Origin of the sequence: Stenotrophomonas maltophilia, from assembly GCF_047497515.2 — a bacterium.
In the GTDB taxonomy this organism is placed as follows: Bacteria; Pseudomonadota; Gammaproteobacteria; order Xanthomonadales; family Xanthomonadaceae; genus Stenotrophomonas.
In genome coordinates, this window is record NZ_JAXAXL020000025.1 from 1 (window position 1) to 46,853 (window position 46,853).

At 66.9% G+C, this 46,853-nt stretch carries 36 protein-coding genes; 29 read left to right on the plus strand and 7 right to left on the minus strand.

Going from position 1 to position 46,853, the window contains the following annotated elements:
• Positions 1–244 precede the first annotated feature (244 nt).
• The 7 genes from ACMZPQ_RS21470 (at position 245) to ACMZPQ_RS21500 (ending at position 12,431) form a co-directional block, all read left to right on the plus strand.
• Positions 245–1,339, plus strand: coding sequence for a hypothetical protein (locus ACMZPQ_RS21470; RefSeq protein ID WP_197583603.1), 1,095 nt, complete (start codon positions 245–247; stop codon positions 1,337–1,339).
• Between the two features lie 414 nt (positions 1,340–1,753).
• Positions 1,754–2,287 (plus strand): CS1 type fimbrial major subunit, encoded by a 534-nt coding sequence (locus ACMZPQ_RS21475; RefSeq protein WP_049457156.1) that lies wholly within the window; start codon positions 1,754–1,756, stop codon positions 2,285–2,287.
• A gap of 54 nt (positions 2,288–2,341) precedes the next feature.
• Complete coding sequence (locus ACMZPQ_RS21480) at positions 2,342–5,074, plus strand: TcfC E-set like domain-containing protein (protein ID WP_197583602.1); 2,733 nt, start codon at positions 2,342–2,344, stop codon at positions 5,072–5,074.
• Positions 5,071–6,207 (plus strand): CblD like pilus biogenesis initiator family protein, encoded by a 1,137-nt coding sequence (locus ACMZPQ_RS21485; protein WP_312646518.1) that lies wholly within the window; start codon positions 5,071–5,073, stop codon positions 6,205–6,207. The genes ACMZPQ_RS21480 and ACMZPQ_RS21485 overlap by 4 nt, the downstream gene beginning before the upstream one ends.
• Positions 6,208–6,227: 20 nt before the next feature.
• The gene (locus ACMZPQ_RS21490) at positions 6,228–6,935 is read left to right on the plus strand and encodes a pilus assembly protein (protein ID WP_197583600.1); all 708 of its coding nucleotides are present in this window, start codon (positions 6,228–6,230) and stop codon (positions 6,933–6,935) included.
• Positions 6,936–7,004: 69 nt separating this feature from the next.
• The gene (locus ACMZPQ_RS21495) at positions 7,005–11,612 is read left to right on the plus strand and encodes an ESPR-type extended signal peptide-containing protein (RefSeq protein WP_197583599.1); all 4,608 of its coding nucleotides are present in this window, start codon (positions 7,005–7,007) and stop codon (positions 11,610–11,612) included.
• A gap of 69 nt (positions 11,613–11,681) precedes the next feature.
• Positions 11,682–12,431 carry a hypothetical protein gene (locus ACMZPQ_RS21500; RefSeq protein WP_197583595.1) on the plus strand — a complete coding sequence of 250 codons (750 nt, stop codon included), beginning with the start codon at positions 11,682–11,684 and terminating at the stop codon, positions 12,429–12,431.
• Between the two features lie 162 nt (positions 12,432–12,593).
• Here ACMZPQ_RS21500 and ACMZPQ_RS21505 read toward each other — a convergent pair whose 3' ends face one another.
• Entirely contained in the window at positions 12,594–13,238 is a 645-nt protein-coding gene (locus tag ACMZPQ_RS21505) for a hypothetical protein (protein WP_197582187.1), read from the minus strand.
• A gap of 146 nt (positions 13,239–13,384) precedes the next feature.
• Entirely contained in the window at positions 13,385–15,808 is a 2,424-nt protein-coding gene (locus ACMZPQ_RS21510) for a penicillin-binding protein 1A (RefSeq protein ID WP_197582186.1), read from the minus strand.
• A gap of 219 nt (positions 15,809–16,027) precedes the next feature.
• Between ACMZPQ_RS21510 and ACMZPQ_RS21515 the strand changes: the two genes are divergently transcribed.
• The 15 genes from ACMZPQ_RS21515 to ACMZPQ_RS21585 all read left to right on the plus strand — a co-directional run bounded on the left by ACMZPQ_RS21515 (position 16,028) and on the right by ACMZPQ_RS21585 (position 32,762).
• A complete protein-coding gene (locus tag ACMZPQ_RS21515; RefSeq protein ID WP_343239325.1) occupies positions 16,028–17,086 on the plus strand; it encodes a pilus assembly protein PilM in 1,059 nt (352 codons plus the stop codon).
• Positions 17,086–17,961: a PilN domain-containing protein gene (locus tag ACMZPQ_RS21520; RefSeq protein WP_197582184.1), complete on the plus strand. Its 876-nt coding sequence runs from the start codon at positions 17,086–17,088 to the stop codon at positions 17,959–17,961. Before ACMZPQ_RS21515 ends, ACMZPQ_RS21520 begins: the two co-directional genes overlap by 1 nt.
• Positions 17,958–18,614, plus strand: a complete 657-nt coding sequence (locus ACMZPQ_RS21525) for a type IV pilus inner membrane component PilO (protein WP_197582183.1) — start codon at positions 17,958–17,960, stop codon at positions 18,612–18,614. The genes ACMZPQ_RS21520 and ACMZPQ_RS21525 overlap by 4 nt, the downstream gene beginning before the upstream one ends.
• Positions 18,611–19,144 carry a pilus assembly protein PilP gene (locus ACMZPQ_RS21530; RefSeq protein ID WP_197582182.1) on the plus strand — a complete coding sequence of 178 codons (534 nt, stop codon included), beginning with the start codon at positions 18,611–18,613 and terminating at the stop codon, positions 19,142–19,144. The genes ACMZPQ_RS21525 and ACMZPQ_RS21530 overlap by 4 nt, the downstream gene beginning before the upstream one ends.
• Before the next feature lie 21 nt (positions 19,145–19,165).
• The gene (locus ACMZPQ_RS21535) at positions 19,166–21,133 is read left to right on the plus strand and encodes a type IV pilus secretin PilQ (protein WP_197582181.1); all 1,968 of its coding nucleotides are present in this window, start codon (positions 19,166–19,168) and stop codon (positions 21,131–21,133) included.
• A 231-nt stretch (positions 21,134–21,364) separates the two neighbouring features.
• Positions 21,365–22,390 carry an AAA family ATPase gene (locus ACMZPQ_RS21540; RefSeq protein ID WP_197582180.1) on the plus strand — a complete coding sequence of 342 codons (1,026 nt, stop codon included), beginning with the start codon at positions 21,365–21,367 and terminating at the stop codon, positions 22,388–22,390.
• 8 nt (positions 22,391–22,398) lie between these two features.
• Positions 22,399–23,328: a DUF58 domain-containing protein gene (locus tag ACMZPQ_RS21545; RefSeq protein ID WP_197582179.1), complete on the plus strand. Its 930-nt coding sequence runs from the start codon at positions 22,399–22,401 to the stop codon at positions 23,326–23,328.
• Positions 23,325–23,774 (plus strand): DUF4381 family protein, encoded by a 450-nt coding sequence (locus tag ACMZPQ_RS21550; protein WP_197582178.1) that lies wholly within the window; start codon positions 23,325–23,327, stop codon positions 23,772–23,774. The genes ACMZPQ_RS21545 and ACMZPQ_RS21550 overlap by 4 nt, the downstream gene beginning before the upstream one ends.
• Positions 23,771–24,775 (plus strand): vWA domain-containing protein, encoded by a 1,005-nt coding sequence (locus ACMZPQ_RS21555; protein ID WP_197582177.1) that lies wholly within the window; start codon positions 23,771–23,773, stop codon positions 24,773–24,775. Before ACMZPQ_RS21550 ends, ACMZPQ_RS21555 begins: the two co-directional genes overlap by 4 nt.
• Positions 24,772–26,610: a VWA domain-containing protein gene (locus ACMZPQ_RS21560; protein ID WP_197582176.1), complete on the plus strand. Its 1,839-nt coding sequence runs from the start codon at positions 24,772–24,774 to the stop codon at positions 26,608–26,610. The genes ACMZPQ_RS21555 and ACMZPQ_RS21560 overlap by 4 nt, the downstream gene beginning before the upstream one ends.
• Entirely contained in the window at positions 26,607–28,322 is a 1,716-nt protein-coding gene (locus tag ACMZPQ_RS21565; protein WP_197582175.1) for a BatD family protein, read from the plus strand. The genes ACMZPQ_RS21560 and ACMZPQ_RS21565 overlap by 4 nt, the downstream gene beginning before the upstream one ends.
• Positions 28,323–28,379: 57 nt before the next feature.
• A complete protein-coding gene (locus ACMZPQ_RS21570) occupies positions 28,380–29,699 on the plus strand; it encodes a cation:dicarboxylate symporter family transporter (RefSeq protein WP_197582174.1) in 1,320 nt (439 codons plus the stop codon).
• A gap of 214 nt (positions 29,700–29,913) precedes the next feature.
• On the plus strand, positions 29,914–31,911 hold the full coding sequence (gene tkt / locus ACMZPQ_RS21575) for a transketolase (RefSeq protein ID WP_197582173.1): 1,998 nt from the start codon (positions 29,914–29,916) through the stop codon (positions 31,909–31,911).
• A gap of 255 nt (positions 31,912–32,166) precedes the next feature.
• The gene (locus ACMZPQ_RS21580) at positions 32,167–32,445 is read left to right on the plus strand and encodes a type II toxin-antitoxin system RelE/ParE family toxin (RefSeq protein WP_197582172.1); all 279 of its coding nucleotides are present in this window, start codon (positions 32,167–32,169) and stop codon (positions 32,443–32,445) included.
• A gap of 11 nt (positions 32,446–32,456) precedes the next feature.
• Positions 32,457–32,762, plus strand: coding sequence for a HigA family addiction module antitoxin (locus ACMZPQ_RS21585; RefSeq protein ID WP_197582171.1), 306 nt, complete (start codon positions 32,457–32,459; stop codon positions 32,760–32,762).
• 86 nt (positions 32,763–32,848) lie between these two features.
• Here ACMZPQ_RS21585 and ACMZPQ_RS21590 read toward each other — a convergent pair whose 3' ends face one another.
• Entirely contained in the window at positions 32,849–34,801 is a 1,953-nt protein-coding gene (locus tag ACMZPQ_RS21590) for an acetyl-CoA hydrolase/transferase C-terminal domain-containing protein (protein WP_197582170.1), read from the minus strand.
• A gap of 34 nt (positions 34,802–34,835) precedes the next feature.
• The gene (locus ACMZPQ_RS21595) at positions 34,836–35,393 is read right to left on the minus strand and encodes a flavin reductase (protein WP_197582169.1); all 558 of its coding nucleotides are present in this window, start codon (positions 35,391–35,393) and stop codon (positions 34,836–34,838) included.
• A 118-nt stretch (positions 35,394–35,511) separates the two neighbouring features.
• On the opposite strand from ACMZPQ_RS21595, the gene ACMZPQ_RS21600 reads away from it, so the two are divergent.
• Genes ACMZPQ_RS21600 through ACMZPQ_RS21610 form a run of 3 tightly spaced genes read left to right on the plus strand, consistent with a single transcriptional unit; the run spans position 35,512 to position 37,629 of the window.
• On the plus strand, positions 35,512–35,877 hold the full coding sequence (locus ACMZPQ_RS21600) for a BlaI/MecI/CopY family transcriptional regulator (RefSeq protein WP_197582168.1): 366 nt from the start codon (positions 35,512–35,514) through the stop codon (positions 35,875–35,877).
• A complete protein-coding gene (locus ACMZPQ_RS21605) occupies positions 35,870–37,069 on the plus strand; it encodes a M56 family metallopeptidase (protein WP_197582167.1) in 1,200 nt (399 codons plus the stop codon). Before ACMZPQ_RS21600 ends, ACMZPQ_RS21605 begins: the two co-directional genes overlap by 8 nt.
• Positions 37,066–37,629, plus strand: a complete 564-nt coding sequence (locus tag ACMZPQ_RS21610; RefSeq protein WP_414485944.1) for a hypothetical protein — start codon at positions 37,066–37,068, stop codon at positions 37,627–37,629. Before ACMZPQ_RS21605 ends, ACMZPQ_RS21610 begins: the two co-directional genes overlap by 4 nt.
• A gap of 35 nt (positions 37,630–37,664) precedes the next feature.
• Here ACMZPQ_RS21610 and ACMZPQ_RS21615 read toward each other — a convergent pair whose 3' ends face one another.
• Entirely contained in the window at positions 37,665–38,465 is an 801-nt protein-coding gene (locus ACMZPQ_RS21615; RefSeq protein WP_197582165.1) for an MBL fold metallo-hydrolase, read from the minus strand.
• Between the two features lie 11 nt (positions 38,466–38,476).
• Complete coding sequence (locus ACMZPQ_RS21620; RefSeq protein ID WP_197582164.1) at positions 38,477–39,295, minus strand: S1/P1 nuclease; 819 nt, start codon at positions 39,293–39,295, stop codon at positions 38,477–38,479.
• A 137-nt stretch (positions 39,296–39,432) separates the two neighbouring features.
• On the opposite strand from ACMZPQ_RS21620, the gene ACMZPQ_RS21625 reads away from it, so the two are divergent.
• Complete coding sequence (locus tag ACMZPQ_RS21625; protein ID WP_197582163.1) at positions 39,433–40,536, plus strand: GGDEF domain-containing protein; 1,104 nt, start codon at positions 39,433–39,435, stop codon at positions 40,534–40,536.
• A 140-nt stretch (positions 40,537–40,676) separates the two neighbouring features.
• Here ACMZPQ_RS21625 and ACMZPQ_RS21630 read toward each other — a convergent pair whose 3' ends face one another.
• Positions 40,677–41,306, minus strand: a complete 630-nt coding sequence (locus ACMZPQ_RS21630) for an OmpW family outer membrane protein (RefSeq protein ID WP_197582162.1) — start codon at positions 41,304–41,306, stop codon at positions 40,677–40,679.
• A 193-nt stretch (positions 41,307–41,499) separates the two neighbouring features.
• Between ACMZPQ_RS21630 and gap the strand changes: the two genes are divergently transcribed.
• The 3 genes from gap to ACMZPQ_RS21645 all read left to right on the plus strand — a co-directional run bounded on the left by gap (position 41,500) and on the right by ACMZPQ_RS21645 (position 46,669).
• Entirely contained in the window at positions 41,500–42,504 is a 1,005-nt protein-coding gene (gene gap, locus ACMZPQ_RS21635; protein WP_197582161.1) for a type I glyceraldehyde-3-phosphate dehydrogenase, read from the plus strand.
• A 125-nt stretch (positions 42,505–42,629) separates the two neighbouring features.
• Entirely contained in the window at positions 42,630–45,296 is a 2,667-nt protein-coding gene (locus tag ACMZPQ_RS21640) for a DUF2339 domain-containing protein (RefSeq protein ID WP_197582160.1), read from the plus strand.
• The gene (locus ACMZPQ_RS21645) at positions 45,293–46,669 is read left to right on the plus strand and encodes a DUF3999 domain-containing protein (RefSeq protein ID WP_197582159.1); all 1,377 of its coding nucleotides are present in this window, start codon (positions 45,293–45,295) and stop codon (positions 46,667–46,669) included. The genes ACMZPQ_RS21640 and ACMZPQ_RS21645 overlap by 4 nt, the downstream gene beginning before the upstream one ends.
• Positions 46,670–46,853 lie beyond the last annotated feature (184 nt).

The following is a 46,853-nucleotide window of genomic DNA, read 5'->3' on the forward strand; positions in this document are numbered from 1 at the left end:
CTACGGCATCTGCCTGGAACCATCCACGCATGGCGTGGATCTACCGCGGCAGCCTGCCCCTGGTGGGTGCCAACCTTGGTTGGCACGCTCTACGGTATCCGCGAAGAACCATCCACGCGTGGCGTGGATCTACCGAGGTCGCGCCAAGACCGCGTGATTCAAGGGTCTCACCAGCTTCACAAGCGCTCGCGCAGCCTCAGGACGCCAGCTGCACCCGCAGCACTTGATACGGAGCGTCCACCCCATGAGTACCCGATTCGATCCACCCGAGCGCGGCCCGCTCGGTCCCGACGTCGCCACCGTCGTCACCGCCCCCATCGTTCCGCCCGCCAGCGAAAGCGCGGTGTCCTGGGGCGCGATCTTTGCCGGTGCCGTCGCCGCCGCTGCACTGTCCCTCATCCTGCTGATTCTTGGCGTCGGCCTCGGCCTGTCATCGGTGTCGCCGTGGTCGTTCGAAGGGGTCAGCAAGGAAACCTTCGGCTGGTCCAGCATCGCCTGGCTCACCTTCACCGCGCTGGCTGCGTCGGGCCTGGGTGGCTACCTGGCCGGTCGCCTGCGCACCAAGTGGACGCTGATCCACGGCGATGAAACCTACTTCCGCGACACCGCGCATGGCTTCGTGTCGTGGGCCGTGGCCACGCTGCTCACCGCCGGCCTGCTGACCTCGGCCATCGGTGGCGTGCTGGGTGCGGGCGCCAAGGTCGCCGGTGCCACGGCGGGTGCAGCGGCCTCGACCGCAGGCGTGGTCACCGCAGCAGCCGGCACCGCCGCTGCAGGCAATGCGCAGGAAGGCGACCTCAACTATTGGGTCGATTCGCTGTTCCGCAGCGCGGCTCGCCCGGCGCCGGGCGCACCGGAGGCAGGCGCACCGCCGGCACCGGGCACGCCGCCGGCACCGGGTGCGATGAACGATCCGGCCGCACCGCCGCCGCCGGCCGCACCGAACGCAGGTCCGCGTCCGGCCGGCATAATGCCGCCGCCGCGTCCGATGGCGGGTGGCCCCGCCGGCGATCGCCGCGAGGTGCGTGCGGAAGTGAACCGCATCATCGTCAACAGCCTGCAGGGCGATGGCCTTGACCCGGCCGATACCCAGTACCTGTCGCAGCTGATTGCCCGCGAAACCGGCATGAGCGAAGCCGAAGCGCAGGCCCGCGTGACCGACGTGCAGACACGCATGCGTGCGGCGCTGGAGAAGGCCAAGACCACGGCCAAGCAGGCCGCCGACGATGCACGCAAGGCGACGGCGTACGCCGCACTGTGGCTGTTCATCACCCTGCTGATCGGCGCGTTCTTCGCCAGCCTCAGCGCCACTTGGGGCGGCCGTCGCCGCGACCTGTAATTCCCATTGCTTCAGGAGAACGGATATGAAGATGTTGCTGCTATGGCTGCTGGGCGTTCCGATCCCGCTGCTGATCCTGTACGCGATCTTCTTCTGATGATTGCGTAGCACGTGAACTCTCAGGCCGCCGCAAGGCGGCCTGAGCCATTCTGGACCAGGCGTTTCATGATGTTTGCGCAGAGCAATGAGAAATGTTGCAAAAACAGCTTGAGAGATATTGAGTAATTCCCAAACCTTGAGCGGCTTCAAAAATCCTGATCAGCGTTCAGCGTTTTAGGAATGCTTGAATGGTTTGTGGGGCAATGGATTCCTAACATTCTCTCCGTCGCCCGCATCCACCTCCGCGGGCGGCGCTTCCCTCGCCTTTGCGGAGAGGGGAGCTTTCACGTTTCCTGTCCGAGAGAGACACGCCCCATGAACGTCATCATCAAGAAAGTCGCGCTCGCTGCAGCGCTGGCCACCGCTTCACTGTCTGCACAGGCAGTGGAAACCCGCATCTCAGTCTATGCCAATGTCGATTCCACACTCGCCTTCCAGCAGGAAGACGGCACTGCGCTGCCGGATACGATTACCTTGAACTACCACCCCGAATTGACCGGCACTGGCGGACGTGTCGGTGGCCTGCAGGAGTGGAAGCTGGCGACGCGCATCTTCACCAACGACGAAGACAAGGATATTGAAGTCAGCCTGCGTACTGCGCTGGAGCTGGTGCCGACGCTGGGCTTTCCCGGTGCCAAGCCGGAGCCGATGACTGTCAGCCTGGACGACGTCGAGCTGACCACGGCTAGCCAGGACTTCAAGGCTGCCGATCTTTTTGACGGCGCAATCCCAGGTGTATCCAAGCCGCTGGACCTGAAGATCACGCAGACCACCCCGGGCCCCCTCGCCGCTGGCACATACAACGGCATGGTCGCCATCGTGATGGCCCAGAAGACCGGCACCCCGTAAGTAGTCCCCGCCGGCCCGTCAGCACGGGCCGGCCTTCCAACGCGATTGCCCCGAATGAATTCTCCCGCACCCGCCGTGACCCGGCTGGCGATGGCGCTCGCCTTGGCGTTGGCGCCAATGCTCGCCCACGCCCGCAGCGTCCCCGCTGGCTTTGAAGATCTGGTGGAAGGCCAGACCGAGCAGCTGGATGTCAGCCTGTTTGGCCAATCGGCCGGGCTGTCGCCGGTGCGGGTGACGCTGGACGAGGTGCAGCTGCTGGAGCCACAGCGTGTGGCCCAGGCGCTGGGCCTTTCCGCGGAAGCGCAGGCCGCCTTGCTGCCGGCGCTGTCGCAGCCGATGCCCCGCAACAGCCACCTGGCATGCCGCTTTGGCGGCGCTGCGGCCGGCTGCGGCTACATGGCACCGCCGGAAGATCCCGCGTCTGTGCGCGCGCTGTATGACGAAGGCGAAGGCGTGCTGCGCCTGTTCATTGCCCAGCAGTGGATTCCTGGCCAGACACCGGATGCGCATCGTTTCCACAACGTCACCGCCAACGCGGAGAACGCCTGGCTGCATCGGCAGACCTTCAACATCAGCGGCGGGCGCGACTATCAATCATTGAGTGCGCAGGGTGCGGGCACGCTGGGCCTGTTCAAGCGCGGCCATGTGGCGGGTGAGTGGAACTACAACCGCCAGCACTACCGCCGCAGCGGCAGCCGCGATGATTTCCAGCTGGACAGCGCGTACTACCGCCACGACCTCGGCCAGGAGCACTACCTGCAGATCGGCCTGATGGACCGGCGCAACCTGTCCAGCACGCAGGGCGGCACCTTTGCGTTCGGCATGCTGCCGCTGGACCGCTTCCGTGGTGTGCGTGCCGGCACCACCTACGCCTATGTGGACGCCGACGGTGCGATGCAAGCCTCGCCGCTCACCGTGCTGCTGGCACGCGATGCGCGCGTGGATGCCTTCGAGGGCGAGCGGCTGCTGCAGACCTTCTATCTGCAGGCCGGCGTCAACCAGCTGGATACCCGCAGTTTCCCGATGGGCAGCTACAACGTCACCCTGCGCATCTACGAAGACGGCGTGCTGGTGCGTAGCGAGGATGCCCCGTTCGACAAGGGCGGCGACTGGACCGATACGCGCCTGCAGTGGTTCGTGCAGGGCGGGCAGCGCGACGAGCGCCGCAGCCGCAGCGGTGACGGCGAGCACGCGCTGCAGGCAGGTGTCCGCTTGCCTCTGGCGCGCGACCTGGCGCTGACGGCAGGCGTGGCCGACATCGCCGGTTTCAGCTATGGCGAACTGCGCCTGGACGTGCGCCGCCAGTTCGCGACCCAGGATCTGCGCGGCGCCTTCAGCGTGCTGCGCGGCAGCGATGGCAGCAGCGGCCAGCAGCATCAACTGTCGTATCGCCGGCGTGCGTCGTGGAATCTGTACCAGCAGCGCATGCGCGGCAATGCCTGCCGCTTCCAGGATGACAGCCGGGACCGCCTGGGTTGCAGCGACTCGCTCAGCGGCTCGATGTCGCTGCCGTTGGCCGGCGGCAGTGCCTACGTGGGCTATACGCGCCGCCAGACCTGGCGCCCCGCGCAGGCGTTGCCCGGCTTTGACGAAGATCCCCTGGAGGGCCTGCTGCCATGGCTGCCGCCCGACCCGCTGCGCCCGCGCCGCGAAGCCCAGCGCAGCCGCACGTGGCAGGCCAGCTATAGCCGTACCGACCGCTGGGGTGAGTTCAGCGTGTCCAGCCGTGCCGGCGTATGGCAGCAGCACAACGACGGCAACACCAACACGTCCTCCAGCCGCGACAGGGGCGTGTTTATCAGCTTCGCCCTGAGCCGCCTGCAGAACGGCGAGCGCGGCAGCTCGCAGCGCCGCTACGCCGTGGATGCGCGCCAACCCGAACACCAGCGCCCGGACGTGACCTACAGCGTGGCGCAGAGCCTGCGGCAGGAGGTGGATGCCACCTACCGCGAAGCCAATGCCGAACTGCGCGCCACCAACACTGAACGCTACAGCGCGACCGTGGGCGGCCAGCTGCAGAACCCCTGGGGCCAGACCGGCATCACCGTCGGTGGTTATCGCCAGCCGGGACGCAGCGAGTTTTCCTACAGCGCCAACCATGCCTCCAGCTTCGCGCTGAGCCGTCGCGGTCTCTACTGGGGCGGCGGAGCCACCGCCGACGCCGGCCTGGCCGTGCAGGTGGACGACACCGACGATTTCGACCTGCGTGGCGTGGCTGCCGAACTGCAGGTGGGGGGCTCGCGCCGCCAGCGCCTGAACCTGGGCGAGCGCCGGCTGATGCCGCTGCAGGCCTACCAGTCGCACCGTGCCGACCTGCAGGACGCGAGCACCGTGGACGGCATCGCCTCGGTGCGGGTGAGCGGCGTGTCCGGCATGCGCCCGCTGTTCCTGTCGCCGGGTCGGCTGGTTCGCATGCCGGTGCCGATTGAAGTGACCTACACCTTCGTCGGCAGTGCGCGCGATGTCGCCGGCCTGCCACTGGGCGGCGCGCGCATCCTCAACGCACCGGTCGCCGGCACCAGTGCCAACGGCGGCTTCGTGGCCGACTTCCCGCGCAGGGAAAAGACCCTCTACCTGCTGCAGGACGACCGCCTGCTGCAATGCCCGCTGCAGGTGCGCGAACGCCGCAGCGTGGTGCTGCTGGTGGGCGCAGTGCAGTGCGAGCCGCTTGCGGTGGCGCAGCTGCCGGCGGAGATCCGCCAGCAGGCACGGGTGACCCGGCTGCTGCAGGAACAGTCCTTGATCGCGGTTGTACCGCAGACCGCTGCTACAGGAGAAACGCCATGAAACGGCGTGTGGTGTTTGCTTGGATGGTGGTGAGTGCGTTGGTTGTGGTGGTTCCGAGGGTGTGGGCGCAACAGCCGCCGCAGACGGACCCGCCGCGTGGGATGTTCACACAGGATGTGGTGATGAGCTGGGATCGATCCTCGGTTCCTGCTGATATCGAGTTGTGGGCGCCACGCACGCTGCTGGCTTACGACACGGATCTGAGCAAGCGCTATGGCGAGTTGTACATGGTGTGTGCATCGGCGACGGATACGTCGACGGGCCGGTGCCCGGTGGAGGACATGCTTGCTGCACTCGCATACCAGACGACGCCGATATCGATAAGGTTCGAGGATGCGCGCACCGGTTTGTTGATCAATGCGGACGCAACCGCCGCCCTCTACCGCGCAGACTCCAGCAACGCTTGCTCTCTCGGCTACTGGGCGCCAGGCACATTTGGAATATCTTCCTCTGTCAGCCCGACTTGTGATCCTGTGCCCGCAGGAACTGGCAAATCACTCGCACTGCGCGCGGCTGATCTGTCGAAGCTGACAGCGGGCCATTGGAAGGGAACGCTCGAACTCCGCCTGCGTCGCCCGCCCGCAGAGCACCTCGCCACCTATGTCTTCAACTTCGATTTCACGGTCACCGATCACGACGCGGCCTTGATCTACCTGCCGGCGTTCGAGTACGGCAACGCCCACGTCAACCTGGATCTGCGCTACGACCCGATCGCCAAGATGATCGGTGGACGCAAGGACGTCGATATGTGCCTGTACGACGGTGTCGGCTCCAGCAGCGAGTACCTGGGCGTCACCGTGCGCGACGCCGGCCCACACCCATCCGGTGGTGATGGCTTCTCGGTCTGGCATCCGGATACCACTGGCGACGAGAGCGAGCGCGTGGACTTCGACGTGCTGCTCGACTACGCCGGCAACAAGCGGCGTATGCGCAACGGTGTGGAGGAGCAACTGCACGGTGTCGACAGCGCCGCGCTGCGGCTGGTCAAGCTGCCCAAGCTCGACCAGCCGGTGTACTGCGTGCCCACGCCGTTGACCCTGCTCACGCCGCAATTTCCTTCCACCAGCAAGCGCCAGGGCGTCTATAGCGGCGAACTGAAGGTCGAACTGCGCGTGCCCGCGGCCCGCCCCTGATCTCCTCCACGGAACCTCCCATGAAAAAGATCGCTCTCTCCCTGCTGCCATTGGTCCTGCTGGTTGCACTACCGGCCCAGGCCAACCTGACCATCCATCCCATGCGCACCTCGATTGAAGGCAAGCGCAGCGCGCAGATCCGCGTGTATTCGCAGTCCACCCAGCCGCAATACGTGCAGGCCGCGCTGCGGCGCATCGACAACCCGGCCAGTGAGAACGAGCGCGAGGTCGAGGTGGAGCCGCATCAGGCCGCCATCACCATCACCCCAGGCAAGTTCGCGCTGTCGGGCGGCGGCAATCGCCTGATCCGCCTGATCCCGCTGCAGAGCGTGGAGAAGGAAACCGCCTACCGCATCTATTTCGAGGGTGTACGCGGGCCGGAGGAGATCGAAAGCGAAGGCGAGGGCGGATCGCAGGCCAACGTGGGCGTCAGCCTGGTCTGGGGTGCCCTGGTGAACGTGTTGCCCGCCGATGGCGAGGTGGCGCTGAGCCTGCAGGGCAACACCCTGCACAACACCGGCACGCTGCGCGTGGGCATCACCACCGTGGCCGAGTGCAGCAGTGCCGGCGCCTGCACCGCCCACGACGTCTCGCACAGCCTGTACCCCGATGCCGCGCTGGAACTTCCGTTCCAACCCAAGCCCGGCAGCACCCTGCAGCTGCGCTATCGCCTTACCCGCGACGGCTACCGCGAGCACGTGCAGACCGTCGCCGCGTCGGCAGGCTGAGTCCATTCCCTCTCTTTGACCTGCGCACCCGCGCGGGACGATTTTTCCCTGTGTTGTTAAGGAGCTTCAATGAACCGCATCTATCGACGTATCTGGAATGCCACCCGGCAGTGCTGGGTGGTGGCCAGTGAGCTGAGCTCGCCGCGCGGCAAGCCCGCACAGACGCGGGTGCTGATGTCTGCACTTCTGCTGACGACGGCGGGTGGCGCCTTTGCGGCCAATGAAACGGATGACCTGGAGCGGGCTTCGGAATCCAGTGCCGGAACATTGCGGGTTCAGAAGGAGTTGATCCCCCTGCTTTCCTTCGCCGCGCCGAATTCAGTCGCATCGGCCATCGCACCGCGTGGCAGGTACGATCAGCTGGCGATCGTGATGAGCGGAAACTACGCCGATGCGATCGTCAGTGGCGCCGACGTTCTGGCGCTCGGCTCGCGCGCAAACATCAGTGGTACCGAATCTACGGGGTTGGGCAACTATGCAAAGACCACTGGCGGATATGCTACGGCAATCGGCCACAACGCCAGAGCGTACGGCGGCCATGGCACGGCGTTGGGAACAGCTTCGTACGCCAACGGCAAGGGTGCAACCGCGCTTGGTCATGATGCGCAGGCAACCTCAGGCAATGCGATTGCGATCGGTAGCGGTGCGCGTGCAGCGTATACGGATTCTGTTGCTATCGGCGCGAACTCCGTAGCCTACGAATCCAGAACGGTTTCGGTGGGCAATAGCGGGCAAAGGCGTCGCATCACCAATGTTGATGCGGGGCAGTCCGGTAACGATGCGGTCAACGTCAACCAGTTGAACAATACAAACCGGAATGTTTCGACAGTCGAAGGCATTGCCAACACTGCAAGAAGCACCGCAAATACTGCGCAGTCCACCGCTAACACCGCGCGAGATACGGCAAACACCGCGCGCGATACAGCGAATGGAGTGCGGGATACTGCCAACAGCGCCAAGAGCATTGCCGACGCTGTGAACAAGCGTCTCAGCGACACGACGGTAAAGATAGGTGCCTACTCGTCCGCAGACAAGGCGGATGGTGTGGCTGTTGGTGCTTACGCCGCTGCCGGGCTGGGCGGCGTTGCGTTGGGGCGCAGTGCCAACTCGTTGGGGGATCGTTCGGTGGCCGTGGGTAACGGCGCGGCGGCCAAGGAGATCTACACGTCAGCTCTGGGGAACATGGCAAGCGCATCTGGCATCGGGGCATCTGCGGTTGGGTATGTCTCTTCCGCGGAAGGATCTTTCTCAACCTCGATTGGATACGGCGCCAAGACCCGCGAGCGAGGGGCCGTAGCGCTGGGGCATCGAGCTGAGTCAGTACACGAGGGATCCGTGGCGTTGGGCAATGAGGCCCAGACAAATGGCAGCTATCAGGTTTCCGTTGGCAACGCGACACAGAAGCGAAAGCTGGTGAACATGTCCGACGGACTGGTCGCGCAGGGAAGCTCGGACGCTATAACCGGCAACCAGCTTTACGCTACCAACGCAACTGCGACAGGCGCCAAGGCAGCTGCAGATTCAGCAGTTGCCCAGGTCAAGGCCTCGTCCTATCTGCTGGTCAACGGCACCGCTGGTAGTGATACCACCAAGGCCAAGGCCACCGGCACCGGTGCATTGGCCAACGGCATTTACACCGAGGCCAGCGGAACGGCTGCAACCGCGATGGGCCGCACGGCCAAGGCATTGGCGGAGGGGGCCATCGCCATTGGCGATCGTGCCGGCGTCGAATCTGCTACCTCCAAGCACAGCATCGCCATCGGAACCATGGCAAAGACCGGACCGCAGGAAGATCTGCTGGCCATTGGTCGCAATGCCAATGCCTCCGGCGGGGTCGGGGCAATGGCCCTGGGTTATGGCAGCACCGCCAGCCATCTGCGCTCGGTTGCGCTTGGCTCGGGTTCCACGACCAGCGCCCAGGACCAGGTGTCGGTAGGCAACGCCAGCATCAAGCGAAAGATCGTCAATGTAGCCAATGGCAGCCTAACCGCGACCAGCAATGAAGCTGTGACAGGTGCGCAGCTCTTCGCAACAGATCAGGCTGCGCGTGGCGCGGAATCTACAGCGAAAGAGGCTAGTGACAAGGCGGTTCAGGCACTTGCGAAAGCCTCGACGTTGGAGGGCCTGGTCAGCGAATCTGCTCCGACGGGCAATGTTCGATTGGGTGGGGCGAATTCCGGCTCTATTGTGGACGTGCGCAACAGCACAGGTAGCAAGCGTCGGATCAGTGGCCTGGCAGATGGCGAATTGATCGCTGGCGGAGCGGACGCTGTTAACGGCGGCCAGCTATTTGCTACCGATGAGCGCGCGAAGGCCGCGCATGACGTTGCCAGTGATGTTGCTTCCAGGGTTGCAGATGTGGAGGCACAGTCCATGTACTCATCTGTGGGTGCCGGTGGCCCAGGCGTGGCTGCGCGCGCTGGCTTGGTGGGAGTTGCAATTGGCGATTCCGCTCAAGCATCGCTGAACTCGGAGGGCGCGGTGGCCCTGGGTAGTTTCACCAACGCGGCGGGCATGAATTCAGTCGCATTGGGACGCGCTGCGCGCGTGACTGAGTATGCACTGTCTGGCTTCGCACTCGGCGCAAGTTCTGCTGTCGACGAGATTGCTGGTCTGGCACTTGGTGCCGCCAGCTCAGTGAAGCGCGGTGCGGTGAATTCAGTCGCTATTGGTGCTGGTGCTGTGGCGGACGAAGCTCGCACTGCGTCCTTTGGCACAATCGGACTTGAGCGCCGGCTTGTTCACATTGCCCGCGGCACCGCCGACCACAACGCCACCACCGTCGGCCAGTTGAACGACAGTCTCGCTACTCTCGGCGGCGGTGCCAAGCTCGACGCCAACGGCAACGTGATTGCCCCTACCTACACAGTACAGAATACCCGTCAGCGTACGGTGGGCGACGCCCTGACTGTTCTGGATAACGCGGTAGTCCGCAGCACTTCCCGCATGGATGGCGTCGAAGGTGAGCTTCGCTCAATCTTCCAGGAGCGGGTTGGCGTTCAGTCCAACGGTATCAACACCGTTGCGCTGGCCGGTCTCAATGGTGCCTTGCTCACCAATCTGGCTGATGGTCGGATCGCAGCGGGCAGTCGCGACGCAGTCACGGGTAATCAGCTGTTCGCTGCGGAGCAGAAGATCGAGCGAAACCGTAGTGAGTTGGATGCGTTGCAACGAGATAGGGGCTCTGAACAGTTGCGTGAGTTCGCCGCATCGCATGCAGGGAACACGATCGATTTCGACGGTGCTCGCCTGACCGGCGTGGCCGATGCGCGGCTCACCACCGATAGCTCAGATGCAGTACGTGGTAGCCAGTTGCATTCGACCAACCTGCGATTGAATGTCATTGAGGACAGAGCCGGAGACTCTGCTTTCGGCTGGTTGCCGGAGGGCTCGCGGAACGCTGCTGCAGCGGGCTTGGCGGGAGTTGCTATAGGTAGAAACGCCGAGGCTTCATTGCAGTCCGAAGGTGGCGTTGCTCTAGGTTCCTGGGCAAAGGCTTCTGGAAAGAACTCCGTCGCATTGGGGCGTGCAGCGGACGTCGGCGTCAATGCAGAGAGAGGCTTCGCGCTGGGCGTTTTTTCCGTTGTAGACGAGTATGAAGGCGTGGCACTCGGCGCTGGCAGCATTGTGAGGAAGGGGGCGGTAGAGGCAGTTGCGGTTGGCGCAGGTTCTATTGCTGAGGAGTCGAATACTGTGTCCTTCGGCTCCACGGCAATGAACCGCCGGCTCGTTCACCTTGCCAGCGGCACTCTTAACCACAACGCTGCAACAGTCGGCCAGCTCCGCAGCGCACTTTCTGGCTTCGGTGCCGAGGTGGACTCCGATGGCAACATCATCGGCCCGCAGTTCAACGTGCAGGGCAGCACCCAGTCCACGCTCAACGACGCGTTGACCACGCTCGATGGCGCCGTCCTCCGCACCACCTCCCGCGTCGACGGCATGGAAGGCCAGCTCCGTTCCATCTTCCAGGACACCGCCACCGCCCGTGCCGATGGCTTCAACCAGCTCACCCTCGCCGGTGCGCAGGGCATGGTCATCTCCAACGTGGCCAACGGCCTGATTGCCGCCGGCAGCCGCGAGGCGGTCAACGGTGGCCAGCTGCACGCGGTGCAGCAGCAGCTCAACGGCCGCATCGATGGGCTGGAGCAGCGTGTAGACGGCCAGGGCCCGACGCCACAGTCGCGTGCCATGGCGCTGGCATCCACCGAGCAGGAGGCAGCGGCACCCACGCCGCCCGCCACGCAGGACGACAAGGTCGTCGCCGATACCGGCAACGCACCGAAGTCCTCGCCCGCGCCGCAACCCAAGGCTGAAGCGCCGGAATCGCCGAAACCGCAGGTCGACACCGCCGAGCTGGAGAAGATGCTGGCCCGCGCCAACGACTACAGCGATGGCATCGCCCGCGAAGTGGATGCACGCTTGAACAAGATGGACAAGCGCTTCAACCGCATGGCGGCGATGAGCAGCGCGCAGACCGCGATGGCGATGAACACCGCCGGCCTGGCCACCTACAACCGCCTCGGTGCGGGCGTGGGCTATGCCGAGGGCGAATCGGCGATGGCGGTGGGTTACCAGCGTGTGTTGAACGACAAGGGTTCGGCCACCTTCAGCCTCAATGGTGCCTTCACCAACAGCGGTGAGCGCAGCGTGGGCGTGGGTGTGGGTATCGGCTGGTAAGCCGTGGAGCCCCGGCGTGGTGCGCGTAACGAGCCCCGCCGCGCCGGGGCGCTGGCCGAGGAGATGGCAATGTACAGTCGGGTAAGCCGATGGCTGAGCTACCGCAGCTTCTATCTGTGGCGCGCGCGGTATCGCTATTACACCCGCCACCTGGATGCCTGGACGCTGACCACCGTGCTGTGCCTGTCAGGGATGGTCGTGCTGCTCTGGTACTACTGGCGGTTCACCCACGTGCCACCGCCGCGCGTGCATCCGCAGGCGGCGGCGCTGCGGTTGGAAGGCGTCACCCACGAGGCGATCCACCGCATCGTGCTGGTGCGCCACGGTGGCAACCCGCCGGGCGAGGAGTTCACTACGGCCGAGGAGATCCGCGGCAGTGCGCAACGGACGATCCGGGTGCGACAGACGCTGGAAAGCGAAGTGGTCTGGCGCTTGAAGGCGCACATGCTGACCGATATCGCCGAGTACATCGAGGCTACGGATGGCTGTGCACCCTACCGGTGTACACGGGTGGTGGAGCGCATCGCGTCGCTGCGTGAGGCCGCGCGGGAGAACGCGGCGATCAACCGGGCGCTGCAGGGAATTCTTGATGGGCCCCACGATCTGGTACCGAGCCTGGAAAGCAGTGATCGGCAACGGGTGAAGAGTGGATGGTCGGATCCCTTCAACGATATCTACTACCAGACGTGGCTGTTGAATGATCTGCAGGCCATGCATGCGCGGATGATGACCGAGTATCCCAAGCGCGCCCCGCTGCCGTGGCTGGCGGCGTGGTTGAGTGACCCCGAGCCGGCGCGCGGCATGGGGGCGCCACTGTAGTGCCGAGCCTGGGCTCGGTTGCTCTTTCTTCCGGCATCCACGCAGCTGGGAGCATTGTGCGGACCAACGGTCCGCACCCACCCAGCGCGAGCGCGACACCCACCCAGCGCGAGCGCGACACCCACCCAGGGCGAGCGCCGCACCTACCAGCACCCTTCGCGGTTACCTGCCGACGTACGCGGTGATTTCGGCCTCGGCCAGTACCTGCCGCAGCTGCGCCACGGATGCGCGCCGCATCGGCTTCTCATCCACCGGCGACAGCGGTGCCTGGCGCAGGGCGTCATAGGGCAGCACCGCCAGGTCGAAGGTCAGCTCTTCGGCACTGAACACCCAGACCGGTACGTCCAGGCTGCGCTCACGGTCCATGCGCAGGCGGCGCGTGCGCGATTCGGCAGGAATACCGTGCTCGTCCAGGAAGCGGTGCACGGCCTCCGGGTCGTCGCTGTGCAGGTGCAGCTGCACGGGGCTGTTGGCGTCGGCGGTGCCGTCCAGCACCGGGCCGGCCAGGCGCGGCGCGAAGCCGTGCAGGAATTCCAGTGCACGCATTGCAGCCTCGCGCCGGCGCTGCAGTTCATTGCCGTGCTGTGACCCGGAGAACAGCCGCTGGTACTCGCGCAGCGCGTCTTCGATCTCGGTGTTGCGGGGCAGGGAAGCATCGTCGTGGATGCCCAGCCGGCTGGCGGCCTTCAACTTGGCCTGGTGGTAGTCGCGGATGCCGCCTTCGGCCATCAGGCGGGCGGCTTCGTGGGCGAGGCGGTGACGCCGCTCGCGGGTCTGGCTGGCAGCATGCTGGCGCGCGCGATGCATGCGATGACTCCTGTTGCGACCTGGCTACAGACTAGCGCACCGATGTGACATCTGCGTGGGTATTTCGGGGAGGTGTCAACCAAGGTTGGCACCCACCAACGCTCTGGTAGGTGCCGACCTTGCTCGGCACCCACGCGGACCCTTCCTCAGAAGATATCGAACGCGGCGGCGTCGGCCTGCGGCGTATTGAGGTTCAGGTCGTAGTCGGTCAGGCGGTCCATGTCTTCCACCTTCACCCACTCGGTCGCACCATTGAGGGTGGCCTGGACCATGCCGCTGGGCGGGTCGTTCTGCGCGATCGGGGTATCCTTCAGCGCGGTGCGCATGTAGTCGATCCAGATCGGCAGGGCGGCCTTGCCACCGTATTCGCGGTAACCCAGCGAGCGGAAGTCGTCGCGGCCGACCCACACGGTGGTCACGTACGGGCCGCCGAAGCCGGAGAACCAGGCGTCGCGGTGGTCGTTGGTGGAGCCGGTCTTGCCGCCCACGTCCTCACGGCCGAGCACCTTGGCCTGCACGCCGGTACCGCGCTGGACCACGTCGCGCATCATCGACACCAGCTGGTAGGCGGTGCGGGCATCGATCGCACGTGGGGCGGTACGCGCATCCGGGTTGGCCGGTACGGCGGCGGTTTCGGTCTTGGCTTCGGCCTTGGCCGCGGCGGCCGGGTCGACCTTCGGCGCGGGGGCACCGAAGTTGAAGCCGTCCACGACCTGGTTGACCGGCTGGTCGCTGCTGCCGGCGCACTCGCGGCAGGCCAGCGCCGGGTTTTCCTTGAACACCAGGTTGCCGTCGCGGTCGTTGACCTGGTCGATCAGCCAGGTGTCCACGCGCGAACCGCCATTGGCGAACACGGCGTAGCCACGGGCCACCGACAGCGGGGTCAACGAGGCGGTGCCCAGCGACATCGACAAGTTCGGCGGCAGTTCCGATTCGGCGAAACCAAATTCGCTGATGTACTTGCGCGCGTAGTCCACGCCCATGCCGTCAAGCAGGCGCACCGACACCAGGTTGCGCGACTGCACCAGCGCTTCGCGCAGGCGCATCGGGCCACGGAAGCCGCCGCCGTCGTTCTGCGGGGCCCAGGTCTTGCCGCGGCGGTCGCGGAACACGACCGGCGCGTCGAGCACGATCGAGGCCGGGTTGTAGCCCTTGTCGAAAGCGGCCGCGTACACGAACGGCTTGAAGCTCGAACCCGGCTGGCGACGGGCCTGGGTGGCACGGTTGAACTTGTTGCCGGAGAAGCTGAAGCCACCGACCAGCGCCTTCAGTGCGCCGCTGTGGGCATCCAGCGAGACCAGGGCGGACTGGCCGCGCGGGAGCTGGTCCAGCAGCCATTCGCCGTCCTTGGCACCGGCACGCACGCGCACGATGTCACCGCGCTGCACCAGCTTGCCCGGGGTCTTGTTGGTCCACTTGGCAGCACCGGCCGGCAGCACGATCTCGCTGCGGTTGGCCAGCACCACGGTGGCGCTGCCATCGGCACCGGTGCTGGCGACGATGGCCGGCAGCAGGCCGGCCTGGCCGAACATGCCACGCAGGTGTTCGGCCAGCGCGGCGGTATCGTCAGCGGCACCCAGCGGTACCTGCTTCTCCACGCCATGCCAGCCGTGGCGATGGTCGTACAGCAGCAGTCCATCGCGGATGGCCAGGTTGGCCGCGGTCTGCAGGGTCGAGTCGATGGTGGTGGTGACGTGGTAACCCTTGTTGACCACATCGCCGCCGAAGCGGGCGATCATTTCCTGGCGCACCAGCTCGGCCACGTACGGCGCATCGACCTGCACCGGCGGCTCATGCGCGCTGGCGTGCATCGGCACCGCCTTGGCCGCATCGGCCTCGGCCTGGCTGACGAACTTCAGGTCGGCCATGCGCTGCAGCACATAATTGTCGCGGCGCTGGCGGGCACGTTCCGGGTTGGAGATCGGGTTGCCCGAGGACGGGAACTTGGGGATGCCGGCCAGCGAGGCCATCTCGTCCAGGTTCAGCTCGTTCAGCTTCTTGCCGTAATAGAACTCGGCGGCGGCGGCCACACCGTAGGCGCGGTTGCCGAAGAAACTCTTGTTCAGGTACAGCTCGAAGATCTCGTCCTTGCTCAGCTCGGACTCGATCTTCCGCGCCAGCAGGATCTCGGCCAGCTTGCGGGTGTAGCTGTACTCGGAGCTGAGGAAGAACTGGCGGGCGACCTGCTGGGTGATGGTGGAGCCACCCGGCACGCGCTTGTCGTTGGTGGTGGCCAGCAGCCACACCGCGCGGCCGATGCCCATGTAGTCGACGCCGCCGTGCTCATAGAAGCGGGCATCCTCGGTCGCCAGGAACGCCTGCTTCAGGCGCTCGGGCACGTCCTTCATGGTGATGGGGGTGCGGCGGGTCTCGCCGAACACGGCCATCAGCTTGCCGTCGGCGGCATAGACGTACATGGGCTCCTGCATTTCCACGTCGCGCAGGGTCTGCACGTCGGGAAGCTTGGAGGACACAGCGTAGTACAGACCGCCCACGGCGGCCGCGCCGATCAGCGCCAGGACCAGGACAATCAGGAAGATCCAGCGCAGCCAGCGGCGGAGTCGAGTCATCGGGTTCAGATTCCGATTGCGAATTTCGTGGTCGCAGAGTATAGATTACGCAAGGTGGCGGCTGGGGCCGGCACCGGGGAGCGCAAGGGGAACAGTCAGGGGCTGCAGAGTGAATCCGTGAGGGACTTCACAGCAGGACCGTTGCCATTTGCTAAGAATACGTTATTAATGCTCGGGCGCAGGTCTTGCGTCCAAGTGCCCGTCGGCAGGGGAGAAACCGTGGGGCTCATCCCAAAAAGTCAGTCGCCGCTTGTAGGCGTCGACATCAGTTCGACTGCGGTAAAGCTTTTGCAGCTGTCCCGCAGCGGCAATCGTTTCCGTGTGGAACACTATGCTGTGGAACCTCTTCCGCCGAATGCGGTGGTGGAGAAGAACATCGTGGAAGTGGAGGCCGTGGGTGAGGCCATCCGCCGCGCGATGAGTCGTTCAGGCAGCAAGGCCAAGCTGGCCGCTGCGGCCGTCGCCGGCTCGGCGGTGATCACCAAGGTGATCCCGATGCCGGCCGAGCTGGACGAAAACGACATGGAAGCCCAGATCGAGCTGGAAGCGGTCAACTACATTCCGTATCCGATCGAGGAAGTGAACCTGGATTTCGAGGTTATCGGGGCCATCCCGAACAACCCGGAAATGGTCCAGGTGCTGCTGGCCGCGTCGCGTTCGGAGAACGTCGAGCTGCGCCAGTCCGCGCTGGAACTCGGTGGCCTGCAGGCCAAGGTGATGGACGTGGAGGCCTTCGCGGTCGAGAACGCCTATGCCCTGGTCGCCAGCGAGCTGCCGGTGTCCATCGACGGCGTGGTCGCGCTGGTCGACATCGGCGCCACCATGACCACCCTCAATGTCCTGCGCGGCGGCCGTAGCCTCTACAGCCGCGAACAGGTGTTCGGTGGCAAGCAGCTGACCGACGAGATCATGCGCCGCTACGGCCTCAGCTACGAGGAAGCCGGCCTGGCCAAGCGCCAGGGCGGGCTGCCGGAAAGCTATGAGATGGAAGTGCTGGAGCCGTTCAAGGAGGCCACGGTCCAGCAGATCAGCCGCCTGCTGCAGTTCTTCTATGCCGGCAGTGAGTTCAATCGCGTCGATCACATCGTGCTGGCCGGCGGCTGTGCCGTGCTGGGTGGCCTGCCGGAGATGGTCGAGGAACAGCTGGGCGTGCCGACCGTGGTCGCCAACCCGCTGGCACAGATGACCCTGGGCCCGAAGGTGAACGCGCATGCGTTGGCCCAGGATGCCCCCGCGCTGATGATCGCGACCGGTCTGGCGCTGAGGAGCTTTGACTGATGGCACGCATCAATCTATTGCCCTGGCGCGCCGAGCGGCGCAAGCAGCGCCAGCGCGAGTTCTACGCAATGCTGGGCATGGCCGCGATCGGTGGCCTGCTGCTGTCGTTGATGATCTGGTTCTATTACGACCGCCAGGTGAGCGGCCAGATGGACCGCAATGCCTATCTGGAAACCGAGATCGAAAAGGTCAAGGAGCAGAACAAGGAGATCGACCGCCTTGACGCGCAGAAGGACCGCTTGCTGGCGCGCAAGAAGGTGATCGAGGAACTGCAGGCCAAGCGCTCGCAGATGGTCCACCTGTTCGACGCACTGGTGCGCACCATCCCCGATGGCGTGGTGTTGACCGCGCTGCAGCAGGAGGGGGACATGCTCACCCTTGAAGGCCGCACCCAGTCCAACGCACGCGTGTCGGCCTACATGCGCAACCTGGAGACCTCCGGCTGGATGACCAATCCGGAACTGTCGATCATCCAGGCCAGCGCCGCGGACAAGAACGCTTCCGGCCCGGTGTCCGACATCAAGGCGCTGCCGTACACGTTCAAGGTCACGGTGAAGTTGCCCGCGCAGAGTGAAGAGACCGGAACGCCGGGCCTGAACCCGGATGGCAGCGTGGCGGTTGCACCGGCTGCGGCGCCCGCAGTGGCTCCGCTTGCGGCTGGCCCGGAAGCGACTGCCCCGGCCCCGGCCGCTGAGCCCGCGGCGGCCCCGCCGGCTGCCGCACCGGGCAGTGCACCCGCCACGGCACCGCCTGCGTCCCCGGTCAAGCCGAACCAACCGGCCGCACCGGCTCCGGCACCGGCCAAGCCTGAAGGCAGCCGCCTGGCGCAGCCGCCGCAGGCCTCCCACGCCCCGTTGCAGGGGGACCGCGCATGAGCCAGAAAATCGATCTGAAGAACCTGGATTTCAACGACATCGGCAACTGGCCGCAGAAGGCCAAGATCGTCTTCTGCTCGCTGCTGGCACTGGTGATCATGTTCCTGGCGTGGATGCTGCTGATCAGCGGCAAGCGCGATGAGCTGGCCAGTCTGGAATCGAAGGAAAGCGATCTGCGTGCCGAGTTCTCCAAACAGCAGGAGCGCGCGGTGAACCTGGGGCCGCTGAAGCAGCAGCTGGCGCAGATGGAGCAGGTCCTGCAGCAGATGCTGCGGCAGCTGCCGAGCAAGACCGAAATGCCGGACCTGATCATCGACATCTCGCAGACGGCGCTGTCCAGTGGGCTGACCAGCCAGCTGTTCGAGCCGGAGCAGGAGCAGATCAAGGAGTTCTACGCCGAGAAGCCGATCAAGCTGAAGATGGTGGGCAGCTATCACCAGTTCGGCGCTTTCGTCAGTGGCGTGGCCTCGTTGCCGCGCGTGGTGATCCTGACCATGCACGACATCAACCTGAAGCCTGCTGACAAGGCCGGCGGTGGCGCGCGTGCCGGTGCCCTGGAGTTGTCCGGCACGGTGAAGACCTACCGCTACCTCGACGAGACCGAGGTCCAAGAACAGCAGAAGGCTGAAGCCGGCAAGGAGGGCAAGAAGTGATCCGTTCCTTCCTTGCACGTGGTGGGCTGGTCGCTGCGGTACTGCTGCTGTCGGCATGCGGCCGTGGCGTCACCAGTACCCCCGGTGACGCACCGAACCTTGAAAAATGGGTGGAGGGTGAACGCGCCCGGCCGGCACAGCCGCTGGAACCGTTGCCTGTGATGCAGCAGTTCGAGACCTTCGAGTATTCCGCGCAGGGCCTGCGCGATCCGTTCACCGATGCCTGGACCAATCCGCAGGGGAATGGCGGAATGCGTCCGGATCCGAACCGACGCAAGGAGCCGCTGGAAGGCTTCCCGCTGGACGCGCTGGACATGGTCGGTACCATCGGCACCGGCGGCGGCACCGTGGCGCTGGTGATGGGGCCGGACAAGGTGACCTACCGGGTACGCCCGGGCGGTTACCTGGGTCAGAGCGACGGGCGGGTCACGGCGGTCTTCGAAGACCGCGTGGAGCTGATCGAACTGGTGCCGGATGGCGCGGGTGGCTGGCTGGAACGGCCGGCAACGCTCTCGCTTGAAGATCAATGATCGTTTACTGGGGATAGCACGATGACCTTTCACCAAGCCAAGGGGCTGCGTCCCATCCGGCGCTCTACCTTGAACCGTGTCAGCGCGCTGGGAGTCGCGCTGATGCTGGCCTGCGCTCCGGCGCTGGCCGCCGCACCGGCGGAAAAGCCGGTGGGCACCACTGTTGCACCGGCCGCCGCTCCGGCTGGCCTGTCGGTGGCCAAGATCGATTTCAAGCGCGGCGACGATGGCGCGGGCCGCCTGATCGTGCAGTTCGACGGCCAGGGCGCGATTCCTGACCTGCGCACGCAGGGCAACAGCGTGGTGGTCGACGTCGGCAACGCCCGCCTGCCGGCCAACCTGCAGAAGCCGATGAATGTCGTCGACTTCGCCACGCCGGTGCAGCGCATCGACGCCAAGCCGTCCGGCGCCGGCACCCAGCTGGTGCTGAGTACGGGCGGCGCGGTGGAATCGCTGGCCTACCAGAGTGGCAACGAGTACGTGGTCGAGATCAGCCCGCGGCCGGCTCCGGCCGCTGTCGGTGCGGTGACCGCCGGCAGCGTCACCCAGGCTGCCAAGGCCGTCGGCCAGCGCGGCTTCAGCGGCAAGCCGGTGACCTTCAACTTCCAGGACGTGCCGGTGCGCACCGTGCTGCAGTTGATTGCCGAGGAATCCAACCTCAACGTGGTGGCCTCCGATTCGGTGCAGGGCAATGTGACCCTGCGCCTGGTCAACGTACCCTGGGACCAGGCGCTGGACATCGTGCTGCGTGCCAAGGGCCTGGACAAGCGCCGCGACGGCAGCGTCATCTGGGTCGCTCCGCAGGCCGAACTGGCGAAGTTCGAGCAGGAGAAGGAAGACGCGCGCATCGCCATCGAGAACCGCGAAGACCTGGTTACCGACTACGTCCAGATCAACTATCACAGCGCCACCCAGATCTTCAAAGCCCTGACCGAAGCCAAGGGCATCGGCGGTGGTAGCGGCGGTGGCGGCGGTGGTGGTGGCGGTGGTTCGGCGCAGGAGGAAAGTGGCTTCCTGTCCGGGCGCGGTCGCATCGTTGCCGACGAGCGCACCAACACGCTGATGATCAGCGACATCCCGAAGAAGATCGCACGCATGCGCGAGCTGATCAGCGTGATCGACCGTCCGGTCGACCAGGTGCTGATTGAAAGCCGCATCGTGATCGCCACCGATACGTTCGCCCGTGAACTGGGTGCGCGGTTCGGCATCAGTGGCAGCCGTGACAACGCCTACTTCAGTGGCAATCTGGAAGCCAACGCCGAGACCCGCAAGTCGCAGGTGGAAGCGAATGCGGCGAACTCGAAGGCATACCGCGACTGGTTGGCCGGCGGCAGCGTCGGCCCGGCACCGGTGCCGGTCGGATCGGCGATCACCCGTGGCCTGAACTGGGCCATGCCGGCGGCGTCGACCAACCCGGCCGGCTCGCTGGCGCTGTCGATCCTCAATGCCGGCTACCTGCTGGACGTGGAGTTGTCGGCCATGCAGGAAGAATCGCGTGGCGAAGTGATCTCCAACCCGCGTGTGGTCACCACCAACCAGCGCGAGGCCCTGATCAAGCAGGGTAAGGAAATCGGCTACGTGACCATCAGTGCTGGCGCCGGTGGCGTCGCCACGCCGAACGTCCAGTTCAAGGAAGTGGTGCTGGAGCTGAAGGTCACCCCGACCATCACCAACGACAACCGCGTGTTCCTCAACATGCAGGTGAAGAAGGACGAAGTGGACCGGCTGATCCAGCTGGAAGGCTATGGCACGGTGCCGTCGATCAACCGTCGCGAGGTGAACACTGCCGTGCTGGTTGAAGACGGGCAGACCGTGGTCATCGGTGGCGTGTACGAGTTCACCGACCGCAACAGCATCAGCAAGGTTCCGTTCCTGGGCGATGTGCCGTTCCTGGGCAACCTGTTCAAGAAGCGCGGCCGCGGCAAGGATAAGGCTGAGCTGCTGGTGTTCGTCACCCCGAAGGTGCTGCGCGTGGCCAAGCAGAACTGAGCCCGCGTACCCGCAACACGAAGAAGGGCCGCCACGTGCGGCCCTTCTTCGTTCATGCCGATGGAACCGCGCCACGCGTGGAGCGCTCCGGTAGATCCACGCCATGCGTCGAGCGCTCTGGTAGATCCACGCCATGCGTGGATGGCCGTTCAGCCGTTCTTGATGCCAATCGCAAGGCACCCTGCGATGATGTCGGGAACCCGTGCCGCCCCGCGCCGGTCAAAGGCCCCCATGAACCTGCCCCCGCCGATGCCCGAAACCGTCTCGCCGCCGCCCGCGCCGGCCAGTTCCCGCCTGCATGCAGCATTCACCCAGCTGCGTGATGCGCTCTCGGCCGAGATCGTTGGCCAGGCCGCACTGGTCGAACGCCTGTTGATCGCACTGCTTGCCGATGGCCATCTACTGGTGGAGGGCGCACCGGGCCTGGCCAAGACCACGGCGATCCGCGCATTGGCGTCGCGCCTGGAGGCGGACTTTGCCCGCGTGCAGTTCACGCCCGACCTGTTGCCGGCCGACCTGACCGGCACCGAAATCTGGCGCCCGCAGGAAGGGCGCTTCGAGTTCGTGCCCGGCCCGATCTTCCATCCGATCCTGCTGGCCGACGAAATCAACCGTGCGCCGGCCAAGGTGCAGTCGGCGCTGCTGGAGGCCATGGGCGAGCGACAGGTCACGGTGGGTCGCCATACCTATGCGCTGCCGCCCCTGTTCCTGGTGATGGCCACGCAGAACCCGATCGAGCAGGAAGGCACCTTCCCGCTGCCGGAGGCGCAGCTGGACCGCTTCCTGATGCATGTGCGCATCGGCTATCCGGACCAGGCAGCCGAATCGGAAATCCTGCGGCTGGCCCGCGAGCGCGCCCGTGGTGCACTGGGCGAAGCCGCGCCGGCGCCGGACAAGGTGTCGATGCAGGATGTCTTCGATGCCCGCCGCGAAGTGCTCGACCTGCACATGGCGCCGGCGCTGGAGCGCTACCTGATCGAGCTGGTGCTGGCCTCGCGCGACCCGTCGCGCTATGACGCCGGACTGGGTCGCCGCATCGCCTGGGGCGCCAGCCCGCGTGGCTCCATCGCGCTGGAGCGCTGTGCGCGCGCACGCGCCTGGCTGGCCGGCCGCGACTTCGTCACTCCGGATGATGTACGTGCCGTCGCGGCCGATGTGCTGCGCCATCGCGTGCTGCCCAGCTACGAGGCAACCGCCGAAGGCTGGGATGGCGAGCGCCTGGTGCAGGAGCTGTTGGCCCGGGTGCCGGCACCCTGAGCCTGCGCATGTCCGATCCATCCCAGCAACATGCCACCACCGTCAGCGACGGAGATGGGCTGCGTCCGCACCTGGCCGAGCTGGTGGCGCTGCGCCGGCTGGCGCAGCGTCCGCCACCGCCGCGCCGTGGCCGCGCCGGCAACGCCGGGCAGGCGCCGTCGCCACTGCGTGGACGTGGCATGGAGTACGCCGAGTCGCGCGAGTACGTGGCCGGTGATGACGCGCGCCATATCGACTGGCGTGTCACCGCCCGCACCGGTCGCGCCCATACCAAGCTGTTCCAGGCCGAGCGCGAACGGGTCAGCCTGATCGTTGCCGACACGTCGGCAGCGCTGTATTTCGGCACCCGCGTGCGCTTCAAGTCGGTACAGGCCGCGCGTGCCGGCGCCGTCGCCGCGTGGTCGGCGCAGCGTCGCGGCGACCGTGTCGGTGCGTTGCGTGGCAGCGACCGTGAGCCGCCGATCGCGCCCGCCGCTGGACCGCGCGGGGTGCTGCGCGTGCTTGATGCGCTGACCCGCTGGTACGCGCAGCCGCCTGCTGATGATCTCGGCCTGGAGCGCGCGCTGGACCATGCGGGGCGCGTGTTGCGCCCAGGCGCGCGCATGCTGGTGCTGGCCGATCCGCAGCAGGCCATCCGTATTCCGCCGGCGCGCTGGAGCGCGCTGGCGCAGCATCATGACCTCAGCCTGATTCTGCTGGTCGATCCACTGGAGCTGCAGCCGCCGTCGGCCGCGCTGCAGTTCCAGACCGCGCAGCAACGCGTCGGCCTGGACCTGCGCCGCAGTGATGTGCAGGCTCACTGGCAGGCCCACTTCGTCGACCCCCTGCAGGAGCTGCGGCGCCTGCTCGGTGCGCGCCGTGTTGACGTGCAGGTGCTGGCCACCGACGCGCCCAGCGACGCCTGGCTGGCGCCGTCACCGACCGAGGTGCCGGCATGAGCACCGCCCTGCCGTTGCGTGACGTGCAGCTGCCACCGGCACCGTCATGGTGGCCACCGGCACCGGGCTATCTGATGATCGGCGCCGCGCTCGTGCTGCTGCTGATGGTGGCCGCGTTCATCGGGTGGCGACGCCGCCGTCGTCGCCAGCGCTGGTTGCAGCTGTTCGATCAGGAACGTGCTGTCGCCTCCGATGCCGCTGCCGAACTGGCGGCCATCGCGGGACTGCTGCGGCGTGCCGCACGGCAGGCACAGCCGGGCAGTGAAACCCTGCGCGATGCGGCCTGGTGGCAGCGCGTGGACCCGCAGGGAACCTTGCCCGAGGCCCGGCGCAGCCTGCTGGCCGAAGGTGCCTATCGGCCGCATGTGGATGCCGGCGAAGTGGCGGCCGTGCGCAGCTGGGCACGCGAGCGTTACCTGGCGATGCTGCTGGAGCGCCGCCGATGAACCTGCTGGCAAGTTACTGGCCGTGGCCGGACCTGCAACTGGCGTGGCCGCTGGCGCTGCTGGCCTTGCCGCTGCCATTGCTGATGCATTGGTGGAAGCGTCGTGCCGACCCGGGCGCCGCATTGCGCGTACCGTATGCGGCAAGCGAACTGGAGGCATTGTCCGGTGGCGGTCGCGTCGATGTGTCGTGGCTGCGCACGCTGCTGTTGTGGCTGGGCTGGTGCGCGCTGTGCATCGCGCTTGCGCGCCCGCAGCAGCTGGGCGAAGCCATCACGCCGCCGCAGCAGGGCCGGCAGATGATGCTGGCGATGGACGTGTCCGGCAGCATGGGCGAGGGCGACATGGTGCTGGGCGGCCAGGCGGTGGATCGCCTCACCGCCGCCAAGGCGGTGCTGGCCGATTTCCTCGACCGCCGTGCCGGCGATCGCATCGGCCTGCTGATCTTCGGTGACCGCGCCTACACGTTGACGCCGCTCACCGCCGATCTGGCCAGCGTGCGCGATCAACTGCGCGACAGCGTGGTGGGCCTGGCCGGGCGCGAGACGGCCATCGGCGATGCGATCGGCCTGGCGGTGAAGCGCCTGCGCAGCCAGCCCGAAGGGCAGCGCGTGCTGATCCTGCTGACCGACGGTGTCAGCAACGCCGGCGTGCTGGAGCCCTTGCGTGCGGCGGAAGTGGCGCGTGCCGAGGGCGTGCGCATCCATACCGTCGCCTTCGGTGGCGATGGCAGCATGCGCTTCCTCGGCATTCCGATTTCCGCCGACCAGGACCCGGTCGATGAGGCCACGTTGAAGAAGATCGCCAACATGACCGGCGGCCAGTTCTTCCGCGCACGCGATACCGCGCAGCTGGCCGGCATCTATGCCGAACTCGACCGGCTGGAACCGATCGCCGCGAAGGGCCTCAGCCTGCGCCCGCGTGAGGAGCGCTACGCATGGCCGCTCGGGGTGGCCCTGCTGCTGGGGGCCTTGGCCTGGCTGTGGCCGGAGCGTCGCCGATGATCGCTCTGGCCTCGAACCTTCCCGACTGGAACACCCTGCACTTCCTGCGCCCGGAGTGGCTGTGGGCGTTGCTGGTCCTGCCTGTGATCATTGCGGCGACGGTGTACCGGCAGCGACGCGGTGATGCCTGGCGGCACACCGTGGATGCGCACCTGTTGCCGCACCTGCTGGCTGCCGGCCCACGCCGTCGCGCGCGCTGGCCGTGGGCGATCGTGCTGGGCTGGACCCTGGCATCGTTGGCGATGGCCGGGCCGAGCTGGCGGCAGCAGGCACAACCGATGTTCCAGCCGAGCGCGCCACTGCTGGTAGTGCTGGACCTGTCCAGCCGGATCAACGCCACCGATCTGCCGCCGTCGCGCCTGCTGCAGGCGCGCGCGAAGGTGGGCGAACTGCTGCGTACGCGCCAGGGCGGACAGGTCGGGCTGGTGGTCTATGCCGATGACGCGTACACCGTTGCGCCGCTGACCGACGACGGCAGCAACGTCGCGTTGTATCTGGATGCCCTGTCGCCAGAGGTGATGCCACGCGATGGCGAGCGTGCCGACCGCGGCATCGACTGGGCAACGCGGCTGATGCGGCAGATCGGTGCGCCACAGGGTCAGATCCTGCTGGTCAGCGACCACGCCGACAGTGCGGCGGAACTGGCCGCGGCGCAGGCACGCAGCCTCGGCCTGCAGGTCTCGGTGCTGGGCCTGGGCACGCCGGCCGGTGCGGCCTACCGCGACGGCAGCGGTCAGATCCGCCAGGCGGCGCTGGATGAAGGCAGCCTGCGCGCGGTGTCCACCGCCGGTGGTGGCCGCTATGCACGCATCGCCGCCGATGATCGTGATCTACGTGCATTGGGCGTGCTCGATGCGCGCGAAGGCAGTGCGTCACAGCGGCCGGGCGAAGGCAAGCAATGGCGCGATGAAGGCTTCTGGCTGCTGCCGCCGCTGATGCTGCTGGCGCTGCTGGCATTCCGCCGCCGCGCGGTGCTCGCTGCAGTGCTGGCGGTGGGCCTGCTGCCCTGGATGGGCGAGGTGCATGCGCAGGCGCCCGCGGCGCGGCCTCCACAAGCGGTGCAGGGCACGTTGTGGAAACGCGGCGACCAGCTGCAGCACCAGCGCCTGGCCGACGGCGTACAGGCTTACCGCAGCGGCGACTTCGCCGCAGCGCGCAAGCAGTTTGAAGGCATCGACAACGATGCAGGCTGGTATAACCTGGCCAACACGCTGGCGCGCGAAGGCCACTACGACGAAGCAATTGCGGCCTACGACCGCGCGTTGGCGCTGCATCCGGGCATGGCCGATGCGGTGGCCAACCGTGCCGTGGTCGATGCCGCGCGCAAGCGCAAGCCGTCGGGAGGACAAGGCCAGGATCAGCAGAAGCCGCCGCAGAAGGGGCAGCAGAAGCCGCAGAACGATTCGCAGGGCAAGCAGAACCCGCAGGGCCAGCAACCCCAGCGGGGGCAGAAGGACCCCGGGCAGGGACAGCCTTCGCCGGGCCAGCAGGGCCAACCCAAGCCCGGCGATGACAAGCCATCCTCCAATCCGCAGCCCGGCGAACGCGGCCGCGATGGCCAGCAGGCGCCGCCGCAGGCCGAGGACGCCAAGGCGCAGGCACAGGCGGATGCACAGCAGCGCCAGCGCATGCAGCAGGCAATGCAGCAGGCACGCGAGGGCGAGGCCGACAGGAACGGCACACCGGTGCAGGGCAGCGATGGCCGCACCCCGCGCCAGCGCGAGGAGCAGCAGGCGGTGGAGGCGTGGATGCGGCGCGTGCCGGATGATCCGGGTGCCTTGCTGCGGGCCAAGTTCCAGCTGGAAAACGAACGCAGGAAGAGGGAAGGGCGATGACGCGGGCGATCAACATGCACGGGCACTGGCCACGGCAGGTCCTGGCAGCACTGCTGTTGTGGCTGCCGCTGCTGGCGTGGGCCCAGCCGCGCGCGTGGCTCGACCGTGATCGCATCGCGATGGGCGATACGGTCACGCTGAATGTCGAGAGTGACCAGGGCGCGCCGGACTTCACGCCGTTGCGCACCGACTTCGACCTGAGCGGGCAGACCAGCAGCCGCCAGGTGGAGTGGAGCAATGGCAGCATGCAGCAGCGCAACCTGTACGGTGTCGCGCTGACCCCCCGCCGCAGTGGAGCGCTGGTGGTTCCCGGCCTGGTGGTGGGCAGCGCACGCACCGCGCCGCTGACCCTGCAGGTGGATGCGGCCACGGTAGCCGGCCCTGACAGCAACGCATTGGCGTTCATCGAGACGGTTGTCGATGACGATACGCCCTACGTGCAGCAGAGCGTGGGCGTGGTGGTGCGGCTGTACTTCGCCGCGCAGCTGGCCTCCGGCGAACTGGTGCTGGATACACCGGCCGGCGCGTCGCTGCAGCGGGTGGGCGACGACCGCACCGACGTGCGTCAGGTCAATGGCCGGCGCTACAACGTGGTCGAGCGTCGCTTCCTGCTGATTCCCGAGCGCAGCGGTGCGTTGCGGCTGGCCGGGGCGCGCTTCAGCGGGCGCAGTGCGGGCGGCTTCTTCGACGATTTCTTCGGCGGTGGCGACGGACGCATGAACGCCACCAGCGCCGACCGCACCCTGCAGGTGCAGGCACAGCCGGCGCAGGCGCCGCAGCCCTGGCTGCCGTTGCAGAGCCTGCAGCTGCGTTACACCGGCGCACCGACCCGCGCGCGCAGTGGCGAGGCGGCCAACGTCGTGGTCGAAGCCATCGCCGAAGGCGCGACCCGCGCGCAGTTCACCGACCTGCCGGTGCCCGACCTGGGCAGCAGTGCCCAGGTGTTCGCCGAACCCGCACAGTACGAAGAGACCTTCAACGGCAGCACGCCGCGGCTGAAGATCACCCGCCGCTACTCGATCGTGCCGCGCCAGCCGGGGTCGCTGGTGGTGCCGGGGCCGCGCCTGCCCTGGTGGGATGTGCGCAATGGCAAGGCACAGGAAGCACGATTGCCGGATCTGACGCTGCAGGTTGCGGCCGGCACGGGCGCCGGTGCTGCCTCGCCAACGCCGCTGCCGCCGATCGATACCGATGCGGCGTTGCCGGGTACCGATGCCCAGGACAGCCGTATCGCGGCGACCGACCCGCGCGCCGGTGGGCTGTCCGAACGGCCGTGGCCGTGGATGGGCGCAGCGATCGGCCTGGCCCTGCTGTGGCTGCTGACCCTGCTGTGGGGCTGGCAACGCGGCCGCCGGCCGCGGGCAACGGCGCCGGTGGCGGGCGCTCCGGCTGTGCCGACTGTGGCGACTGCACGTGCCGGTGTGGCCGAGCTGCGCCGTGCGCTGGATGCCGAGGGCTTCGACCAGGTGGAAGCGCAGTTGTGCGCGATGGCCGGTGTTGAACGCATCGAGCAGGTCATCGCTCGGCTCGGCGATCCGGCCCAGCGTGAGGTGCTGCACGCGCTGCAACAGGCGCGCTGGGGCGGGCGGGGCGATCCGGCCGGGTTGCGCGCCCGCCTGCGCGAGGTCTTCCGTGACGGACCGCACTGGTCGCCGGTCGCCGCTCCCACCGACACTGGCCTGGCGCCGCTGTACCCACCGCGGCGAACCTGAACCGGCGTCGCTTGTGCGCTTTGTTAGAGTGCATTCATTTTTCGAGGAAACCCGCGTATGACAGCAGCTGCTGCCGACAAGAAGAAGTTGCCCCTGCATTGGAAGATGGGCATCGGCTTTGCGATCGGCCTGGTCCTGGGACTGACCGTGCACGCCCTGGGTGGCAGCGTCGAGGGTCTGCAGGGCGGTGCCAAGTGGGTAATGGACTACGTCACCACCCCGGCTTCGGGCCTGTTCCTCAATCTGATCTTCATGCTGATCGTGCCGCTGATCTTCTCGGCGCTGATCATGGGTGTTTCGGAGATGGGCGACATCCGCGCCCTCGGCCGCATCGGCTGGAAGACGCTTGCCTACACCGTGCTGCTGTCGGGCATCGCCGTGGGCATCGGCCTGGTGCTGGTCAACGTGCTCAAGCCGGGCGCCGGTGTCGATCCGCAGACCGCAGCGCTGATGCTGTCGGAGAACGCCGAGCGCAGCAAGGAAATCGTCGCTGGCATCCATGGCACGCCGAAGGGCATGGACATGCTGCTGTCGATCGTGCCGAGCAACGTGCTGCAGGCCGCGTCTGACAACGGCGCGATCCTGTCGCTGATGTTCTTCGCGCTGATGTTCGGCATCGGCATGGTGCTGACCGACAACGAGAAGGTTGCCCCGCTGCGCCGCGCCATCGAGGGCGTGTTCGAAATCTCGATGACCCTGATCAACCTGGTCATCCGCCTGGCCCCCTACGCGGTGGCCTGCTTCATGTTCAACCTGGCCGCACTGTTCGGCTTCGAGTTGATCATCCGCCTCGGCGCCTATGTAGGCGTGGTGGTGCTGGCGCTGGGCCTGCACATGATCGTGACCTACGGCACCGCGGTGTGGTTGTCGGGCCGCTCGCCGCTGTCGTTCTTCCGCGATACCCAGGAAGCGACGGTGATGGCGTTCTCCACCGCGTCCAGCAACGCCACCCTGCCGACCGCGCTGCGCGTGGCCGACCAGATGGGCCTGCCGCAGCGCGTATCGCGCTTCGTGCTGACCGTCGGCGCCACTGCCAACCAGAACGGCACCGCGCTGTTCGAGGGCGTGACGGTGATCTTCCTGGCCCAGTTCTTCGGCGTGGACCTGAGCATCGGCCAGCAGTTCATGGTGATGGCGGTGTGCATCCTCGGTGGCATCGGTACCGCCGGCGTGCCGTCCGGCTCGCTGCCGGTGGTGGCGATGATCTGCGCGATGGTCGGCGTGAACCCGCTGGGCATCGGCCTGATCCTGGGCGTGAACCACTTCCTGGACATGTGCCGCACCGCGCTGAACGTGACTGGCGACCTGGCCCTGACCACCCTGGTGGCCAAGGGCGAGTCGCACGACGGCCCGGTGCTGGGTCCGCAGCAGGACTGAGTCCGCTGCCCATTGCTGGCGACCTGATCGGGGTCGGATCCCATTCCTCGTGGAATGGGATCCGACCCCTTTTCATATGCCGGATTCGGCAAAGATCATGAGGTGCCGGCCAGCGGCCGGTACGACCGGGCAGGTGGAACTGACCCCTGCCCGGTGACTATGGGACAATAGGCCGCCCGCACGTCCGCGGCCGCCTCCCGATTCCGACAGAACCATGACGCAGCCTACCCGTCGCCAGTTGGCCAACGCCATCCGCTTCCTTGCCGCCGATGCGGTTGAAACCGCAAAGTCCGGCCACCCCGGCATGCCCATGGGCATGGCCGACATCGCCGAAGTCCTCTGGAACGACTACCTCCGCCATAACCCGAGCAACCCGCACTGGTTCAACCGCGACCGTTTCGTGCTGTCCAACGGCCACGGTTCGATGCTGCAGTACGCGCTGCTGCACCTGAGCGGCTATGACCTGCCGATCGAGCAGCTGAAGCTGTTCCGCCAGCTGGGCAGCCACACCGCCGGTCACCCGGAGCGCCACGAGACCCCGGGCGTGGAAACCACCACCGGCCCGCTGGGCCAGGGTTTCGCCAACGCCGTGGGTTTTGCCCTGGCCGAGAAGCTGCTGGCACAGCGCTTCAACCGCCCGGAGCTGGAAGTGGTCGACCACCGCACCTGGGTGTTCATGGGCGATGGCTGCCTGATGGAAGGCGTGTCGCATGAAGCGGCGTCGCTGGCCGGCACCTGGGGCCTGCACAAGCTGGTCTGCTTCTGGGACAACAACCACATCTCCATCGACGGCAACGTCGAGGGCTGGTTCACCGACAACACCCCGGAGCGTTTCGAAGCCTATGGCTGGAACGTGGTCCGCGACGTCGATGGCCATGACCCGGACAGCATCAAGGCCGGCATCGAGGCCGCGCTGTCGCAGAGCGACAAGCCGACCCTGATCTGCTGCCGCACCACCATTGGGTTTGGTTCGCCGAACAAGGCGGGCAAGGAATCCAGCCACGGCGCACCGCTGGGCAAGGACGAGCTGGAAGCCACCCGCAAGCAGCTGGGTTGGGAATACGGTCCGTTCGAGATCCCGCAGGCGATCTACGACGGCTGGCGCGCCAATGGCGCCGGCACCCTGCGCCAGGCCGAATGGGAGCAGCTGTTCGACAAGTACGCCAGCCAGTATCCGGCTGAAGCGTCCGAGCTGACCCGTCGTTCGCACGGCGAGCTGCCTGCCGACTTCGTTGCCAAGGCCGACGCCTACATCGCCCAGGTGGCTGCTGAAGGCCCGACGATCGCCTCGCGCAAGGCCTCGCAGCTGGCCATCGAAGCCTTCGCCCCCCTGCTGCCGGAAATCGTTGGCGGTTCGGCCGACCTGGCGCACTCCAATCTGACCCTGTGGAAGGGCAGCACGTCGGTCGCCAGCGACGACGCCAACGCCAACTACGTGTACTACGGCGTGCGCGAGTTCGGCATGACCGCGATTGCCAATGGCCTGGCCCTGCACGGTGGCTTCATTCCGTTCGACGCCACCTTCCTGGTGTTCAGCGACTACGCCCGCAACGGCGTGCGCATGAGCGCGCTGATCCCGGCCCACGCCATCCACGTCTACACCCACGACTCGATCGGCCTGGGCGAAGACGGCCCGACCCACCAGCCGGTGGAGCACCTGGCCTCGCTGCGCTACATCCCGAACAACGACGTGTGGCGCCCGTGCGATGCGGTCGAGTCGGCAGTGAGCTGGAAGGCCGCCATCACCCGCCAGGATGGTCCGAGCTGCCTGGTGTTCAGCCGCCAGAACCTGCCGCACCAGCCGCGCAACGCCGAGCAGATCGCCCAGATCGAACGCGGTGGTTACGTGCTGGCCGATGCCGCCGGTACCCCGGACGTGATCCTGATCGCGACCGGTTCGGAAGTCTCGCTGGCGACCGAAGCCAAGGCCCAGCTGGATGCGGCCGGCCTCAAGACCCGCGTGGTCTCGATGCCGTCCACCGACGTGTTCCTGCGCCAGGATGCGGCCTACCGTGAATCGGTGCTGCCCAACGCCGTGCGCAAGCGCGTGGCGGTGGAAGCCGGCGTCACCGGTTTCTGGCGCCAGTTCGTCGGCCTGGACGGTGCGGTGATCGGTATCGACACCTTCGGTGCCTCGGCCCCGGCCGACCAGCTGTACAAGCACTTCGGCATCACCACCGCCCACGTGGTGGAAGCGGCGAAGTCGCTGTAAACCGTTTGGTGTTTGGGTGAAGGAAAGGCCGGCGCAAGCCGGCCTTTCTCTTTTCTGGAGCAGAGAGGAGAAGTTTCGTCTGGCGGAAGCGGGTGTCGGGTTGGCCTCTTCATGTGATCTGTCTTCTCTGCGAAAAGAGTGGCCTGCCACGGAATCGTCCCGGCAGTCACAAACGCCAGTGCGGTCAGGACAAGAGGTTTAGAAGATGCATGATCGATTTGCGAGGTGTAAGGTGATGCCTTACACTGGCGCCGCATGATCGTCAGCTTCAGGCACAAGGGCCTGAAGGCGCTCTATGAGCGGGGCGACATTTCCGGAGTTCGTGCCGATCATGTTGGCCGGTTGAGGCGTTTGCTCCAGCAGTTGGACCAGGCCCGGTTTCCTGGAGACATGGGGCTGCCCGGAAATCGCCTTCACCCTTTGCGCGGAAGTTACAGCGGCTATTGGGCTGTAAGTGTGTCTGCAAGTTGGCGATTGGTGTTCCGCTTTCGTGAACTCGACGTCGAATTGGTCGATTACCTTGATTACCACTAGGAGTCTGCTCAATGCCGTTGCATGATCCGCCGCATCCCGGGGAATCGCTGCGCGAAGACATCCTGCCGGCGATCAGCATGTCGATCAGTGCGCTGGCCCAGCATCTGGGCTACTCACGCGGACAGCTGTCGACCATCATCAACGGGCATGCTGGCATTTCCGCGGAACTCGCATTCCGTCTTGAGCTGGCGGGCCTGGGCAATGCCCGCATGTGGTTGGCGATGCAGGCGGCCTATGACCTGTGGCAGGTCGAGCACCGAGAGCACCCGCCCATTTCCCGCCTGTACCTTGAGGACGCAGTGAGGATTGGACAGTAGATCCACGCCATGCGTGGATGAAAACAGGGGGCGGAGGGAATCAAGTCGTTTGTGCACAAACGACTTGATTCCCTCCGTCCCTTTTTTCAGGCAGTCCGTGCCAGCGCCAGGCGCAGCAGGCGCGCGTTCAAGCGCTCATCGAAATTCTTCGGTGCCTGCAGGCCCATGCGCTGCAGGTACACCGCATCGCCATCACCGGCCGGTTGGCGCAACGCAGCCCAGACCGTACGCAGTTTGTCGCTTCGGGTCTGTGTGTTGGCCTTCAGCCAGCCCAGCGCCTTCACCAGCACCTGCTCGATCTCGTTGAAGTCGCTGCCCAGCGGATAGTCCGGCAGGCTGCCATCGGCGCGGAACGGTGCCAGTGCTGCGGCCAGCGCCTGCGGCGTATTGCGCTGCAGGCGTTCGGGATCCGGCGGCGTGCTTTTCAGCAGTTTCCGCGCGGCATGCGCCTGCTGCAGCAGGCCGTCCTGGAACGGTGCCTCGGTGATCGCGGCCATCGCCTGCACGCAGTCCTCGTCGGTCAACCCACGCAGATCGGCAATGCCGTACTCGTTGAGGTAGATGTCGCGCAGATGGCGCGGGATGGTGGTGTGTCCGTAGTTCCAGCGCACGTTGGATTCGCGCTGCCCCTTGTCATCACGCGCGGCACGGAACATCAGCACGCTGCGCGCTTCGGGCAGGGCATGCGCCATCGCCACGAAGTTGTACTGGCCGCCCACGCCGGACACCACACGTCCATCGTCCAGTGCATCGGAGACGGCGGCGCCCAGCGCGGTAGCCATCATGCAGGAATTGAAGAAACGCGCATGGCGGCGCTGCAGGCGCTCCAGCGTCTCGTTGCCACCGTACAGCTGGTTGATCTCGCTGATGCGGCGCATGCCGATCGCGCGGCACTCATCTTCCGGCAGGGTGCGCAGCCACTCGTAGAACTCCGGTGAGCCCAGGTAGAACGCGCCGTGCAGGTACTCGCCTTCGGCGGCGAGGGTGGCATGGTCGATGGACAGCGTGCTGCCGTTCTCGATGCGCTGCATCAGCGCCAAGTCGTCGTGCACCTTGCGCTTGATCACCCCGGTCTGCACCAGCCGGCGGAAGCCCTCGTTGAGCATTTCGCTGCAGCCGTACAAGCCGACCTCGAACGGATCCAGTCCGCCGATTTCCTGCACCAATGGGTGGCGGGCCAGCTGCGGATCCAATGCATGCAGCACGCGGCGGTAGCGTGCGTTGTCGGTATGGCGCAGCACCAGCGCATGGCTGAGCGCATCGGCCAGGGTTCCGATGCCGATCTGCAGCGTGCCGCCATCGCGTACCAGCGTGCTGGCGTACAGGCCAATGGCATAGTCGGCATCGCCGACCGGCTGGCGAGGCAGGCCGAACAGGCCCGGGTACGGCGGTGGCGGGGTGATCACCAGATCGAAGAACGACACATCCACGGTGGCCGAGCCACCCAGGTAGGGCAGCTGCGGGTCGATCTCGGCGATCAGCAGCGGGCGCGGCAATCCGCGCGCCGCGATCGCATCCAGCGTGTCCTGGGTGATGTCGTTGTTGCACGACAGCGAGAGCCGGCGATCACCGGCGCGCATCGCGACCTTCTGCACGATCACCTGCGGGGCACGTTGCGCGACTGCATCAGCGGCATGGGTGTAGTTCAGGCTGGTGTAGCTGGACTGCGCCTGCCGCGAGCCGAGCAGGGCGCCGGACTGCATGTAGAACTCTTCCACCTGCACATGCGCCGGCAGCGCGTCGCGCGCGATCGCATCGGCATAGGCCAGGCGCGGGAAATCATCGCCGAAATGGCGCTGTACGAAGGGCGCCATGAAGCGCGCTTCCAGTCCATCGCCGCGTGCCTTGGGAGGATTCAACGACAGTGCGGTATACAGCTGCAGCGGCCGCGACGGATCGTGCTCGACGCGTGCGTACAGTGCATTGAGCAGCCGATGCGGTTTGCCCAGTGCCAGCGGTGCCCCGATCCGCAACGGCCCGTCCACGCGCGCGAACAACCAGTCGACGGCGGCGTCCAGGTCGGTGAGGTGTTCGGTCATGCGGGGCGGTCCTGCGAATGGGGGAGTGCGGGCATTACAGCATGTCGGGCTTGAACCGCCGTCGACGCGAGACTTCCGCGCCGGACACCATGAACTGCCCGTCGCCGCGGTAATGCACCGTGCGCGGCAGTTTCGGCCGGGACGCAACGTGGGCGCGCACGATTTCCCAGATGAACAGGTTGCTCGATGCTACCTGGCTGTCGTCGTACAGGCGGCACTCGAAGCACGAATGGCATTGCCCGACCAGCGGCGCGCCCACCTCGCGCGCGGGCAGTGGATCCAGCCCGAAGCGGGCGAACTTGTCGACCTCCCGGCCACTGCAGTTGCCGATGTCCACTACGGTATCGAGCAGCTCCACGCCAGGCACGTTGATCACGCACTCGCCGCTGCCGAGGGCAAGCGCATGGCTGTGGTTCTCGTGCCACAGGTAGGTGGCGACAAGCGATGGCGAGAAGCCCATCACCATGTGCCAGCCCATCGTCATCAGGTTGCGTTGGCCCCGCCATGCCGTGCTGACCAGCACGATCGGGCCGGGTTCGAGCAAGCGGCGGGCCTGCTCGACCGGGAAGTCCTTCTTGCGCAGTGCTTTCATCCGAAGCCTCGGGTGGGAGGGTTCGATGCTGGCGCGGGTGCGATGAACCCGGAGTCGAGGGGCTTGACAGCGGATTTGATTACGCGCGTAATCGATTCGTCGATTACGGATGTAAACCATGACCCCGATCAGCGAAGCCGAAGCCGTCGTGATGGAAGTGCTGTGGCAGCAGGCGCCGCGTAGCGCCGAAGAGGTGGTGGCCGCACTGGCCCACCGCGACTGGGCCGAGCCCACCATCAAGACGCTGCTCAACCGCCTGCTGACCAAGGGCGCGATCGCTGCCGAGCGCGATGGCCGGCGCTACCTGTACCGCCCGCTGCTGCAGCGCCAGGCCTGGGTGGAGGCACAGAGCCAGGAGTTCATCGGGCGTGTCTTCGAGGGCAGGGTGGCGCCGCTGGTGGCGCATTTCAGCGAACGTGGGCAGCTGAGCGCGCAGGACATTGCCGAGCTGAAGAAGCTGATCCAGGAGCTGGACCATGACTGAGCTGCTTGATGGACTGTGGCGGGCCAGCCTGTGGCTGGCGGTGGGCGTGCTGTTGCTGGCGGCGCTGCGACCGCTGCTGGTACGGCTGGGCGGCGCCGCGCTGGCCTACCGCAGCTGGTGGCTGCTGCCGTTGCTGTTGGCGGCGCTGTTGCTGCCGCTGCCCGAGGTTGCGCTTCTGCAGCACGTGCCGACGTTGCCGCTGAAAGTGGTGCCGGGGGCCGTGGATGGACTGACCGGGCAGTCGCTGCCGTGGGCCCTGCTGTTGCTGTTGGCGTGGGCGCTGGGCACCGGCATCTGCCTGCTGCGCGCCCTGCGTGCGCAGCGTCGTTTCCAACGGTGCATGGGCACGCTGCAACGGCGCGCCGATGGCAGCTGGCAGGCCAGCGGCGATCCCGGGTTGCCGGCGCTGGTCGGCGTGTGGCGGCCGCGCATCGTGGTCGGCCCGGCCTTCGATCAGCAGTTTTCCGCGCGGGAACAGGCATTGATCCTGCAGCACGAACGCAGCCACCGCCGCCATGGCGATCACTGGGCCAACGGCGCACTGCTGCTGGTGCGCACGGTGTTCTGGTTCCACCCGCTGCTGCCTTGGGCCGCGCGCCGCTTCCTGCGCGATCAGGAACTGGCCTGCGATGCCCGCACCATCGCCTCGCAGCCCGCGCTGCGCGGCCTCTACGCCAGCACGCTGCTGAAGGCGCAGCTGGTCCACCCGGTTGCGCCAGCGGTCTGCCATTGGCGCAGCCAACCCGTGTTGAAGGAGCGCATTGCCATGTTGAAGCAGTCCAGGCGGAAGGCATTGCCGTGGGTATCGGGGCAGGTGCTGGTGGTCGGGGTGTGCGTGGGAATGGGCGCGGTGGCGTGGGCCAGCCAGGGCAGCGCCGTGGCTGGTCCCGTCGCAGCCGCGGTGGATCGGGAGATCCAGGTCGACAAGATGCCGCCGCCGTCGTATCCGAAGTCTGCGGTCGAGCAGCGCCAGGTGGGCGTGGTCGACCTGCGCGTGGAAGTGGATGCGCAGGGGCAGCCGACCGATGTCCGCGTGCTCCGCGCGACCAACCCGGGCGTGTTCGATGCGGTGTCGATCGCCGCTGCGCGCAGCTGGACCTATCGGCCGGCGATGAGGAAGGGCAAGCCGGTTGCAGGCGCAGTCAAGATTCCGATCACCTTCGCCATGGACGACACCGAGGACGCGCAGTGAAGCGCGCGCCGCTGTTGATGATGGCGGCGTTGCTGGCGGGGTGCGCGGCACAGGAACCGTTGACCCGCGTCGATACCCGCAATGAGAGCGTCGGCCACCGCCGCCTGCAACCCGGTGCGGCGGGCGGTGGCGGCCAGATACAGCCCTACACGCTGGCCGACAGCGAGGGCAACCGCATGCCGCAGTTGCATACGGCACCGGACCCGGTGGTGGGCGAGGGCGATCCACGCACGTCGCTGCCACCCACCACGGTCTGCCTGCAGGTGGTGGTGGATGCGCAGGGCAGCGTCGAACGCAGCACGCCGCTGAGCGACCGGCCCGAATGTGCGGCAGGTGCTGCAGGCGAGAATGCGCCACTGCTGGAGGCTGCGCAGCAGGCGGTTGCGATGTGGAAGTACTCGTCCGCCGCGGTCTGCCACTTTGCAGCAGGCACGGTGCCGGCGGATCGCGGCGACTGCCGTGGCGCCGAGCGTATCGAGCCGGTGGCCGTCACCCTGCAGTACGCCTTCACCTTCGAGATCGTGAAGGGCCAGCATGTTGTCCGCCGGCAGGGCCGGTAGCACCGGGCCCTGCCTGGCGAGCACAGCGGTGCGAATCAGGCTCCGCCCTGGATGTTGGCCTTCACCGCCGGTCGCATCAACGCAGGTTCGGCCAGGGTGGCGTCGCGGGCCTGGCGCACGCTGACGAACTCGGCCTCGGCCACCCCGTCGTGCACGTGGATGTTGTGCGCGCGCTGTTCGCCGATGGTGGTTTCATTGGCGAATGCGCGGCCGCCGGGGCCGTAGTCATGGCAGACGAACACGCGGGTCGCGTCGGGCAGGGCGAGCAGGCGCTGGATCGAGCGATACAGCTGCGCGGCATCGCCGCCCGGGAAATCGCAGCGGGCGGTGCCGCCATCGGGCATGAACAGCGAGTCGCCGGTGAACAACGCATCGCCGATCAGGTACGCGATGCTGTCACTGGTGTGGCCGGGTACGGCAATCACCCGGGCAGGCAGTCCGCCGATGGCAAACGTCTCGCCATCGGCAAACAGGTGGTCAAAGATTTCATCCGCTGCAGGAAGCTGCAGGGCATAGCGCGGTGCGAAGGTGGCCTGCACCGCGCGGATGCCTTCGCCGATGGCCAGCGTGGCCTGCGGGAAGTGCTGCTTGAGCCGGCGCCCCGCCGACACATGGTCGGCGTGGGCATGGGTTTCCAGCAGCCAGCGCAGTTGCAGGCCCTGCTGTTCGATGGCCTGCAAGGCCTCGCGTAGCGGCGATTCGCTGCTGGCGTCGGTATCCGGGTCGTAGTCCAGCACCGGATCGATCAGCGCTGCCTCGCCGCTGGCCGGGTCGCTGACCAGGTAGCTGAAGGTGTTGCTGTCACGGTGGAAGAACGACTGCACCTGGACCGACATCGGAGCTCTCCTCAGCGCGTGCCGAGCACGCGGTTCAGCAGCTGCGCCAGGTTTTCGCCGGCCAGCCGCAGCTGCGCTTCGGCCAGCGGCCGGTAGCGCTCGGTGTATTCGTCACCGATCTTACGCGTGGCTGGATAAACCCCAGCTTGCATGGAGATGCGGCAGCTCGCTTCGGCCCACGCCTGCGGGTCGCGCTGCGGGTTGGACTGGCGTGCCAGCTTCGGTGCGCGCAGGCCCTGCAGCACGGGCAGGTAGCCGCTGTCGTCCAGCTTGCGGGTGTTGAGCATGCCGCTGTCCCACAGCGAGTGCAGGTTGGTACCGCGGTTGCCGAACTGCAGCTGGAAATCGTTGCCGCCCTTGTCGTGCGCGTAGCCGGCGTGCATCGGCTGGTGGATGTCGCCCACCAGGTGCACGACGAACTTCAGCGCTTGCAGGCGCTCGCCATCGGTCAGGCTGCGGTCGCCGAGGATGGCGCTCTGTGCCTTGAGGGCTTCGACGATGCAGTTGCCGTTCCTGCAGTGCTTGGGTGCCTCGTAATGGCAGTTGTCTTCGGCGATGTTGACGTAGTGCCAGCCGGCCGAGCGACGGCCCAGGCCGGGGTCCTTGGCGCGCAGCTGATCGGCCCAGGGCGCGATGCTGGCCAGGGTGGCGTCGGGCTCGGTGGCCAGCAGGCGGTCCACTTCGGCGCGGGCAGCGGGAGTGAGACGGGCGTCGGCGACTTCGGCGACAAGGCGGTGGCCTTGTGCGCCCCAGGCATGGGCCGGGGCGGCGACGGACAACAGGGCCGGCGCCAGGGCGGCGGCCAGGAACAGGGAGTGCAGGGCTTTCATGCGCCCATTCTAGCGGGGCGGGGCAGGTCCGGGTTTGGCCGGGTCGGGCGTTCGCCACATGGCCTTGATCCCGCTGCCGCTACGGTGGCCCGGACACAGGCGGGGAGAGGCCGATGGCGATCACGGACAGGCGCATCATGGCCGGTCATCCTGATGACGACGGATTCGCCGCCGCATTCGACGCCCAGGTGGTCTGGCGCATGCGCTGGGCCTGCGCGGTGGCAGCGGTGTTCTCGCTGGGCTTCGCCCTGCTCGATAGCTACTGGCTGCCGCCGGACGTGCACGCGCCGGTACTGCGCTGGCGGCTGGGCGTGCTGCTGCCGGTGCTGCTGCTGGGCGTGGTGCTGACCTTCGTGCCGGCGCTGCGGCGCCATCTGCAGTGGCTGGGTGGCGCTGTGGTGCTGGCCAGCGGGCTGGCGCTGGTGACCATGATCTGGACCGCGCACCGGGCCGGTGTGAACTACCCCTACGAAGGCATCAGCCTGTTCCTGCTGCTGAACTATTTCCTGTGCGGATTGCGCTTCGGCGTGGCGACGCTGACCGGTACCCTGATCGCGCTGGCCTTCGTGTTGGCCGAGCTGCAGGTCGGCCGGCACTGGGCACAGATGCTGCAGAGCGTGATGTTCGTGCTGGCCAGCAACCTGGCGGGCATTGTCGGCAGCTACATTTCCGAGCGGCAGACGCGCGCCACGTGGCGGGCCGAACAGCGCCTGGATGCCTTGGCCAACCATGACGGGCTGACCGGCCTGCTCAACCGGCGCGCCTTCGATCGCCATGCCAACCAGATCTTCCAGCGCTATCTACGTACACCGCATGCGCGCGGTGCGCTGCGCATCGCAATGATCGATATCGATTACTTCAAGCGCTACAACGACCACCATGGTCATCCCGCCGGCGACAGCGTACTGCATGCGGTGGCAACCACCCTGGCCGCGCAGCTGCGCGCCAGCGATTCGGTGGTGGCGCGCTACGGTGGCGAAGAGTTCGTGGCACTGGGGCACTGGGCGCCGGGGCAACCGGAAACGGCCCCGTTCGAGCAGCTCCGGAAAGAGGTGCAGGCGCTGGCGATCGCGCATGCCGATTCGGATGCGGCGCCGGTGGTGAGCGTGAGCGTCGGCGTGGCGCGCTGGCATGACGACGGTGGCGATACGCTGGAACAGGCCTTGGCGCGTGCCGACGCGGCGCTTTACCGCGCCAAGGAAAGCGGTCGCAACCGGGTGGAAGTCGCGGCGGATCAATGAATAACCGGTGGCGGGCCCACGACATGCGTGGATGAACCATTGCACTCAAAAAAGGCCCCGGCAAACGCCGGGGCAACATGCTGCTAGGGTTCCGGGTAACGCGGTGGGCGGAGGCGAAGCCCCCGCCGTCAACGCACCGCTTAGAACTTGAAGACGTAGGAGGCGCCGTACACCAGCGGATCGATGTTGACCGTGCCGATCTTCTCGCCGTTCAACTTCACCTTGCTGTCGATGTCGATCCAGCGCATGTCCACGCGCAGGGCGCCCTTCTCGCCGATCGCGAAGTCGATGCCCGCATGCGCGGCCAGGCCCCACGAGTCCTGCAGCTTCAGCTTGCTGCCGGCCAGCGCGCCGGTGGTGTCTTCGCTGAAGAAGGTCGTGTAGTTCACGCCGGCGCCGATGAACGGCGACACCTTGCCCTTGCTGTTGAAGTGGTACTGCAGGGTCACCACCGGCGGCAGCTGCTTGGTGCTGCCCACGCGGCCGAGGCCGTTGATGTTGATGTCATGCTTGAACGGCAGCGCGGCCAGCACTTCGATGCCCAGGTTGTCGGCGATGAAGTACTCGCCGGTGATGGTCGGCTTGACGTCGTTGTCGACGTCGACCTTCAGGGTGCCACCGGCCAGCCAGCCGTTGTTCGACTTCGGCGCCACCTGGTGCACGCCGGCCGAGACGGTCCAGTCGCCCTTGGACTGGGCCATGGCGGGGGCGGCGGCGAGGGACAGGGCGGCGGCCAGGCTGGCCAGGATCAAGGAAGAGGTCTTGCGCATGGGGGTGATCTCGTTGCTGGGTGGATGGCGACAGTCTCGGCCTCACGCCGCGCTAACGCTTTGATCCGGATCAAATCCTGTCCGCCAGCCCCCTGGCCGCGGGGGCTGGCCCACGGTGGCCAGCCCCGGTTTGCTAGACTTGTAAGCCCTATCCATCCCGCCGCACCTGTCGCGGCCGCAGGAGCTTGAGAACATGGCAATCAAGGTTGGTATCAACGGTTTCGGTCGCATCGGGCGTAACGTCCTGCGCTCGGCGGTGCTGAACTTCGGCGACGACATCGAAATCGTGGCCATCAACGATCTGCTGGAGCCGGACTACCTGGCGTACATGCTCAAGTACGACTCCGTGCACGGCCGCTTCAAGGCCGAGGTGGCGGTGCAGGGCAACGACCTGCTGGTCAATGGCAAGAAGATCCGCCTGACCCAGGAACGCGACCCGGCCAACCTGAAGTGGGACGAAGTCGGCGCAGACGTGGTGCTGGAAGCCACCGGCCTGTTCCTGACCAAGGAAACCGCGCAGAAGCACATCGATGCCGGCGCCAAGAAGGTGATCATGTCGGCCCCGTCGAAGGACGACACGCCGATGTTCGTGTACGGCGTGAACGACAAGACCTACGCTGGCCAGGCGATCATCTCCAACGCCTCGTGCACCACCAACTGCCTGGCCCCGCTGGCCAAGGTCATCAACGACAAGTGGGGCATCAAGCGCGGCCTGATGACCACCGTGCATGCGGCCACCGCCACCCAGAAGACCGTTGATGGCCCGTCCAACAAGGACTGGCGCGGCGGCCGCGGCATCCTGGAAAACATCATTCCCTCGTCCACCGGTGCGGCCAAGGCCGTCGGAGTGGTCATTCCGGAACTGAACAAGAAGCTGACCGGCATGAGCTTCCGCGTCCCGACCTCGGACGTGTCGGTGGTCGACCTGACCGTCGAGCTGGAAAAGGAAGCCACCTACGCCGAGATCTGCGCTGAAGTGAAGGCACAGAGCGAAGGCCCGCTGAAGGGCATCCTGGGCTACACCGAAGACAAGGTGGTGGCCACCGATTTCCGCGGCGAGACCTGCACCTCGGTGTTCGACGCCGACGCCGGCATCGCCCTGGACGGCACCTTCGTCAAGCTGGTCACCTGGTACGACAACGAGTGGGGCTACTCGAACAAGTGCCTGGAAATGGCCAAGGTCATCGCCGCCAAGTAAGGCACGCGAAGATCGCACGCGGACCCCGGCCTGGCCGGGGTTCGTCGTTTATGGGGCCAGCCCTGTCGTAGCATGGGCCGGTCGACCGCTGCCGCTGGGGCGCGGGATCGCAATGGAAGCACGCAATGGAAGCATTGATAGCCCTGGTCGTACTGGTCCTGCTGGCCATCCCGCTGCTGCTGGTGGTGGCGCTGGTGATGATTGCCGGCCTGCGCCGCCGTGTCGCCGCGCTGGAGGGTGCGCTGGCTGCCGCTCCTGCGGCCCGGCCGGTCGCCGCCGCGTCCATGCCTGAACGGCCGGAGGCCACGCCTGCGGCCAGTGCCGAGCCACCGTTCCTGCGGCCGGTCGCTGCGGCTGCACCGCAACCCCCACAACCGCCGGTGCGAGAGGCCGCGCCCACCGAGGCACCTGCGCCCCGTCCTGCTGCGCCGCCGCCGGTACCGCCGGCGCCGGTGCAGCCGCCGTTGCCTTCCGAGCCGGCACTGCCCAACGTCATCGAGCGCGGCATCGCGGCAGTCAAACGCTGGTTCACCGAAGGCAACGTACCGGTCAAGATCGGCATGCTGGTGCTGCTGGCCGGTGTCGCCGCGCTGCTGAAGTACGTCAGCGACCAGGGTTGGCTGGTGTTGCCGATCGAACTGCGCCTGGCCGGCGTCACTGTCGGCGCGCTGGGCCTGCTGGCGTTCGGCTGGCACCAGCGCGAGCGCCGGCGGATGTTCGCGCTGGCCCTGCAGGGCGGCGCCATCGGCGTGATGCTGCTGACCATCTTCGCGGCGTTCAAGCGCTTCGACCTGATTCCGCCGGGCTTCGCCTTCGTCAGCTCGATCGCGCTGGTGGCCGGGCTGTGCGTGCTGGCGGTGGTGCAGAACTCGCGCACGCTGGCGGTGCTGGGCATCCTGGCAGGTTTCATGGCGCCGCTGTGGTTGTCCACCGGCAGTGGCAACCACGTGGGCTTGTTCAGCTACTACGCCGTGCTCAACGCCGGCATCTTCGCCATTGCCTGGTTCCGCCCGTGGCGCGCGCTGAACCTGCTGGGCTTCGCCTTCACGTTCGGCATCGGCACCTTCTGGGGCGTGCTGCAGTACGCGCCGGACAAGTTCAGCAGCACCGAGCCGTTCCTGCTGCTGTTCTTCGCCTTCTACCTGCTGATTCCGCTGCTGTACGCACGCCGGCAGCCGGCCGGGCGGCGTGATCTGGTCGATGGCAGCCTGGTGTTCGGTACGCCGCTGGTCGCGTTCTCGCTGCAGGCGGGCATGCTGCATGAGCAGCCGATGACGCTGGCGCTGTGCGCGCTGGGGCTGGCGGCGATCTATGCAGCGCTGGCGTGGGCATTGATCCGGCGGGCGTCGTATACAGTGCTGGCGCAGTCGCATGCGGTGCTGGCGGTGGGCTTTGCCACGCTGGCGGTGCCGCTGGCGCTGTCGGCGCGCGCCACCGGCGCGGTGTTTGCGTTGGAAGGTGCCGGCCTGGCCTGGCTGGGACTGCGCCAGAAGCGCTGGTTGCCGCAGGTGTCCGGTGGCTTGCTGCAGATCGGTGCCGCGTTCGCGTTCGTGGCCGGCGGCGATCACTGGCACCAGGATCTGCGCTTCCTGCTCAATCCGACCGCCATCGGCGCGCTGCTGCTGGCCGTGGCCGGCTTTGCCTCGGCCTGGAGCTACCAGCGCCGGTCGCGCCACGAGATCGCGCTGGTCTACTACCTGTGGGGCCTGCTGTGGTGGCTCGGTGGGCTGGTGCATGAGATCACCCGCTTCTTCCCGTATCGCACCGAAGTGGATGCGCTGCTGGTGCTGGTCGCGGTTACTGCATGGCTGGCCGCCGAGATGCAGCGCCGGCAACCGGCGCGCGCGCTGGGGGTGACCGCGCTGGTGATGCTGGCGCTGGCCTTCCCGTTGGCCCTGCTGCAGAGCGATGCGCATCAGCAGCCGTTCGCCGGCTACGGTGCATTGGCCTGGGCAGTGTTTGCCGTGCTGGGTGTGCGCACCCTGCTGTGCCTGCGCCAGGGCGGCGACACCGTGGCACGCATCGCACAGTTCCTGTGGTGGCTGCTGTGGCCGTCGCTGCTCTCGTTGCTTGCCGTGTGGGGCGGTGGTGAGGCCAACCTGGCGCAGGGCTGGACGACCCTGCTGGTCACGCTGCCGTGGCTGCTGATGGCGGCGCTGTCGCTGTGGCGCTGGAATGCGCTGCGCTGGCCGTTGGGTGAAGCGTTCGACAGCGTGCGCCGGCCGCTGCAGTGCGTGCTGTTCGGCCTGCTGTCGATTGGCTGGCTGTTCGGCCAGCTGTTGCCGGGCGACGCTGCACCGCTGTTGTGGCTGCCGGTGCTGAATCCGGCCGAGATCGGGCAGTGGCTGAGCCTGCTGCTGCTGGCGCGTTGGCTGTACAGCAATCAGGCACCGCAGGCAGTGCTGAACATCCGTATGCCGCTGCTGTCACTGGCCATCTTCGTCGCGCTGACCAGCGTGGTGCTGCATGGCGTGCATCAGTGGGGCGGCCTGGCGTGGAACGCATCGATGATGCGCTTCAGCCTGGCGCAGACCAGCCTGACCGTGTTGTGGAGCGTGCTCGGCGTGATTGCCTGGGTGTGGGGCTCACGCCGCGGCCAACGTGTGCTGTGGATGGTGGGCGCCGTGCTGATGGGCGTGGTGCTGGCCAAGCTGGTCATTGTCGATCGCCAGCACCTGGGTAACCTGCTGGGTATCGCATCGTTCATCGCCTACGGCCTGCTATGCACGGTCGTGGGCTATCTGGCACCGGCACCGCCCAGCGCGGCGCCGGCCGTGGAGGAAAAGCAATGAAGACGTGGAGCAGAGCGCTGCTGCCGGCACTGTTCGGCCTGCTGGCCACCGTCGCGGTGCAGGCCGCCGATTATCGGACGCAGTACGCCGAGCAATGGCCGCTGACGTTGTCCAGCGCGCAGTCCGGCGCCTACCGCATCGTGCTGGAGCCGGCGATCTATCGTCGCGCCGGTGCGGCCGATCTGGGCGACCTGCAGGTGTTCAACGCCGCCGGACAGTCATTGCCGTCGGCGCTGCTGGCACCGGATCAGCCGCTGGCGCAGCCGCCGGTGCAACGCGAACTGCCGTGGTTCACGCTGCCGCCGCTGGCCGAAGCGCAGCGCAACGACCTGCAGCTGCTGACCGAACGTGATACCGACGGCCGCGTGCGCCGGGTCGAGGCACGCGTGAGTGGCGGTGCGGCGGCGAACGCGCAGGGCGGTTGGTTGATCGACGCCAGCGTGCTCGGCCAGCAGCCGGTGGCGGCCCTGGTGCTGGACTGGGCCGATGCCGGCCAGCCCCTGCAGGCGCAGGTGCAGCTGGATGCCAGCGACGACCTGCAGCATTGGCGTTCGATCGGGCGTGATATCCCGCTGGTGGACCTGCAGCGCGCCGGCAAGCGCTTGCTGCAGCGTCGCCTGCAGGTGGATGGCGAGGCACGCTACCTGCGCGTGCTGGCACAGGGAGACGCACGCCTGCCGACCCTGCGCAGCGTGCTGGCCGAACTGCCGCCGGCGCCGGCCACCGTGCCGTGGGAATGGCTGTCGCTGGAACCGACCGCGACCGGCAAGGGGGAGTACACCTTCGAGCTGGACGGTCGTTTCCCGGTGGCGCGTGCTGACGTGGCCAGCTCCGACAACAGCCTGGTGCAGTGGACGCTGTTCAGCCGCGATGATGAAAGCGCGGAGTGGCAGCGTCGCAGTGCGCCGTGGATCGCCTACCAGCTGCAGCAGGGCACGCAGGGCCAACGCCAGCAGTCGGCGGCCCAGTCGCTGGGAGGCGTGCATCGCGACCGCTACTGGAAGCTGGTCGCGAATCCTGCCGAAACGGCCACCGCGCCTACGCTGCGCCTGGGCTACCAGCCGGAAGTGCTGGTATTCCTGAGCCAAGGGGCGGCGCCGTATGCGCTGGCAGTGGGCAGCTCGACGGCGCGCCGGGTGGAAGCCCCGATCGGTGTGCTGATCGAGGAACTGCGGCAGCGCAATGATCCTTCCTGGCAGCCGACGCTGGCGCGACTGGAAGGCAGCCCGGAACCGCTGGCCGGCGACGCCGCGCTGAAGCCGCAGCACGACTGGAAGTCGTGGTTGCTGTGGGCACTGCTGGGTCTGGGGGTGCTGGTGGTGGGCGGCCTGGCGGTCAGCCTGCTTCGGCAGAAGCCGGCGCCTTCGGAATAGGTCCCAGCGAACGGCGCAGCCCCTCGTGGGTGGCCGTAGCGTCGGTAGAGTCGAGCTTGCTCGACTGCAAAGCCGCGCTTGGCCGGGCGGGGTGGGTTCGCGGGGGACGCCGCAAGTACGCCCTTGTAGGCTTGGCAGCCGCATCCATGCGGCTGACACCCCCGCGAACCCACCCCGCCCCGCC

What these genes read in the sequence shown, in the direction of transcription:
- ACMZPQ_RS21625 (WP_197582163.1), top strand. Translation starts at nt 39,433, where the DNA reads ATGGCCGGTCATCCTGATGACGACGGATTCGCCGCCGCATTCGACGCC.
- ACMZPQ_RS21580 (WP_197582172.1), top strand. Translation starts at nt 32,167, where the DNA reads ATGATCGTCAGCTTCAGGCACAAGGGCCTGAAGGCGCTCTATGAGCGG.
- ACMZPQ_RS21590 (WP_197582170.1), bottom strand. Translation starts at nt 34,801, where the DNA reads ATGACCGAACACCTCACCGACCTGGACGCCGCCGTCGACTGGTTGTTC.
- ACMZPQ_RS21540 (WP_197582180.1), top strand. Translation starts at nt 21,365, where the DNA reads ATGAACCTGCCCCCGCCGATGCCCGAAACCGTCTCGCCGCCGCCCGCG.
- ACMZPQ_RS21485 (WP_312646518.1), top strand. Translation starts at nt 5,071, where the DNA reads ATGAAACGGCGTGTGGTGTTTGCTTGGATGGTGGTGAGTGCGTTGGTT.
- ACMZPQ_RS21545 (WP_197582179.1), top strand. Translation starts at nt 22,399, where the DNA reads ATGTCCGATCCATCCCAGCAACATGCCACCACCGTCAGCGACGGAGAT.
- ACMZPQ_RS21495 (WP_197583599.1), top strand. Translation starts at nt 7,005, where the DNA reads ATGAACCGCATCTATCGACGTATCTGGAATGCCACCCGGCAGTGCTGG.
- ACMZPQ_RS21560 (WP_197582176.1), top strand. Translation starts at nt 24,772, where the DNA reads ATGATCGCTCTGGCCTCGAACCTTCCCGACTGGAACACCCTGCACTTC.
- ACMZPQ_RS21520 (WP_197582184.1), top strand. Translation starts at nt 17,086, where the DNA reads ATGGCACGCATCAATCTATTGCCCTGGCGCGCCGAGCGGCGCAAGCAG.
- ACMZPQ_RS21595 (WP_197582169.1), bottom strand. Translation starts at nt 35,393, where the DNA reads ATGAAAGCACTGCGCAAGAAGGACTTCCCGGTCGAGCAGGCCCGCCGC.
- ACMZPQ_RS21505 (WP_197582187.1), bottom strand. Translation starts at nt 13,238, where the DNA reads ATGCATCGCGCGCGCCAGCATGCTGCCAGCCAGACCCGCGAGCGGCGT.
- ACMZPQ_RS21645 (WP_197582159.1), top strand. Translation starts at nt 45,293, where the DNA reads ATGAAGACGTGGAGCAGAGCGCTGCTGCCGGCACTGTTCGGCCTGCTG.
- ACMZPQ_RS21525 (WP_197582183.1), top strand. Translation starts at nt 17,958, where the DNA reads ATGAGCCAGAAAATCGATCTGAAGAACCTGGATTTCAACGACATCGGC.
- ACMZPQ_RS21500 (WP_197583595.1), top strand. Translation starts at nt 11,682, where the DNA reads ATGTACAGTCGGGTAAGCCGATGGCTGAGCTACCGCAGCTTCTATCTG.
- ACMZPQ_RS21620 (WP_197582164.1), bottom strand. Translation starts at nt 39,295, where the DNA reads ATGAAAGCCCTGCACTCCCTGTTCCTGGCCGCCGCCCTGGCGCCGGCC.
- ACMZPQ_RS21490 (WP_197583600.1), top strand. Translation starts at nt 6,228, where the DNA reads ATGAAAAAGATCGCTCTCTCCCTGCTGCCATTGGTCCTGCTGGTTGCA.
- ACMZPQ_RS21585 (WP_197582171.1), top strand. Translation starts at nt 32,457, where the DNA reads ATGCCGTTGCATGATCCGCCGCATCCCGGGGAATCGCTGCGCGAAGAC.
- ACMZPQ_RS21555 (WP_197582177.1), top strand. Translation starts at nt 23,771, where the DNA reads ATGAACCTGCTGGCAAGTTACTGGCCGTGGCCGGACCTGCAACTGGCG.
- ACMZPQ_RS21640 (WP_197582160.1), top strand. Translation starts at nt 42,630, where the DNA reads ATGGAAGCATTGATAGCCCTGGTCGTACTGGTCCTGCTGGCCATCCCG.
- ACMZPQ_RS21600 (WP_197582168.1), top strand. Translation starts at nt 35,512, where the DNA reads ATGACCCCGATCAGCGAAGCCGAAGCCGTCGTGATGGAAGTGCTGTGG.
- ACMZPQ_RS21470 (WP_197583603.1), top strand. Translation starts at nt 245, where the DNA reads ATGAGTACCCGATTCGATCCACCCGAGCGCGGCCCGCTCGGTCCCGAC.
- ACMZPQ_RS21475 (WP_049457156.1), top strand. Translation starts at nt 1,754, where the DNA reads ATGAACGTCATCATCAAGAAAGTCGCGCTCGCTGCAGCGCTGGCCACC.
- gap (WP_197582161.1), top strand. Translation starts at nt 41,500, where the DNA reads ATGGCAATCAAGGTTGGTATCAACGGTTTCGGTCGCATCGGGCGTAAC.
- ACMZPQ_RS21535 (WP_197582181.1), top strand. Translation starts at nt 19,166, where the DNA reads ATGACCTTTCACCAAGCCAAGGGGCTGCGTCCCATCCGGCGCTCTACC.
- ACMZPQ_RS21630 (WP_197582162.1), bottom strand. Translation starts at nt 41,306, where the DNA reads ATGCGCAAGACCTCTTCCTTGATCCTGGCCAGCCTGGCCGCCGCCCTG.
- ACMZPQ_RS21550 (WP_197582178.1), top strand. Translation starts at nt 23,325, where the DNA reads ATGAGCACCGCCCTGCCGTTGCGTGACGTGCAGCTGCCACCGGCACCG.
- ACMZPQ_RS21510 (WP_197582186.1), bottom strand. Translation starts at nt 15,808, where the DNA reads ATGACTCGACTCCGCCGCTGGCTGCGCTGGATCTTCCTGATTGTCCTG.
- ACMZPQ_RS21570 (WP_197582174.1), top strand. Translation starts at nt 28,380, where the DNA reads ATGACAGCAGCTGCTGCCGACAAGAAGAAGTTGCCCCTGCATTGGAAG.
- ACMZPQ_RS21605 (WP_197582167.1), top strand. Translation starts at nt 35,870, where the DNA reads ATGACTGAGCTGCTTGATGGACTGTGGCGGGCCAGCCTGTGGCTGGCG.
- ACMZPQ_RS21480 (WP_197583602.1), top strand. Translation starts at nt 2,342, where the DNA reads ATGAATTCTCCCGCACCCGCCGTGACCCGGCTGGCGATGGCGCTCGCC.
- tkt (WP_197582173.1), top strand. Translation starts at nt 29,914, where the DNA reads ATGACGCAGCCTACCCGTCGCCAGTTGGCCAACGCCATCCGCTTCCTT.
- ACMZPQ_RS21565 (WP_197582175.1), top strand. Translation starts at nt 26,607, where the DNA reads ATGACGCGGGCGATCAACATGCACGGGCACTGGCCACGGCAGGTCCTG.
- ACMZPQ_RS21615 (WP_197582165.1), bottom strand. Translation starts at nt 38,465, where the DNA reads ATGTCGGTCCAGGTGCAGTCGTTCTTCCACCGTGACAGCAACACCTTC.